Below are 49,094 nucleotides of genomic sequence, written 5' to 3'. Positions count from 1 at the left end.
CTTCGGAGCAAACTCCCCCGCGCAGTCCAAAACCATAACCCAACACTCTCCCTTTCCGCAAGCCTCCCTGAGAAATACGCATCTCCAGACTTGCTTCCACTGGCCAGAGGAAGGTCCATCACTAAGTTTTGAGCAATGGTCGCAACAGCACCATGGCCGAACGCTTCAGCCAACAGAACCAGCGGGTCCGTCCCAGCTCTAAGGAAGATCAGGTTGTTCAAAAGGCCAAAGAGCATTTCGAACGAACGCTGATTCCCATTGCGGGGAGCCTTGCGGGCAGTGTTGCTGCTCTCCAGCACCCTCGTGACGACGAGGCCCTCAACTACGGCGAGATCTTCCTGCGCGACAACGTGCCAGTGATGGTCTACCTGTTGACACAAAAAAGGTTCAAGGTCGTCAAGCAGTTCCTCCAGATCTGCCTCGATCTCCAGAGCACCACGTATCAGACCCGTGGGGTGTTCCCAACCAGCTTTGTGGAGGAGAGCGGCGAACTCATTGCTGATTACGGCCAACGTTCGATCGGAAGAATCACCTCCGTCGACGCCAGTCTCTGGTGGCCCGTCCTCTGCTGGATGTACGTCAAAGCCAGTGGGGACGAAGAATTTGGAGCAACGCCAGGGGTCCAACGGGGGGTCCAGCTGCTACTAGACCTCGTACTTCACCCCACGTTTGAGGGCACACCGGTGTTGTTCGTGCCGGATTGTGCCTTCATGATCGATCGTCCCATGGACGTATGGGGTGCCCCCCTAGAGGTGGAGGTGCTCCTGTATGCCTCCCTTCGTTGTTGCTCCAAGCTCATGGAGCTGGGGCGGCGAAATCAAAACAGCCGCCTGCTCGACCAACGTTTGGTGCTCACACGCCAGTGGATTCATGACCTGCGCAAGTTTTTGCTGAAGCACTACTGGGTGACCAGCAAGACGATGCAAGTTTTAAGGCGAAGGCCTACGGAGCAATACGGCGACAATCAACATCAAAACGAATTCAATGTGCAGCCCCAGGTGATCCCTGATTGGCTCCAGGACTGGCTCGAGAACCGCGGTGGCTATTTGATCGGCAACATCCGTACAGGTCGACCTGATTTTCGTTTTTACAGTCTTGGAAATTCCCTGGGCTGCCTCTTCGGACTTCTCACCGCACCGCAACAGCGCGCTCTATTTCGCCTCACGCTTCACAACCGCAATCATCTGATGGCTCAGATGCCGATGCGAATTTGTCATCCACCCATGGAAACGTTGGAGTGGCAAAACAAGACGGGATCCGACCCTAAGAACTGGCCATGGAGCTACCACAATGGCGGGCATTGGCCGAGCCTTCTTTGGTATTTCGGAGCGTCGATCCTCCTCCATGAGCGCCGTCACCCCGATGCGGACATCCTGCTGATGGGGCAGATGAAAGCGATGCTGGAAGACTGCTACTGGAGCCAGCTCAACCAACTGCCAAGACAACAGTGGGCTGAATATTTCGATGGCCCTACAGGCACTTGGATGGGCCAGCAGTCACGCACTTACCAGACCTGGACCATCGTTGGGTTTCTCCTCCTCCATCACTTCCTTCGGGTGAACCCAAACGATGTCGAGATGCTCGACCTGGACGACCCTCTACCAGGCTCATAAAACAACAGCTCCCAACCATTCCAGACAACAAAAAACCCCCCAGCTCATCGCTGGGGGGTTTCTCAAATCATTGGGTTTAGAACAAACCAAGGGTGAGGGACTTGTCGATGGGCATCGCAGCACCAATTCCCAAATAAATGGTGGTCGCTGTGCCGAACAAGAACACGGCCATCGCAATAGGACGGCGGAATGGATTCTGGAACTTGTTGAAGCTTTCAATGAAGGGAATCAACATCAGACCAAGGGGAACCAAGGTTTGAAGTGCAATGCCCAGAAGCTTGTTAGGAACAACCCTAAGGATCTGGAACACCGGATACAGATACCACTCAGGAAGGATCTCAAGCGGCGTTGCAAACGGATCGGCCTTATCACCCAACATGGCTGGATCTAAGACAGAAAGCCCAACGATGCAGGCAATGGTTCCAAGGATCACTACAGGGAAGATGTAGAGGAGATCATTGGGCCATGCAGGCTCACCGTAATAGTTGTGACCCATGCCTTTGGCGAGCTTGGCCCGCAGCTTGGGATCGGTGAGATCAGGCTTCTTGAGAATATGCATGGTGCGAAGCGGTAGTGAACGAACGGTAAGTGGAGAAGTTCGAAACTTGAATCAGTGCGTAAAGCAACTGAAATGGATTACAAAGGACCGGAAATGCCTTGCTTACGGATCATCAAGAAGTGCATGAGCATGAAGACAGCCAGCAGCCAGGGCATCACAAACGTGTGAAGGCTGTAGAAGCGAGTGAGTGTGGATTGACCAACGCTCTCGCCACCACGCAACAGCTCAACCATGAAGTCACCAACCACTGGAATGGCAGCGGGCACTCCAGAAACGATCTTGACGGCCCAATAACCGACTTGATCCCAAGGAAGTGAGTAACCGGTTACACCAAAAGAAACAGTGATCACGGCCATGGTCACGCCCGTTACCCAGGTGAGCTCACGGGGACGCTTAAAGCCACCTGTGAGGTACACCCGGAAGACGTGAAGAATGAGCATGAGCACCATCATTGAGGCGCTCCATCTGTGAACTGAGCGAATGAGCCACCCGAAGCTCACATCTGTCATCAGGTACTGAACTGAGCTGTAGGCCTCAGCAACAGTGGGCTTGTAATAGAAAGTCATCGCGAACCCGGTCGCGAACTGAATCAGGAAGCAAACAAGAGTGATGCCGCCCAGGCAATAGAAAATATTGACGTGGGGCGGAACGTACTTGGTGCTGAAATCATCAGCGATGTCCTGGATTTCAAGACGTTCCTGGAACCAGTCGTAGACAGGTGAGGAGTTCGCCATGCAAAGGTCGGTTTGGATTGCGAGAGTCTACCGATGACGCTCCAGCCGACGCGACAGAATGAAGCTGATGTTGCCGATTGTTAATTACATGAGAAAAGGCCTGCGGCAGCTGGCCTCCGGCTTTGCCTCCCTTTTGCTTTGCAGCCTCTTAATTCCAGCACCTGCTCTGGCGCTCAACGATGCCCAGCAGCTGGTGGTTGAAACCTGGCGCCTTGTGAATCAGAGCTATGTCGACCCCTCGAGTTTCGATCGAATTCATTGGAAGCGCTTACGCCAGAAAGCTCTTGAGCAGACGATCGAAACCAGCGAGCAGGCCTACAGCGCCATCGAAACGATGCTTGAACCCCTCGATGATCCCTACACAAGGCTGTTGAGACCTGACGATTACTCCGTCATGAAGTCCAGCAACTCCGGCAGCCTGAGTGGCGTAGGGCTTCAGCTGGGCCATCACAACGATGAAGATTCAGTGGTTGTGATCGCGGCACTCGAGGGATCACCCGCCGCTGATGCGGGCGTGGTCAGCGGCGCAGCACTTCTGGCTGTGAACGGAGAATCCACTGCTCTGCTGGGACTCGAAACCACAGCAGCACGCTTGCGAGGGGATGTGGGAACGCAGGTTTTGATCACCGTCCAACCCCCGAATGGAGAGGCTGAAGAGCTCACCTTGGAACGACGCAATGTCGATCTACGCCCCGTTCGCACGCGGCGTCTTCGAAGTGACACCCACACGCTGGGCCATCTCCGCATCACGCAGTTCAGCGAAGGTGTGCCGAAGCAAGTACAGGAAGCCCTGCAAGAACTCGCCGATAAGGGAGTGGAAGGGGTGGTGCTTGATCTTCGCAACAACTCTGGGGGTCTCGTCAGCGGAGGACTTGCCGTTGCTGACGCCTTCTTGGACCAAGAGCCGATCGTGGAAACACGCAATCGAGACGGGATTGCTGATCCCATCCAATCGAACCCAACCACGCTGTACGACGGTCCGATGGTGACCTTGGTCAACGCTGGCACCGCAAGTGCCAGCGAGATCCTCGCGGGGGCCCTGCAAGACAACGATCGTTCGCTGCTGCTGGGCAGTGAAACCTTCGGCAAAGGGCTCATCCAGACCCTCACCAACCTGAGTGATGGCAGCGGTTTGGCCGTCACTGTGGCCGGATATGTCACCCCCAGCGGACGGGACATACAGGGGCAAGGGATTACGCCCGATCGCTTGCTAGATCAGCCCGAACCCCTGAATCCCGGGGGCGAAGGAGACCGCTGGCTGACGGATGCAGCGCGGGTTCTGGAGGCCATCATTGATCGCCAAACCAGCGAATCACCCGCACCAGCCGATGCGCTCAATGCAGAGGAGATGGCAGAAAGTGCATGAGTAGCCGCACTTATCACGACCCTTTGCATGGGGGCATCGCACTCGATACAGACGACCAGGCTGAAGCGCTGGTGCTCGAGCTCGTTGATGCAGCCCCCTTTCAAAGGCTTCGGCGGATTCGCCAGCTCGGGCCAGCCTTTTTGACCTTCCACGGCGCCGAATCCAGCCGGTTTACCCACTCTCTTGGCGTTTTCCACATTGCGCGACAGGCCTTTCGGCGCCTGTTGGCAATGGATCCATCACTGGAACGTCATCGGGGGGTGCTCTACGCGGCAGCCCTGCTCCATGACTTGGGTCATGCGCCCCTGAGCCACACCGGCGAGGAAATGTTTGGCACCCACCATGAGCGGTGGTCCGCGCGCATCGTTCGAGAGCACTCCGCGATTTACGAGCCACTCGAACGATTCCAACCAGGAAGCGCAGAAGCCGTGGCCGCTCTGCTGGAGCACGGCACCACACAGCGGAGAGTGATTAAAGACCTCGTGAGCAGCCAACTCGACTGCGACAGGCTCGATTACTTGTTGCGAGATAGCTACAGCACAGGGACGAGCTACGGCCAGCTGGATTTAGAGAGAATCCTGGCCGCACTAACCCTGGCGCCCGATGGGGAACTCGCCATCCACCCCAAGGGCCTCATGGCCGTTGAGCATTACCTCGTGGTGCGAAACCTGATGTACCGGAGTGTCTATAACCACCGCCTCAATGTGGTCTGCAATTGGCTGCTGGAACAAATGATTCGCCTGGCCCGTGAGCTAGGCCCCGATCGTGTTTGGACAGATTCAACGATGCGCTGCTGGCTTTGGTCCTCCCATGAGCTCGATCTGACGTCCTATTTGGACAACGATGACCTACGAACTGGTTATCACTTGCTGCGCTGGCAAGAGGAAGCCCCTCGCCCACTGGCAGATCTCTGCGATCGGTTCCTCAACCGACGACTCCTCAAAGCACTGGATGTGGATAATCTCTCGAAGGAAACGCAACTCGAATGCTTGGCCCAAGCCAGGGGGTTGGCAGAAGCGAAGGGATTGGATCCGAGTTTGTGCTGCGGACTACGTCATCAACAACTGCATGGTTATCACCCCTATCGCGGGGGGCTGAGGCTCTGGAATGGTCAACAACTTCAAGCACTCGAGCAAAGCTCGGAACTGGTCAAAAGTCTGAGCAAACCGGCCAGCACCAGCTGGCTGATCTATCCAAAGCAAATCGGTCAGGAGCTGAAACGAATCGTGGGTCAATACGAGGCGGACATCTAACGTCGGCCTCCACTCTTTCTTGATCGCGACGGTGGCTTTGACCCAAGAGACCCTTCAAGCTGGATGCCATCGCCTGGTTTTGCCCAACAATCGGCACATCCCTTGGCAAGACACCCTCGCTGACCAACTCAGTGGCCTGGAGGGCAAGGATCTCGAATTGGATAGCGGGGAGTGGTTGTTGAATTGCCGGGTGCTCTCTGCCTTGCAAGCGCAACTTGAGGAGCGCAACTGCCGATTGCTGTCCATCAAAAGCTGCCATCCACTCACCGTGGTCAGCGCCAACGCCCTTGGCATTCCAGCTCAACTCACCACACCACAGCGTGTCGATCCGCTTCCTGAAGGTGCTGAGGACAAGCAGGCCCCAGCACTGCTGATCCATCGAGCCACCCTGCGATCGGGAGACCATCTCAAAGCACGCCACCACGTTTTGCTCATTGGCGATGTCAATCCAGGTGCGCAAATCAGTGCCGGGGGGAACGTCCTGATCTGGGGACGCCTCCGTGGTTCTGCTCATGCAGGGGTTCAAGGCGATCTGAATGCCCGGATCACGGCCTTACAGCTCCGTCCTCTTCAGCTACGAATCGCGGATCTTGTCGCCAGGGGACCAGAGGAGAAACCCCAACCTGGTCTTGCGGAGGAAGCCCGCATTGTGGATGGGGTGATTTCGATCGAGCCTGCTGATCCCCGCACTGACTTGTCAGTGCAAGAGCTTTCGGCCGATTTAAACAATTAAGAGCACTTGCCCCTAACCTGACCAAATCAACCGCGACAACGTGACGTCAAATTCGCGAACGATCTTGATCTGCTCCGGCAAGGGGGGCGTCGGTAAGACCACCCTTACGGCCAACTTGGGCATAGCCCTCGCCCAGCGTGGTTCCAGCACTGTTGTCCTGGATGCCGACTTCGGTTTGCGCAACCTGGATCTGTTGCTTGGACTCGAAAACCGAATTGTTTATACAGCTCAAGAGGTTTTGGCCGAGACCTGCCGCTTGGACCAGGCCTTGGTGAAGCACAAACAGGTCCCGAATCTGGCCTTGCTGCCTGCTGGCAATCCGCGGATGCTCGAGTGGCTCAAACCAGAAGACATGCAGGCCATTGTCTCCATGCTTGAGAAACGATTCGATTACGTGTTAATCGACTGCCCCGCAGGCATTGAAGACGGCTTTAAGAACGCCGTTGCCGCCGCACGTGAAGCCATTGTGATCACCACTCCTGAAGTTTCAGCTGTGCGAGATGCGGATCGAGTGATCGGATTGCTCAACACCCACGGGGTGACCCCAGTCCAACTCGTTCTCAATCGAGTTAGGCCCAAAATGATGGCCAATCAAGAAATGTTGGCGGTGGATGACGTCACCGACATCCTGGCTCTCCCCTTGCTGGGATTAGTACTGGAAGATGAGCAGGTGATCGTCAGCACCAATCGGGGCGAACCCCTCACCCTGAATGGGACCAAATCACCAGCAGCCAAGGCCTACGGCAATATTGCCGGCCGCCTTCAAGGCGAAGACATTTCATTGCTGGACCCCTCTAAGGAGCGTTCGGGCCTACGGGCCACCGTGCGCCGCTTGATGCAAACGAAGATCTTCTGAGCTGATGACTCTCCGTGACCTCGTCGACAAATTGCTTGGGCGTCAACCAGCAAGCGCCAGCACTGCCAGAGACAGGCTTCAGCTCGTTCTGGCGCATGACCGCAGTGACCTAAGCCCTGAACTTCTCGACCAAATGCGTCGTGAAATTTTTGAAGTGGTGGCCAAATACGTTGATATCGACCTAGAGGAAGGCGATGTGAGCTTGGAAACAGAGGATCGCGTCACGGCCCTGGTTGCCAACTTGCCGTTTCGGCGACCAATCGCATCAACGACTCCCAAATCGGACTAGCGGGGAATGGTTCTGGAAGCATCTCCAGACGTCATGGCTGAGCAAGGCTTCACCCCCGCAGAAACCACCGTGATCCAACTCCTTCTGGAAGGGCTTAGCAATCGGGCCATCGCGTCCCGACTTGTGGTGAGCATCCGCACTGTGGAAAGTCACATCAGCAACGCCCTCGATAAAAGTGGTTGCCGCTCGAGGCTTGAACTTTCGATGTGGTGGCTCAACACCCATTCAGAAGCGACGAGAACGTGCAGCGGTAAACTCCCATCAATGCCGGCTTAGCTCAGTGGTAGAGCAGCGCTTTTGTAAAGCGAAGGTCATCGGTTCAAATCCGTTAGCCGGCTTCAGACAAGATCCTTAAGACCACGGTCAGCGCTCCAGATCGATGCTGGGATTAGCGGGTCGAGCGACCTGTAAACAGCCAGATCCCAACGATGGCAAGAATCCATGGGAGCACATCCAATTCAAACCACGGCCTGAGCAGTTGGACCACCGGTGCAAACAGCCAATGAATGGCGGTTTGAAGCAAAAATAACGAAGCAATTAACCAGAGCATTCGGGAAGGCTCACCACACCTGCTGGCATCACAGCGCCTCTGCGCAGCCAATGCCAACGTTGCGATCCTCGCCAAGCAATCACCGAGCTCGCTTGACAGGACGGACTAGGCCAAGGGATCGGCGCAAGCAATGGCAAGTCTGGGAACGCAACCGCCGCCTCCCTCTCGGTTCGGCTGGCAGGTTCTCCAGACACATTGGCACTGGTCGTGGCAAGCGGACCGCTGCAACGCAGAAGATCCAACATCGGCTCGCAAGCTGGAATACGCAAACCCAGCGTTGCCACTCCAGGGTTGAGGGCTTCTGCGCAGGGCCCAAAGGCGGGCAACACCAGAGTGAGGGCCCCTGGCCAGTGCCGTTGCGCAAGGGCACTGGCATCGGCTCGAGCTTCGGGGCAGATATGGCATAACAGCGCATCAACGTCAGCACCCATCAGGATCAAGGGCTTGTCCTGTGGACGTTTTTTCAAGCGCCAAATTTGAGCCGCCTGCTCTGGCAGCGCAGCCAATGCCGGAAGGGTGTCTGTAGGGAGCAAAGCAGCACCCCCGGCACGCAAATGCGCGTCGAGGCCATCGCGATCCAACAACTTGAGGGGATTGATCGTCATCGTTGATCTATGAACTGGCCAGAGGCAATGGATGGCAGGGTCGCTGAGCAAGTGCAAAGCGGGGGATGCCCTGAAGATCAGAGCGGGCTTCTGGCCGCTCGAAACCTGCCTCACTGAGTAACTTCAGCACCATTGCACTCTGGTCATGGTGGTGCTCCAAGAGGATCCAGCCTCCTGGAGCTAAGGCTCTGCTGGCATCTCGAATGATCTGCCGGCAACAGTCGAGTCCATCCTCACCACCACAGAGCGCTAGATGAGGTTCATGGTCTTTAACGACGGGCGCCAGGTCATCGATAACAGCGGTGGGGATGTAAGGCGGATTACTCAACACAAGACCAAACTGCCCCCACCATGGTTTGAGCGGTTCCCACCAGTTGCCGAGATGGAGTTGCCAACGACTTTCGCCAGCGTGGGCCCTCAGGTTGCGTTCCGCCAGAGCAAGCGCCTGGCTGCTGGAGTCAACGCCATGCCCCTGCCAATGAGGGAGAGCACGGGCAAGCGCCACGGCCAAAGCTCCTGAGCCTGTTCCCAAGTCAGCCCAGATCCCTTCCTTATCCAGGGCATCTTCTGGAGAACACTGCAACGCCAAATCGATGAGCAGCTCGGTTTCTTGACGCGGAATCAAGGCATCGGGTGACACCTCCAGCTCAAAATCGCGCCATGGACAGAGGCCAACCAAGTGCTGAAGCGGAATGTGCTGATCGCGATGCTGGATCCAAAGATCTGTGAGCTGGGTCAACGAAGAACTCAGCTCGATCTCAACGTCTGGGCAAATGCGCAGTTTTTGCAGATCACCCCAGGAGCAATCTGCCGCCATCGAAAGCAGCCAATCCAAGTCCACAGCACGCCCACCCTGACGGATCAGCTCCCGCCTCCACACCAGTAGATCTGTTCCCTTGCAGCGAATCACGCCCATGGGCTCAGGTTAGACGGACCGCCAACGCAGACCAGGCTTGGGCTCGATGACACCCTCGAGCTCGAGTTGCAACAACTCATGCGCCAACTGATTTGGACTGCAGCTGAGTTCTGCAGATAACTGCTCAAGGGTGAAACCTTCATCCACCCATCGCAAAAGCGAGGGATGCCGCTCAGCGGAAGGCCGGGATCGATCCGATCGCTTCGACGCCGTGCTCGCTGGCGCAAGCGGTCCTGGTCCCAGGGCGGCAATCAACGATTCCGGAGATAGCAACGGTGTTGCCCCCTCCTGCAACAAACGATTGCTGCCTTGACAAGACCAGCGCAGCGCATCCCCCGGGACCACCCACACAGGACAATCCTGAGCGTGAGCAATCTGAGCTGACAACAGTGAGCCGCTTGTTTCAGGGCACTCAACCACCACCAGGGCACAAGACACACTCACCAGAAGGCGATTCCGCAACGCAAAGTTGGATCGCTGCACCCGCGCACCGCAGGGCCATTCGCTGAACAACAAGCCAGCAGACTCAACTTCGGCCTGCAGGGCCTCATGCTCAGACGGATACACACGATCCAAAGGCGTACCCAACACACCTATCGGACGTCCACCCGCTGCAAGACAACCATGGTGAGAGGCGGCATCAATGCCTTCCGCAAGACCACTCACCAAGGGCCAACCAGCACGGGCAAGGCCCTGACCAAGCGCATGAGCCATCCGCCGGCCATGATCCGAAGGCCTGCGCGTTCCGACGACCGCGACAGCCTTCTGAGCGGATAACAACGGCCAGCACGGCTTCCGCCCCGACCAGTGCACCGCGAGCGGAGGACGCTTCAACCCTTCAAATGCAATCGGCCAGTCTTGATCCAGGGGCAGCAGAGCATTATCCGGAACCCCAACGCTGGGGGACGTCCCTTTGCTCAGCCGATACGACTCGACGCGCTTCATCAAGGCGTCGGGCCACCTCAGCTCTCTTTGCAAACGCCAGAGAGGCCATGACCACAGATCAGCCAAGGAAAGCTGATGCGCTTGAGCAACAGCCCTAAGGGCCCGCATCCTGGCAACACCCAATCCGGGGCATGAGATCCACAGCCACCACCAGCCACGCTCACCCAATCATTCAGTGCAAGTACATCTGTACTAGCACGTTATTAGGTTGGGCCCTGGGTCAGCAGCTGAAGCGCTGATGACACGGACGGTGGTGGGCGACGCAAAACCTGGCGCCTGTCCCCGTCGAGACGGACCAACACCAACTCCACATGGGCCTCGAAGGCGCAATCACCATCTGGCCTTAACAATCGCGTCTGCCATCGCCAGCGGGGACCCTCAGGGGGAAGCGCATGGCTTAAAAGCACAACCTGGTCGCCATGCAAAAGGGCTCGCTTGTAGGACATGTCCAAGCGCACCACTGGCATTTCCAACCCTTCAAGCGCCATCAGCCGGTAGGGCAGCCCCACCGCAGCGAGGGCTTCCACGCGAGCCTCTTCCAACCACCCGACATAGGCGCCATGCCACATCACACCGCCGTGATCGGTGTGTTGTGGCAGCACACGCTTGTGCAATCGCCAAGGAGGTCTCGTAACGCTCTCAATCACCATCAGCACGGTCTGGTGAGTCAGCCATAGGCTGATGCAGACCTAACTCTTCATCGTGTTCAAGAATCTTCTGATTGCTGATTCCGGCAAAGGTCATGTCGAAGAAATGGTGCGGATGCTGCGGGACCTTCCAGCATTCAGGGCTGCACGCATCAACCTGCTTCATGTGGTGTCCGAGCAAGGCAAGGTCAACGCAGAAGACCATTGGACAAACGCAGGGAGCTTGCTCGCCAAGGCGGTAAGCCAATTGGGCCTTAACCCGAGTGACGTGAATTCGATCATCCGCCAAGGGGATGCCAAGCAGACCGTTCTGAAGGTGGCTGAAGAGATCAATGCCGACTTGATCGTGATGGGATCCAGAGGCCTGGGTCGCCTGCAATCGATCCTGTCCAACAGCACCAGCCAATACGTCTTTCAGCTATCCACACGTCCCATGCTGCTGGTGCGTGATGACCTTTATGTCCGCCATGTGAATCGCCTCATGGTGACTGTTGACGGAACAGGTGTTGGCGATGATGCGCTTCGAATTGCCTGCGAAATGGTTCGAGAGATCCCTGGCGGACAGCTGACTGGCGTCCACATTGCAAGGCAAGACCTCTCGGCCTCCCGCGGTGGCGACAGCAAAGCCGACGGCTTGCTGACGGCCGCAGTCCAACGGGCTCGCAGCATGGGCGTTGACCTCAAACCAATGCACGTGGCGAACCCGGACATCGGCCGAGGGGTTTGCCAAGCAGCCGAAGAAATCAATGCCGACCTTGTGGTGATCGCATCACAGGACAGGCGGCCTCTTGTCGCTAGGGGCCTGGTGGATTTGGACAAGCTCCTTGGCGGCTCGATCAGCGATTACATCCGAGTCCATGCGCCTGCGCCGGTTCTTCTGGTCCGCGAACCCGAGCAGAGCTGAAGCGGACCAGTCCTGAACCAACAGTCGATCAGGAGGAACCTTCTCGGCTGTTGGTCTGGATGAACAAGACGATCAGAAACACCGTCGGAACCAGGACGAACATGAGGCTGGCAACGAAGCCGAGATCGTTGGTTTCCATGGGCGATTATTGACGCAAGGCCGAACGTATCATCGTTCGGGAGCAACGATGAGCTTCAGCTCACCCCTCGTCACTGGGCGTAGCAGGAGCATCATCCGTAGTCTCCTGTTCCGATCCTTCTTCGGCCTCATCTTCGCTCTCGGTCACGGGCCATGCCGTAGGCCCGACTGGCAGGGTTGCCGTGCGCGCAGCAACCTTTTTCTTATCGAGGTCAGCCAAGCGAACTTGCGGGCGGGTCAGCACGATCACGGATTGCTCCACCAGCGCCTGACAAGCCAATCGCCATGACTCAGGACGACGCCTGAGCTTGCTGTCCTCAACAGCGGTTCGAGCCGTCAAAGGCGCGTCGGCATCGGATCCCACAACGTCAACAAAACAGGTGATGCACTGACCGCAGCCACCGCAATTCCCGAGTTGCCCCTTCAAGCCATAAAGCTCGATGTTTTCGCGCAGAGCAACATCGCGCAGATTTTCACCGGGATAGCACTCCACATCACGTCCCTCACGCAAAAAACGAATGACTGGCATGGAGTGCTCCAGCGATAAACGCCCACTTTGCGCCCAAAGGTTGCGTTTTGTAACCCCCTCGGCCAGGCCTGAATGCGGCAGCCAATGGACGGAAGCACTGACAGGACAGCGGGGAAAAGAAATCGAGGCGGCTCAACACAAGACATTGCAGCTCGCGACAACACACCCCACTCAATTGAGCGAACCCCCTACGATCGCTTGGTCTGTCTGCATCAGCAGCTCCGTTCCACCTGAACCTGACCCATGGGATTGCCCTGGTATCGGGTGCACACCGTCGTCATTAACGACCCCGGCCGACTCTTGGCCGTGCACCTCATGCACACTGCCCTCGTTGCCGGCTGGGCCGGCTCGATGGCCCTCTACGAACTCGCAATTTTTGATCCATCGGATCCAGTCCTGAACCCCATGTGGCGTCAGGGCATGTTCGTCATGCCCTTCATGTCTCGACTTGGCGTCACCGGAAGCTGGGGAGGCTGGAGTATTACCGGAGAAACGGGAGTCGATCCTGGCTTCTGGAGCTTCGAAGGCGTCGCAGCCGCTCATATCGTCTTCAGTGGCCTTTTGATGCTCGCTGCCATTTGGCACTGGACGTACTGGGATCTTGAAATTTGGCAAGACCCCCGTACGGGCGAACCAGCCCTTGACCTTCCGAAAATTTTCGGCATCCACCTTCTCCTTGCAGGATTGGGTTGTTTCGGTTTTGGTGCCTTTCACCTCACAGGTGTCTTTGGGCCTGGCATGTGGATCTCTGACCCCTATGCCCTTACAGGCCACTTAGAAGCGGTTCAACCCTCGTGGGGACCGGAAGGCTTCAACCCGTTCAATCCAGGAGGGATTGTTGCCCACCACATTGCCGCAGGCATCGTGGGCATCATTGCCGGCATCTTCCACATCACAACCCGACCGCCGGAGCGCCTTTACAAGGCTTTGCGGATGGGAAACATCGAAACTGTTTTGGCTAGTGCCATTGCAGCTGTGTTTTTCGCCGCCTTCATTGTGGCCGGAACCATGTGGTACGGCGCCGCAGCAACCCCTGTCGAGTTGTTTGGTCCCACTCGTTATCAGTGGGATCAGAGCTACTTCAAGACAGAAATCAATCGCCGCGTTCAGACGGCTCTTGATGAAGGTGCCACGATTGACGAGGCCTACGCTGCCATCCCTGAAAAACTCGCCTTCTACGACTACGTCGGTAATAGTCCTGCCAAAGGCGGCCTGTTCCGTGTAGGTCCGATGGTGAATGGTGATGGACTGGCCACTGGATGGATCGGCCATCCTGTCTTCACCGACAAGGAAGGACGTGAACTTCAAGTTCGTCGTCTCCCCAACTTCTTTGAGAACTTCCCTGTTGTTCTTGAAGACAATGACGGCATCGTTCGTGCCGACATTCCGTTCCGTCGTGCTGAAGCGAAGTACTCCTTTGAACAAAGGGGCGTTACAGCAACCGTTTATGGCGGTTCTCTCGACGGCAAGGTCTTCACTGATCCAGCAGACGTGAAGCGCTTAGCCCGTAAGGCTCAACTCGGAGAAGGTTTCGACTTCGATCGCGAAACCTATAACTCGGACGGAACATTCCGCAGTTCACCTCGTGGTTGGTTCACCTTCGGCCACGCAACCTTCGCCCTGCTCTTCTTCTTCGGCCACATTTGGCACGGTGCTCGCACCCTCTACCGGGACGTGTTCGCAGGAATCGACCCTGATCTTGGCGAACAGGTTGAGTTCGGTCTCTTCCAAAAACTCGGCGACAAATCCACCCGTCGCCTACCCGAGGGATATGTTCCTCCCACGGGTTCCACCCCCCTCAGTTGATCGCTCTCTAGGAGATTCTCGATGGAAAGCTTCGCTTACATCCTCATTCTCGGCCTGGCGATTGCCACCTTGTTCTTCGCAATCGCATTCCGCGATCCACCGAAGATCGGTAAGTAGTCCATCCAGCAGATCTAACCCCGCCAAAAGCGGGGTTTTTTTATTGCTCAAATCGGATTCTTAGGTCACAAACACTTTTCAAGGCTCCACATGTTCTATACAATAAAAAGTATTCAAATTGGATCGATTAGGGCGTGCAGTGCCCCTCCTGCCAAAACACGGATAGCCGGGTTCTCGAATCGAGAGCAGCCGAGGGAGGTAGGAGTGTGCGCCGGCGTCGTGAATGCCTGAATTGTGAATTTCGATTCACGACTTACGAGCGGGTTGAGATGGTTCCCATCACCGTGCTCAAACGCAATGGGCATCGTGAAATTTTTAATCGCAGCAAACTTCTGCACGGCCTGAGCCGAGCCTGCGAAAAAACTGAGCTCACTCCCAGCAAACTCGAAGCCATTGTTGACGAGTTGGAACTCAGCCTTCAGCAAAGCAATAGCCGTGAGATCGCCAGCTCAGAGATTGGTGAGCTGGTGCTGGGACATCTCAAAGGGCTCAGCGAAGTGGCTTATGTGCGTTTTGCCTCGGTGTATCGACACTTTCGAAGCGTCAGCGATTTCGTCTCAACCCTTGAAGGGATGAACGTAGACAAAGCTGAGCTCGCCGCCCTCGTCTAAAAAGCAAGGCTGTTCTGTAAAATTAAAAAATACTGATCCTTTGTCGGCGGGCACTGGATCAATTTTTATCGCACTGTCCTCGGGCAGACCGCCAACCATCCATGACTGTTACCCCAACCGATCCGGCTCAGGATCTTGCTGTGGACACCACCACTGCCATCGACGAAAGCACAGCCGTCGAAGCCACAGCGGACCAAGCCGATTTTGGAACGGACGAAGATCTCAGTATTCCGGAAGATATTCCGACCGCAGATGATCCAAGCAGTCGCGCCAACCCTAAGGATTTGGATGGGGCCGGCTTCACGATTGATGATTTCGCCTCACTCCTTAGCAAGTACGACTACAACTTCAAGCCAGGCGACATCGTCAACGGCACCGTGTTCGCGCTGGAAACGAAGGGGGCGATGATCGATATCGGCGCCAAGACCGCCGCATTTATGCCACTCCAAGAGGTCTCCATCAACAGGGTGGAAGGTCTCAGTGACGTGTTGCAACCCGGTGAAATTCGGGAATTCTTCATCATGAGTGAAGAGAACGAAGACGGACAACTGTCTCTCTCCGTTCGCCGTATTGAGTACCAGCGTGCCTGGGAGCGGGTGCGGCAGCTGCAAAAAGAAGACGCCACCATCTATTCAGAAGTCTTCGCCACGAACCGTGGTGGTGCTCTTGTTCGCGTGGAAGGTCTTCGCGGCTTCATCCCTGGATCCCACATCAGCACGCGCAAGCCGAAAGAAGAGCTGGTTGCAGACTTCTTGCCCCTGAAATTCCTTGAAGTCGACGAAGAGCGCAATCGTCTGGTTCTCAGTCATCGTCGCGCCCTCGTAGAGCGCAAGATGAATCGCCTCGAGGTCGGCGAAGTGGTGATCGGCACCGTTCGTGGCATCAAGCCCTACGGCGCCTTCATCGACATCGGCGGTGTCAGCGGTTTGCTCCACATTTCCGAAATCAGTCACGAGCACATCGAAACACCCCATTCCGTGCTGAATGTGAATGATCAAATGAAGGTGATGATCATCGACCTCGACGCCGAACGTGGTCGGATCTCACTGTCCACCAAGGCTCTTGAGCCAGAACCCGGTGACATGCTCACCGATCCTCAAAAGGTCTTTGACAAGGCTGAGGAAATGGCTGCTCGCTACAAGCAAATGCTTCTTGAGCAAGCAGAAGAGGGAGAAGAGCCCTTGAGCTCGATGATGGTCTGAGCTGCATGAGCCCATGGCTCATTTATCCCTCAGAGGCCATTCGCTTGGCTTGATCCACGGGGTGCTGTTCGACAAGGACGGCACCCTTTCCCATAGCGAACCCCATCTCATCGAATTGGCAGACGCCAGGATTGATGAAATCCTTCGTGTCTTTGCCTCCCGTGGCGCATCGTCAGAGACACAAGTTCAACTCCAGGGGTTGCTCAAGCGCGCGATGGGCCGATGCGACTCCGGCTTGATTCCTGATGGAACGTTGGCCGTCGCTTCGCGTCAACACAATCTGTTGAGCACCGCAACGATCTTCTGTCTCTTTGATCTCAGCTGGCCTCAAGCACTCGTGCTCGCTGAAGAGATCTTTGACAGCGTGGACCATCTCCACAAACAAAACGCAACGAAAGCACCCCTCAGCGCCAGAACCCCTCTGCCCCATTCAAAAGAGTTGCTCAACGAGCTGCACAACGCTGGTGTGATCTGTGCCGTGATCAGCAATGACACCCACCACGGCATCAAACAGTTTCTTCAAGACCATGGCTTAAGCGACTTCATCACAGGAATCTGGAGCGCTGATGACACCCCTTGCAAGCCAGATCCAGGCGCCGTGCATGGTCTGTGCAAAAAGCTGGATTTGGATCCATCCCAATGCGCACTGATCGGAGATGCCGACTCCGATCTACTGATGGCACGCCGCGCAGGCATTGCTTATGCGCTTGGGTACGTGGCGGGATGGAAGCGAACCCCCGACCTCACCTCCCATCAACATTTGATCCATCACTGGCAAGAGCTCAAGGTTGAACAAGCTCAGTAAGGGCAACCCGTAAAATCCCACCACGCCCGAAACCCTTATGAGTCGATACGTTTTCACTTCCGAATCCGTGACGGAAGGCCATCCCGACAAGATCTGCGATCAAGTCAGTGATGCCGTCCTAGATGCTCTCCTAGCCCAAGACAGCACGAGCCGGGTGGCCTGCGAAACGGTTGTGAATACCGGTCTTTGCATGATCACGGGCGAAGTCACCTCCAAAGCCCAGGTGGACTTCATCCATCTCGTACGCGATGTGATTCGGGATATCGGCTACAGCGGGGCGCGGGCCGGTGGCTTTGACGCCACGAGCTGTGCCGTCCTGGTCGCCCTTGATCAGCAATCCCCTGATATTGCCCAGGGCGTTGATGAAGCGGATGATCACGCAGGCGATCCCCTCGACAAGGTCGGCGCCGGCGATCAGGGAATCATGTTTGGCTACGCCTGCAATGAAACGCCAGAGCTGATGCCTTTGCCCATCAGCCTTGCCCACAGGCTTGCTAGGCGTCTGGCCGAAGTGCGCCACAACGGAACCCTCGATTACCTGCTGCCTGACGGCAAGACCCAGGTGAGCGTGGTCTACGAAAACGACAAACCTGTCGAGATCGACACCATCCTGATCTCAACCCAACACACCGCCGAGGTGACGGGCCTAACCGACGAGCAGGAGGTGCGCAATCGCATCAGCGAAGACCTCTGGACTCACGTAGTGCTGCCAGCGACAGCAGACCTCCCTCTGAAGCCCGATCGGGCCAATTGCCGCTATCTGGTCAACCCCACCGGCAAATTCGTGGTCGGCGGGCCTCAGGGTGATGCCGGTCTCACGGGACGGAAAATCATCGTCGACACCTACGGCGGCTACGCCCGTCACGGCGGTGGTGCCTTCTCCGGCAAAGATCCCACCAAGGTGGATCGCTCCGCTGCCTATGCCGCCCGCTATGTAGCCAAAGCACTGGTAGCCGCAGGTCTTGCGAATCGCGCAGAGGTTCAACTGAGCTACGCCATTGGCGTGGCCAAGCCGGTATCGATCCTTGTGGAATCTTTCGGCTCAGGCAAAGTGTCCAACGCGGAACTCACCGACCTCGTACAAGAGCACTTTGACCTGCGTCCTGGTGCCATCATCGAGCAGTTCAAGCTGCGGGAAATGCCTTCCCTCAACGGTGGTCGCTTTTACCGCGATACAGCTGCCTATGGACACTTTGGCCGCCCCGATCTGAACTTGCCCTGGGAAGACGTTGGTGCCAAGGCTTCAGCCCTAAAGCAAGCGGAAGCGAACCGCATCCAAGCCGGCAACAGTCTGTAGACGCAAGACCATGAGCCAAGATCCGCTGGTGCTCGGCATTGACCTAGGCACCAGCGGTGTCCGCATCGCTGTCATCGACAGCAGCTGTGCCCTGCTCCAGACCGAAAGTGCGCCATATCAAATCGGTCTGCATAACCCCTTTGATTGGCGAGACCGATGTGTTGCACTGATCGGGCGCCTTAAGCCCGACTACCGACATCGCCTCAAGGCCATCGCGGTGGACGGCACCTCAGGAACATTGCTGGCCTGTGATCAACAGGGCCTGCCCCTTGCTGAGGCCATGCCCTATTCGCTCGCATGCCCAAACGTCGTTGAGCAGCTCCGCGCCTTGATTCCACAGGGTGGACCAGCTTCAAGCGCCAGTGGAAGCCTCGCGCGAGCGCTGCACCTAGTCGAGCAACACCAAGCCCCTCTCCTGCTACGCCATCAAGCCGACTGGATCAGCGGATGGCTTCTTGACAATTGGAGCGATGGGGAGGAAGGCAACAACCTTCGACTGGGATGGGACCTCGGCCAAAATGCCTGGCCAGACACCTTCAGCAGCCAACCCTGGCGGGATGCACTTCCAAACATTCGAACCAGTGGCTCCGTGCTTGGGCCCCTGGCGCCCCAACGCGCGAAAGATCTAGACCTGCAAGAAGATCTGCTGATCGTTGCCGGAACAACCGATTCCAACGCGGCCGTTCTCACTGCTGATGCTGACGACGACGAAGGCATCACAGTGCTGGGAAGCACCTTGGTGCTCAAGCGGTTCACCAATCAGCCCATCGCTCCAGGTCCAGGAACCTCCACCCATCGCGTGGGGGGGCGTTGGTTATGCGGAGGAGCCTCCAATGCTGGTGCTGCCGTGCTGCAGCAACTCTTTCCCGACATCGACCTCGCGGAACTGAGCCGTCAGATCGATCCTGATCAGAACAGCGGCTTAAAGCTGCGCCCCCTTCCAAGATGCGGAGAGCGCTTCCCCGTTGATGACCCCCAGCTTGAACCCATCCTCACGCCCCGCCCAGTCAGCGATGCCCTCTATCTGCACGGCCTTTTAGAAGGTTTAACGCAAATCGAACAGGCGGGATGGCAACGCCTCACCAGCCTTGGAGCTGATCCTCCCAAGAAGATCGTGACCCTTGGCGGTGGAGCGCGCAATCCTCAATGGCGTCGCCTGCGCGAGCGCCAACTCGGTGTTCCGATCCGCAGTTGCAACACACCTCCAGCCGCCGGAGTTGCTCGTTTAGCTCTTCAGGCTGTACGAGCACCAGACAAGACGATCCTTCTAGGGGAGAATTAAGGCAGCATCCCCGAACCCTTGCCCAACCGACTTCGTGACGGCCTTGCCATTGGCCTGTTCATCGTGCTTGCCGGATATGTGGGATTCAGCGGGTTTCGGCTCGCCCTTCTGCTCTGGCAACGCTTTAGCTGAGTCAATCCACCGCCCTTAACCTTCTCTTCTTCAACCATGACCGCTGATCCGCTTACCCCCGCTGTTAGCGAACGCATCTGTCGTCACATGAACGATGACCATGGCGATGCAGTGCTTCAGTACGCCCTCCATTACGGAGGAGTGAGTGCTGCCAACATCGCCACCATGACGGCCGTTAGCGCTGATGCGATGAGCCTTGAAGTAGACGGAAAAGCCGTCCGGATCCCGTTTGATCACACCCTCACTGACAGTGAGGATGCCCACCGCACCATGGTGGCCATGCTGAGAGCCATGCCGTCTGACGAGAGCAAAGGGGAATCCTGAAGGCAGTCGTTCTGACGCTTTGCTAGTCGCACTTCACGATTGCCTGAAAGACCTGTTCGTTGTGCCTTCTTGTCCGATTTGCAAGAAGGCCATCCAACCCCATCCACAAGCGGATCATCCCTGTAGTGAGTGCTCTCAAAAGCTGGGCCTTGTGGGAAGAGGCCTGCGAGGCATCACTCCTGTTCGCTTCAACGCAGCCGGTTGGTATCGAGGAGAGCTTCGCCGACACATCCTGCGCCTGAGGCTCAATCAAGATTTATCAGTCCTGAAGGCCATCACCTTCGCTCTGCAGCCAACCCTTCCGGCCAAGGCTCTTTTGGTTCCGATCCCCAGTTGGAAAGCGGTAAAACGAGCCAATCCTCTACCGGCATTGATCTGCCAAAGCCTTGGACGCACCACCAAGACACTGCTGAAACGTTGTCGGCCCACCGTGGGGCAACACCACCTCAGTCGTCGTCAGCGGCTGGTGAACATGAAATCTGCCTTCGCCATCGATCCAGACCAACGATCCAGGTGCGTGGCGGCAAGGCCCACCTGGATTGTCGATGACATCCTCACCAGTGGAGCCACGGCCCAAGAAGCATTGAAGACGTTGAAAAATGCTGGGTTTGAGGTCAGGGGATTGATCTGTCTGGGGCGCACCCCGTGATTTAAGATTCCGTTGTCGTGAAAACGACGTGCCGGGATAGCTCAGTTGGTAGAGCAGGCGACTGAAAATCGCCGTGTCCCCAGTTCAAATCTGGGTCCTGGCATTGACTGAATCTTGATCGACGCGATGGAGTCACCGCTCCATGGGCATTGAAAGCTGTAGGCGTGCTGCCAATCGCCACCCAGCCACCTGATTCGGAGTCGCTTGTACAACGGCAGAGCCGTAACAGCTAGTCGATTTCTGGACGACGGCGCCCTGCATGGATGGTGGCCACCTCTGTGATCTCCTCAATCACCAAATGCTTTCTCCAATCCTGTGAGCCGTTCAGCAACTCATCAAGCTCCTCAGACGTCATTTTCCTGTCAAGACCGCCAAGGACGCCCTTGATGGCGCACTTAATGATGACCTCTTGCTCGTATGTCATAAAGCAAACGCTGTAGATCCCATCTTGCCGAAGCGGTCACACCAATGGATTCCGAAGTCGTCACGCCATGCCTTGCAGAAGGGAGCAATCCGAGAATTGACTCGCCGTCTTTCATGACCTCAGCAATAGAGCGATGAAACGCCTGAACCCTTGAATGAAGGGGCAGGAGCCAGACCACTCACCCATAAGAAAATGACAGAAGCAACTGCGCTAGAGATTGAGCGATTCCCACAAGCCGAATATCATCTTCAACCGCCAATTTTCCAAGCAATGACAGTCTCCACAGTTGAGCATGAAAACAGTTGCGCATGAAAAACGACGCTCCTGCGTTGGCTCATGCGCAATTGGACGAGAGCAGACTCAAGATCATCAGACACCCTCCCTTCGGCTCAGCCATGACCAATCAGCAGCAGAGGCACTTAGCCTCATGAGTGATGTCATCAACCATCGTGTTTGCTAGAGATCCATGAATAGCAAGCTAAATAAAGAACTTATTTCAAGGTCGCTCCAATTGGCAGCGCTCGCTGAGATGCAGCCAGACGACCGCATTGCGCGCATTACTTGGGACAGAATTCAAGATGATTTAGAACAAGCCGATAGCATGGTGTTTGGAATGCAATTTTGCATCGCCAACATCGCTGCATTTATCAAAACATATTTCAAAGAAACCGAGCACACCATTGCTGCTCTTAGCTCATGCCATCAACTCATTGCATTTCTTGGATGGAATCAAGAGCAAGTCTTAACAATGGAACAGTCAAGAAAGGTCTTTATTGATTACATCAAAGATGTTGTATCCATGTACAACGATACAAAACAGAATCACTGCGAGAATGCACAGTGCATCCTTGCCATGAACATGAATTCCATGCTCCTACAGGACCTTGACTATGTCATGAAGCAAAGCCCTCAACGAGAACGCAGCCTCTCTCCTGCGCTCGAAACAACAGCAAAACTGAGGGCACAAATGGTTCAGGTTTTTGGCTGGAACAGCTTAGAAACCTGAAGAGAACGAGGCGGCACCCCCTCTCCTGCCAAGCATTCAAACAATCGATCCCACCTGCAGTGTTCCTGTTTCATCTAGATCCTGTGGCCGATCAAAGCCTGGGGTGAAGCCCGTCGCTCGACGAAGGACGGGCGGAATAAGATGGGCGAAATAACATCAATGGATGAGATACCTAGAAGTCGTTAAAAACCAATAAAATCGAGCAGCCACAAGGTAAACTTGGAATATCAATTCAATCAGGGAAGCTTTAACCAAACCACATGGGTTTTCTTCTTTCGAGTCGATCTGGTCATCTTTGCATTGACGGGAAGAGGGTCTTAAAGCCCCATACAGATGGACTCTTTCCATCAGATCAATTTTGCAGCGGTGATCTCTCCATCCCTTCAACAGATCGAAACATCCTCACGATCTCTCAGTGCTTCCTCGACCTCTATATCAATCCAATGGGATTGCTTCAAGAAAAGAGAGCTAAAGGGAAAAAATGGTTGCACTCCACTCTTGAGATCGAAAGAGAGTTTGGCGAATCCTTCCAAACAGAAGAAGCTCAAAAGCAGTCCTCAAAAGGCTCTCTGCCTGCTTCGCCCAATCAAACGAGAGGGTGGCACTTGTTTGTCATGCATACGTTACATCGCTTTTTTTGGAAAGACTTTGACTGCATCAGAGGTTCGCGCAAGCTTGAAGAAACGGATGATTATCACTGGTGGCTTGAGAACAGCAGTGGAGACATGATCGATCTAGCGGAAGAGCAGTATCAAGCCAGCAAAATTCCTACATTGAGAGATCAAGGGAAAAAACTTAAACCATTAGGCAATCGATATTCAGCAACATCCAGGGCCATGGCCCATAGAATCACCGAAGTCTTGTCATCCCACCATTACGACCCAAGCGTTATTGATCAATACGCCAATGCTTATATGAAGCGCTAGAAACAAGCGCTAAAGCCAAGCTCAAAAACTCACTCCACCACGTCTAATCCAAGAGCATTTCATCATATTCGTACTAATAATAAAAATGATTTGGATGGATGAGCACCATTCTTGCCGCCTGAATCGATGCAAAGAAGCTCGAGGCCTGACATCGGCGCGTGAACCCTGCAGACTCGAGCGAGACATAGAGTTGTTCGGTCGATGCACCCCTCAGAAGTGCCATGGGCCTACCCGACACCATGCCTTTCGGCTGGGGAGAGGTGGATCAGCAGCAAGGGAAACGCCTCCTGGGCGCTTTTCGGCATGACTGCTCAACCAATTTGAATGCTTGAAGGGGCAAATTGTCGAAACGCCCCCAGTTCAAATCTGGGTTCTGGCATTTGCAAGCAACAGTCGATGATTCGCGTACCGATCGATGACGATCGCACTTTCAATAATCCCGACGGATTTGCGATGGTGTTCGACCGAACCTGGAAGCACTTAGCCAAAGCTGAGCAATTTGCTGATCTTTCCATTGATCAACGTATCGATGCAGTCATTGAAAAGATGGAGGACCATCCCTTCCTCCAGGCTGAGCCCGAGCAAGCTCGTCAGATCGCGATTTTTAGGGTTCGCTTGCTCAACCTGGATGGAGCAAGCCAGTCAAGCTGACAGCAGTTCGTCGCTCTGTTCGAGGTCTGGATCCGCGCTTTCTGAGGGCAGTTCCTGTGAATCGTTGACATACACAGTTGGTTCCAGATCAAAATCCTCCGGCTCCTCCATGTCGTTGTCTGAGTTGACATGAGAATCGATTACCACTTCGAGTCGAGGCGCCTCGCCATGCGACTCATCTTTTGCTTGCTCATTCAGCAAACCGCGGAGTTGCACGAGACGGTCACTGCTATCAGCGAGCAATAAAAAGCTATCGGAATCATCAGCTTGTTCCGGCTCAACAGAGTCCAACTTCTCTGAGAGTTCGTTAAATCGCTCTTCGAGTGCAAGCAATCTGAGCGTCAAAGATTCTGCGATCTCACTGACCAAGTGCAGTTGTCCGCTCAACTGCTGAACCATGTCTTGACTAGAAATGGTCATTGGCGTGAACTCCGAGCTCATCGAAAGCCGATGGTATCGATCACAAACAACTTGTCCACAGTGATCTCAAACCTCTTGAAGGAGACGCCTGCACCACCGGCTGGTTCCTTTCGCAAGGCAACGTGCTGCCATCCTCAACGCCTTTAAGGAGCAGAGATAAGATTCTTCGATCTGAGCTGTTGTGATGAACGGTGCAGCCGACTCCGCGATCAGAGCTCTGATCCAAAAGATTCAACCTGAAAATGAATGTCAACACTCCATTGGAGATGGGGTGTTGAGGATCAACCTCAAAGCTGACGACCTCAAGCTTTGGAGAGACACCCTGCTGGGCCTGAAAGAACCAGGCAACGTTCTTTTGGCCTGCGAGAGCAACCGGGATGCTCTCGATGCAACGCGCCTCACCTGGGTTGTTGGTGCTGCGATTCGGTCAACCAACATCGACTCGTCTCAAGGGATCGTCCCCTTATTGAGCGAACTGGGCGTTCCCGTTGACATTGCCAAAGCTCTACCAGGCCACTGCCCTGGCCTTGGGTCAGAGATCACATGGGCTTTTTATTTAGAGAGGCACGGCTGGCTCACCGCTTCGCCGATCATCGATGAGCAGCTTTTAAGTCCGGCCATCACGGCATGACCTCGCCCCTATCTTCCGAACAGATTCGGGCCTTAGCCCAACGAGCGCAGATTTTTGGCCTACTAGATCGCCAATCGCTCAACAGTGATCTCAGAGCCACCCTGGCTCAAGCAAACCATGAGACGAGGCTCCTAACAGCGGAAGAAATCACCTTTTCTTGCCAGCACTCTGGCGTGAAGCCAGCGCCGCTGATCCAGCTGCAAAGCCAAGTTCCTGGTTTGGTTGACAGCGCTCGGGAAGCACTCCTCGCGCAACAACCAGACCTCGTTCGCCCAGGAGGCGCTCTTTTCCCTCAGGAGCGTGCTGATGCTTGCTGGCGTGATTGCTTTCACTTCTTAAGGATCAGCCTCTATGCCGTTGCCGCAGGCGAGACAAGGTTCACCGATCCTGCTGGGCTGGACGCCATGCAAGAGCTCTACACCGTTCTAAAGGTCCCTGTCCCTGCCTTACTGGTCGCCCTCACCCAGCTTCGCGATTTGGCATGCAAGGCCTATTCCAAGGACGGACCGCACCAGGATGTGAGCTTGCTGGAGCGTGCTCTAGACCACCTCATCAAGAAGATGAGCGGATTTCAACCCGACCATTAACTAATTATCCAAATCTTATCGTAAAGAGAGACGAAGGAATCAACATCCTTTTTGACGGCTCGGGGGAGACTATCTGCCTTGTAAATGCGCAAATACACCTAATGCCTCTCCCACGGCTTGACTATCCCCTCACCAGCCAAAATCAACGTGTTGGAGATCTTGGAGGCCTGGAGGCACCGATCGATCAAACAGTGATCGCAGCAGCAGCGAACGGAGAAAACTGGACGTCGCTCACCAGTCAGATAGAGAGCGCTTACAAACAGGTTTTCTTTCATGCCATGACGGCAGACAGGGAGCCTTTTCTGGAGTCGCAACTGCGCAACGGAAGCATCACGATGCGTGACTTCATTCGCGGCCTGTTGCTATCCCGTCGCTTCACCGAGGGATACGTGTCCTGCAACAGCAACTACCGCTTAGTTGACCAGGTTGTTGGCCGGATCCTTGGACGCCCTGTTCATGGAGAAGGAGAACGCCTGAGCTGGTCGATTGTGATTGGCAATCGCGGGTTTGCTGGCTTTGTCGATGCTCTGCTCGACAGCAGCGAATACATGGATTCCTTTGGCTACGACCAGGTTCCAAACCAACGCTCCAGGGTCCTACCTGGCGCTGCAACCGGTGAAATGCCGATCTACCAGCGCTTCCCGCGTTATGGGAGCGACTGGCGTGACATGCAATGGGAACAAAAGCTACAAACCCGCGACATGGCTGGCGGCAGTGTCACTCCCGCTTGGATCAAAGAGCCACCAGCCTGGGTTAAGAAGTTCTGGCTGGGTCTGGCCGTGGTTGGCAGTGTCGAAGTCCTACGCGTGCTGATCATCGTGGCAGGCTCAATGCTCAGCACCCGTTAATCGCCGTGACCGCTGAGCTTGAGCTCTCTTCTTGGCTACCCCCAGAACAAATGCTCCCTGAGGCGTTTTCCTCAGGGACGACCGATGCCAGAGGAGCGAACTGGCGAGGGCAATCGTTGGGAACCACTGATTTCAGCGGAGCTGCTCTCTGCCGCGTTGATTTGCGCGGTTGCGACCTATCTGGCTGCAACCTCGAAGGCACTGATTTGCGTTTAGCCCGCTACGACAGAGCCACGATCTGGCCTGAAGGGTTTGAAGTGCGCAGCTCAGGAGCGGTTGGACCTGGAGCCAAGCTCAATGGAGCGTTCCTGAACGGAACAGATTTACGGGGCATGGATTTACGCGGCGCCTCTTTGATGGGCACCTACCTGAGTGGTGCCGATCTCAGCGGAACCCTGCTTGATGATGTTCGCCTCGTAGGAGCCGACCTTCGTCATGCCGTGCTGCGGGGAGCCCGCTGCCGAGGGGCACGTTTCGGTGGCTGTCAACTCGACTACGCAGACTTTCGAGGAGCGGACCTGACGGATGCCGGACTTGAGGGCGTGGAGTCGATCAAAGGCGCCGACTTTTCTTTGTGCATTGGCTTAGCAGAGCAATTGGGAGCCTTGCGGGCTCGTCCTTATCTCGAGCTGGACTGCTGGAACCCAATGACGCGTAAAAACACGCGTGAAGCGCTTGAATTACTGTCCTGAACTAGCTTTCGCGACAGTTTCGGCGGCTACCACTTATCAGGCCAGCCGCCGAAGCAAAGCCAAAATGGTCATGTCACGCAACACTCCAACACAATTGATTGAGCTTTATAAAGAATCGCCCTGCTGACAAAAGGGTTGCCAGAACATATAGAGCGAACACCCAGAGAGCTCTATGCCTTTCGGTCCCGCTTCGTTACTCGGCGTTGAGCGCTTCTCCGCAGAGAGCGAAGCTCCCCTTGAACTGATTCCAGGCGATGAAGATGCCAAGAAGGAGCAAATCATCACAGCCGTGTACAAGCAGGTACTCGGCAATGCCTACGTGATGGACAGCGAGCGTCAGCTCGTAGCCGAATCCCAGTTCAAACTTGGCGAAATCAGTGTTCGCGAGTTTGTTCGCGTCGTTGCCAAGAGCGAGCTTTACAGCTCTCGCTTTTTTGATGCCTGTCCTCGTTATCGCTATATCGAACTGGCCTTTCGCCATCTTCTTGGTCGTGCTCCTGTGGATTTCCAGGAGATGCGCACTCACGCCGAACGCCTGGATAGCAAGGGTTTTAGCGCCGATATCGACAGCTTCCTCGACTCAGACGATTACCAAAACACCTTTGGTGAATGGACTGTTCCCTATCAGCGGGGATGGAAGACCGAAAGCTGCGCCACCATGCAGGAGTTCACATGGAGCTTCCAGCTTCTGCGTGGCAACAGCAGCAGCAGCTTGAAAGGCGACCTCTCAGGAATCACCAGCAAGTTGGGTGGTGCTGCTTATCAGAACCGTCCTCTCGCGGTGGTACCGCCGTCCTCCATCGAGACCCAGGGCTGGAGTTTCCGACCTTCCAAGAATCTCCAAGATGCGCCAACACGTCTCGGCGTTGGTGCTGGCGACGAAGGCAAGACCTATCGGGTCGAAGTCACTGGCTACAGCGCCAACAACGTGCGCCGCATCTCTCGATACACCCGCTCAAATCGCGTGTATTACGTGCCCTTTGACAAGCTCTCTGAGCAGTTCAAACGCATTCATGCCGAAGGCGGAAAGATCGCCAGCATCACCCCCTCGAACTAACCCGAATCCTGGATTGGCGTTTGCATGCAACGCCAATCTGCCCTTCCCAGTCGCCCTGAGCGACCACCTCTCCCTTCCCTCTCCCTCAACCCCCCATGAGTGCCTCTCAAGGTTTCGGAGCCAGCTCCCTCAATTCGAACCCTGTCTCATTCAGCAGGAATCGCAATGCAGCAAACAAGCCAGCCCTGAGCAACGCTGAGTTTCTGCGCCAATCCTGCGCCTCAATGAAAATTGCGATTGGCCCTCGCAATCACGAAGATTGTCCCCATGGCGGAACGATGCAGCGTTATGCCGTCGATGACGCAGCTGGGCTCGAAGCTGCGATCAATGCCGCCTACCGCCAGGTTTATGGCAATGCCCATGTGATGGAACATGAGCGCTCGAGAGAATTGGAGTCTCAGTTCTGCAATGGCGAACGGAATGTTCGCGAATTCGTGCGGGCACTCGCAAAAACTGAGTTTTATCGCGCGCGTTTCTTCCAAGGCGTTGCACCCATGCGCGGAGTTGAGCTGAACATCAAGCATTTGCTTGGTCGTCCTCCTCTTTCTCAAGGAGAGATGTCAGCGCACATCACCTTGCTAGCAAGCGCTGGTCACGATGCGGTGATTGATTTCATCGTTGATTCAGCTGAATACGCTGAAGTGTTCGGCAACGACGTTGTTCCCTACACCCGTTCATTCACGTCTGCGGCGGGTATCCCCACAAGCAGCTTTGTCAATATCGCTGCTCTTGAGCGCGGCTTTGCCATCAGCGACAGTGCCGTTGGCGCCCGCAGTCAGCTGAGCAACACACTCGCACGTGGTGCCGTTCCATACATTCAGCTTCCCAGCTCCGTCTCCTCTTCCCGTGGAGGCAAGAGCAGCGGCTCTGGAACCAATGTCAAATTCACCTCCAAGGTGCGCAAGTCCAGCGATGGCGGCGACTCGATGCCAGCCCGTGGCGATGCATACGTGGGCTTCGGTCTTGGTCAGCGGGAACAGGAAGTGTTCCAACGCTGCCCTGGTGACACTGCGGACCAAATCAACGCATTGATCCGTTCTGCCTACCGCCAGGTCATGGGCAATCCCCATTTGATGGAGTCAGAGAGGGCCTTGGCTGCTGAAAGCAAGTTCACCGAGGGCTACTACAGCACCCGTGAGTTGGTTCGTGGGATCTGTTTGTCTTCCGAATATGTTCGTCGTTTCTTTGAAACGAATGCTCCCTACCGCTTCGTTGAACTGAACTTCAAGCACATTTTGGGACGTGCGCCCATCTCACAAGCAGAGGTGAGCGAGCACATCCAAATCCTTGCAAACGAAGGATACGAAGCAGAAATCAATAGCTACATCGACAGCGCCGAATACCAGAGCACGTTTGGGGAGGACACCGTTCCTTACATGCGCATCCTCTCTGAGCAAGGACGCTCCCAGCTGGCCTTCAACCGCCATCTGTCTCTCTCTGAAGGCTATGCAGCAAGCGACTCCGTAGCGAACAGCTCGTCCCTTGTCACCTCAGTCGCCACCAAGACGGTGCCCAGTGGATGGCGCACAACAACCGTCCGCAGCAACCGCAATAGCGCGATTGCTGGCTCCCCTGATCCCACCAAGAGACGGTTCCGCATCGTTGTGCAAGCACAACCCGCAGGTGGGCGCCAAAGGACTCCCAATGCCAGCTACTTGGTGTCTGGCAAGGACATGACCAGCCAGATGAAGTACATCCACCGCCGCGGAGGTCGGATCGTCTCCATCACCGAGGTGATGTGACCTAAGGAGGGATTCACCCATCCCTTCCAACTTCTTCGACGCACATGGCTTCATCCGACCCCCGTCTGTGATGAAGCCTTCTTTTTTCCCTCCCCCCAACAATGACTGCCCCTCTGACCCTCACCTGCGCCGCAAACCAAGACACCGAACAAGCCTCCGTTGTTCTCAAAGCCGCTTATCGCCAGGTGTTCGGCAACCGTTATCTGATGGAGCTGGATGTTTGTCCTTCCATCGATTCGCTGTTCATGAACGGTGATCTCACCGTTCAGGGGCTGATCACTTCCTTGGCTCAATCCGAGACCTATCGGCGTTACACGCTCGAGCCCAACAATCCTTATCGCTTTGTCGAACTGAACTTCAAGCACCTGATGGGACGTCCTCCGCGCAATCAGGCTGAGATCAGCGAGCACGTCAACAGACTTGCCACAGAGGGATTTGAAGCTGAGATCGCTAGCTACACCTACAGCGACGAGTATCTCAAGAATTTTGGGATCGACACGGTTCCCTATGCCAGAACAGCCAAATCAGTGGTTGGCGAAACCACCGTTGCTTACCTACGCAACATCGCCATTGACCCTGGCTATGCAGGCTTTGATGGAAGCAAAACATCAATTTTGCTGAGCAGCATTGCTTCGAACACCAATCCAACAGCCGCTGGTGCTCGGAAGGCCGTTGGCGGTGGTGGTCGCTACACGATCATTTGGACGTCACGTGTGCAGCTCGGAACGGCGCGTCGTTCAGCCCAAAGATCAGTTGTCAGCTACAACTCCCTGTCCACAACGATCAGAAGCATCCAAGCCCAGCGCGGTCGCATCATCTCTATTGCGAATGCTTAACCCTTAGAGAGATTTGCTCATTGAGCAGATCGAATCGGTCATGATTGGACCCTGGTCGTTCACAGGGCCCAATCTGGCGTTTTCCCAGCCAAAGCCGTTAGCACCTTCAATCACTCCAAACGACATGCCAATCTTTAGAAACACTTCCAACAGGAAAACATCAGGGCAAAACGAGAGTTTTCATGATTCTGTTTCTGGCGTTCCTATGGCCATGTCAATGATGATTGACTCCATGGTGAATATGGTGCATATCAATCAACCTCATCCGTCTGCCACCTCGGCAACGATTGATGCACACCTGAATGAATATTGAGACTTTCGTCCATCAAAGCGAAGGCAAATGGCGCTCGATGCGCTCTGGGCACTCTCTAGCCTTCCAACAATTTGAAGACGTGCTAAGTGAAGTAGAGATCAAAAGTGTTGATCCCTCTTCTAGCAGTATTCAAGAACTAATCGAATCATCAAACTTAGATTCCAAGGCAACCGCAACCTGCCCATTTCAAATGGAATGGAAAGCAGAAAGTGATTGGGAACCTGACGATCCAAGCGATGTCACATCTGGGTCTTGCCTCCTCGTTCCCCTCGCCATCAACGAGACCGAAGGGAAAATCATCAGAAGCGTAGGCTACGCAGAATCTGAATTCGCAGTTTCCGATTATAAATTCCTCGAAGATGGCACCTTTCTGCTCAAGACTCAATATGAGCAATCCATTGCAGAAGAAAGGATTTGGTTTGTATCAGAAAACGTACGCTGTCGGTCCTCCGTCCTTCGCACATCCGCAGGCTCGGGAATCCTACAAACTTCATTTGCATCAGAAGTAAGACGCTTAAACATTCAGTAACTACATCAATAATCGATGAGCTCTAAAGAAGCATTATTGAGATTTGCCAAAACATTGGCTGGACATTACAGCAATTTTGAGCAATCTCAGGACAACCCAAAAGACTTCGCTCACATTAATATCTATTTCAGGCCCCTACCATGGGAAACCTTAAAAGGACCTGGCTTCTACTCGGAACAAAGCTACGATCATGATCCCTGGAGTCCCTATCGACAGGGGATTCATCGACTCCAGCAAATTCAAGACATCTTTGTTGTTGAAAATTTTGGATTTGCTGATGCACTAAGGCTTGCCGGCTCAGGACAGCGTCCAGAGTTACTCCGAAGCCTCAAAGTGGAGTCCCTCACACCACGTTGTGGATGCGATATGCATTTTCATGAAGTCGAAACTGGATGCTATCGGGGAGAAGTAGAGCCAGGCCACAAGTGTTTGGTCCCGCGCGATGGGCAATGGACCTATCTGATCAGCGAGGTTGATGTAGACAGCACAACTTGGGTTAGCCGTGATCGCGGTTTTGATCCAGAAACCCATGCGCAAAAATGGGGCTCCGAACACGGACCCTTAAAATTCAAACGAGTGACATCCCTTGGCGACTCTCTAAACCTCGACTGGCTTCGATAAGATGGTTGATCAAGCAAGCATGTGGTTTGAATGTCCGCGCTAGATGCGGAAAAACAATTAAAAGCTTGGATCCGGTCGCAACACTTGATTTGTGTTGGAACAGATTTTATTTTCGAGACTGTTGATCAAAGTCAACTCGAAAAGTTTGAGCGTTGTATTGAATTACTTGGTGGCAGAATTCGTTCTGTTTCAGCTGCAGGCAATTGGCCAATGGGACCAAACCGAACATTCAAAATCCTTCGAGCCAATGCTCCAGTCCCCCGCCCAGGGGGAGAAGCCATTGTGACCTATTGGGCAAAGCGCGGAACATCGCAAACTCGTTATGCAGAAATCAGCTAAATAAATTACTCGTCAAACCAACCAAACCAAGTCGGCTTGGAGAAGTCAGATACCTTGTTCCAACGACGTAATAATGTCAACGAATCCACCGGAAAGCCTTGTGCGTTCGCAAGTTCAATCACTGCATCCTGATCCCGTGCAAACTTCACTTGATCTTTTAAATCAGGCCTACCTTTAAGCATTTCAATAAAAGATTCCAGGGCCGCATCTCGCTCAGCATCCGTGAGGGGCTTCTCTTGCTGAGCAACAGCATCCGTTCCCTTAAGCCCATTTTGATCATCGGATTCAGAGATGGAGGCAAAATTGGCCGTTCCCAACAACCCCTCAGAAAGGGTGCCTTCCATTAACAAAGGACGCCAACTTGACAGTTGCCTAAAAGCCCAACTCCAATGGGCAGGGTCGGCAAGCTGAAGCAATTCCAATTCTGCATCGGCAGATTTAAGCCAATCCATCGCAAGATGCCTTCCCCATTCAACCAATGTGATTGAGAAGCCCCTGATGTTTGCATAAGCGACGAGATCATAATGGGTAGCAAGAGGCTTAATTCCAGTCGCAATGCCGTGATCATCAACGACAGCTTGGACAAACCGATCAAGTTCAGACGATGACATACTCAGCACTCCTCAATCCAAAGGGCAAAATTAGCTTTTTCGCAAATCATTTGTAGAACAATAGGGCCACCAGGACACTGAAGCGTTCTCCATGGGATTCCCAGCTGAGTTGTACCAGAGTCAACAAGAATCTTTGGAGTCCGCGTTGCCTGCTCAAGGGGGATTAACGATCCGGAAAGCGGGCTATCAAAATCCACGAGAAGTTTTTTGAGATCCTCGATACTGGAAATAGTATTCAGAGCATCATCCAAATCAAATGCTTTGACAAAGCGGTTGATCTCGCTCAATGCAGAAGATGCGGACGTCACATTCATTCACCAATGAGGCAGACCACTACTATAGAGAAAAGGATCAACCCGAGCCAAAGGCTCTGGCCTCGTCGGGCATTAAGACAAGTGCCGGCATCAAAATCCCATTCTTCCCTGTAGGCAATGAGTGAGCGCTTTGACACATTATTTTCGGGAATGAGTGAGGAGAATGCTCTCAATCTCATTATTACTGATCCAAGCCAACTCGATAATCCCGGTGTTAAGTACTTAGCTGCCTCACGCCTAGGAGCCTGCACATCGCAACAGTCTCTTGACCGATTGATTGAGGTTGCATCAAAGGAAAGCGATGACCTCTATGAACGAATCACCCGACGAAAAGCTCTTGAAGCTCTGGGCAGACGAAAACAAAAGACGGCTCTCCCTGTCTTGATTGAGGCTCTGACTGATCAAGATGAACCAACGGTCGTTAACGCTGTTGATTCCATTGCACGCATTGGCGCATCACTCACCGAAACCCAGCAGCAGCAATTACTGACTGCACTGAACGGTCCTGACAACCAAAAGCGGGCCGTTATTCAGGCCTTTACGCGTCTGAACCTTCCAGATAGCAACGATGTGATTGCGGAACTGCGCGGAGATTTAAATCCATTAGTCGCAGGAGCGGCCCATGCCCATGCCCTACGGCTAACCAATCGAGACGAAAGCTTGGGGCCATTGCTGAGTCAATTGCAAGACACCAATCCAGGACGACGCAGAGCGGCAGTCATTGATTTAGGCGATGCTCAACACTTGGCGGCCCTAGAAGCGCTCACCCGCTGTCCTGTTTCGATGCCGCTACGGGCCAAAAGCGCCTTCCTCATTACCAAGGCCCAAAGCGAAGGCAACAGAGAAGACATCAACAAAACCCATGCAGACGCCTTGCTTGAAACGCTCCTGAGGGATGATCCGCGCACGCTTGCTCTCGCCAACCCCTCTCCGATCCCCTCAGAAGCAGAAGCGATACGGGCTGGACTTCAACACCGCGACGAGGCGCGTCAGTACGAAGCCGCCAAAGCCTTGTGCGAGATGCCAGCGACGGAACGCCTGGCTCTCATCGACGACCTTGAGGAGAACCAGGGAAGCGACTATGGAGTGCACTATCTCCTGGCCAGCTGCGTTGGCCTACTCGAGCTGCAGGAACGCAGCAACCTGGTGAGACGAGCCCTGCAAGAAACCGGTCCTCAGTACTCAAAATCAAGAATTGCGGCCGCATGGAGTTGCCTTCGTCTTCAACTCGATGACCAAAAACCTCTTCTCAAAGAGATTGCAGAGACCCATCCCTGGGAGCCCTTGAGATGGTCGTGTACTCAGGTCTTGGAGAAAATGGGCTGAGGCTTCATAGTTTCTTTATATTTAAAGTGCAAACTTGTATTGAGAAGCCAGAGAGGAATGATTTCTAGCTGGCAGATGAAGTTACGGTTCCGGGGTGATGCATCGCATCTAAGTCCCCCTCTTGTAAGCATTTTATTATGCTCGACGCATTCTCCAGGCAAGCTGTTTCCGCCGATTCCAGCGGCAGCTTCATTGGTGGCGATCAGCTCTCCGCGCTTCGCTCATTCATCTCTGAAGGCAACAAGCGTCTCGACGCTGTGAACGCCATTACTAGTAACGCTTCCTGCGTTGTGTCCGACTCCGTCGCAGGCATCTGCTGCGAAAACACAGGTCTGACAGCTCCTAACGGTGGTGTGTACACCAACCGCAAAATGGCTGCATGCCTGCGTGATGCTGAAATCATCATGCGCTACGTCTCCTATGCACTGCTGGCCGGCGATGCCTCCGTGCTTCAGGACCGTTGCCTGAATGGTCTGCGCGAGACCTATGCCGCATTGGGCGTTCCTTCAGGATCCGCTTCACGTGCTGTGGCCATCATGAAGGCTTCTGCCTGTGCCCACATCACCAACACCAACAACAGCACTGGCGAAAAGCGCAAGATGCCTGTGGCTCAGGGTGATTGCAACGCTCTGTCTGCTGAAGCTGGCTCCTACTTCGACATGGTGATCAGCGCCATCAGCTGAAGCTCATCTGAGATTTTCAACCAAACACATCTCTAAAATCAATGAAGTCTGTCCTGACCACCGCCATCGGATCCGCTGACAGCGGATCTCGCTTCCCTACCAGCTCTGACCTGGAAGCTGTACAGGGTTCCCTGCAACGCGCTGCTGCCCGTCTCGAGGCTGCTGAAAAAATCGCTCAGAACTACGATGCGATTGCTCAGCGTGCTGTTGACGCTGTGTACACCCAGTACCCCAACGGCGCCACCGGCCGCCAGCCTCGCCAGTGCGCGACTGAAGGCAAAGAGAAGTGCAAGCGCGATTTCGTGCACTACCTCCGTCTCATCAACTACTCCTTGGTTGTCGGCGGCACAGGCCCTCTCGACGAACTGGCTATCAATGGTCAGCGCGAGGTTTACAAGGCCCTCAGCATCGACCCCGGCACCTACGTTGCTGGTTTCACCCACATGCGTAACGACGGTTGTGCCCCTCGTGACCTGAGCCCCCAGGCTCTCACCGAGTACAACGGTGCACTTGACTATGTGATCAATTCACTCGCCTGATTCTCAGCCGAGTTTTTCATCCATAACGATTTGGGGCGAATCATTTCGCCCCTTTTTTATGTTTAAAAGGGAAGCAATCACCACTGCTAAATAGAATCACTCGTCATCGCCTTAGCTCGAGCAGCAACAAAAGGATGGGGATCAACGGCTGAGCATTCAAGGCAACGGTCCCGGTCCAAATCGAATTTCGAATCAGACAAAAGCATCAAAACAGCATATCTCACCTCCCAAAAAGGCATCGAATCAGAAGACAAGAGTTGAATGAGCCTTTCTTGTTCAAAACCAATTCCCAATCGATACATTGACAAGACTGCAGCAGCCTTTGATTTCATGAATTGCGGACGTTGAGATAAGATTGCTTCTTTTAAGATCTGTTCAATAATTGGCAACGCCTCCTTAGGCCAGTCACAACGACTTCCAAACAGCTTTATAAAAAAATAGTGTGCACCATAATCATTATGAGCTTCCTCAGTCCAACGCTGATGAAGCAGCGGCCATATTTCAACAGCTGATCGATCACAGAGAGTTTGGAGGGCCAAATAACAACGACTAAAATCCGTTCCAAAAAATTCTTGAATCAGAAATTCATTTGCAGGAGCTTGATCATATTCATGGACCAATTCCAAATCACTAGGATGATCATTAAGCAGAGCATCCACAACTGAAACCAGCGATAATTCACCAAAGATCAAATCCCCTTCTGGCCAAAGCGCACGAAGCGCCCGCATTCTGAACACGGGAGATACTGGGGCCTGCAAAATAGCAGGGAGTAAATCTCTAGCACCACAATCAATCGCATCCTGAATTCCAGACTGCCGATCCATCTGATTTGGCAGCAAAAAATGCTGTTGGAGCACATCGAGACGATCACAGGAGGCGCCCAACTTGATGCAAGCACTGATGGCGGCACCACGAACTCCGGGAGTTTCACTGTCCTGCAATGGCTCGATCACCCCAGCAGCAGAGGCCACTTGAAGACTCGCCAAACTCTGGATTAGGACACGTTGATTTTGATCAGAACGGGACACCAACGAAATCATGGTTTCGTGTAATGCATCAACTTGGCAATCAAGTTGAGCGAGAGCCCATGCTGAATTCTCAACAAGATAGGGATCATCACTATTCAAACAACGACCGATTGCAGGGATGGCGTCCTGACATTTCAAGCGGCCTAAAACTTCCACAGCCTTACGACGCGCCAGACGCCTCGGCTGAGACTGGTCCTGATCGTCAACAAGAGCCAACAATGCCTGCTCCGTGGATTGACCAGGAAAATTGAGCAGATGCGCAGCCGCCATGTAAGGGTCGCTCTGCGACTCCAACTGATCGATTGGCGTCAACAGCATTCGGATTGCGTCAGGCTGCGTCAGTCCAGGATGGATATTGTCGAAAGCACCACTCATCGCTGTCGCCACCTTTGGGTCTTAATCCACTAAGTCTGAAGGATGCTGAGACATGCGAGGGCCAAAATGAATCTCTAACGAAAATTAAGCAACTCTCGCAAAAGGAAAAACCTGCGAGAGGCTAGTGAAAGTTTCAATTCGCACACATGGGCCCTACACAGTCTTCTTCCGTCTTAGTGAAAACCACGATTGAGCAGGGCTCTCGTCTTTCCTCTCAACAGGTGATCAGAGTTCCGCTCCAGCATCTTGCAAGGACAATCCAGGCAATGCATAGCAAAGGCCTGTTAATCGAATCAATCGACATGGGCTTCGGCGCATCCGCAGGATCAGGCCTCGGAGGAGAGACGTCCCAAAAGAAGGCAGCTTCTACAAAAGCGGACAAGGCTGAGACTTCCAGCAATAACTCGTCCAAGCGATCTGGTCGTAAGCGCCGAAACTAAAGAACAAGCGACTGATCAACCCTGCTGATCAATCACCTGAATCACCCCATCCGCAGGGCGCCCCGAGATCAACCCACTCCAATTGATTGCGATTAAAAACGCATCAGAGTCGTTGGTCTCAACAACATCAACCCCCCAGCCTCCTTCCTGAAGGGGGGCACCGGGATTGCCGGGGCTGTCTTTGCGGCCGCCCAAAGCCATCACAGCATGGTTCGTACCATGACCCATGCTTTTTCGAACAGCACGCCAAGACGAGCTGAGACGTTTTCCAAACGTCTCAGGATCGAGAGAAGATTCGATTTTTAACTTCCAATGAGGATGTGTCAGCGCCTCTACCGAGGTGAAGGAGGCGTCTTCATTCTTTAAAGCAATCGCAAGCTCCTCGAAGCCAAGGGCAGGAACAGAAGAATCTTGGACTTGAAGATTATGAGAGAGAACGTAGCTAGTCACACAAATCTCGTTGCTTTCATGACCATAGCGATCGAACGAGGTCGATAATGAACTATCGCGTTCAGCCTCCAGTGTCACACCCTTCAGCTCAGCCCAATAGCTCTGATCAAATCCAACTGAGTGGAGAAGAAGCAGCGCAGCTTGCCGAAGGACTTAAGCAACAGTTGCGCCAAGGAGAAATACCTGCAGGCGACAGTGATGCCATTGAAAAAATGGTGGCTGGATTAGGTGATAAACGTGGCTTATTACGACTTACTTTTGCGGAAAGTTTGGGTGCGGTCGGCAGCGCTGCCGTGCCCTCACTTTGCATTGCGATGCGCCGGCACGAGAACGTCACCGTTCGTCGAGCTGCTGCCAAAACGCTAACGTTAATTAATGACGTGAAAGCACTGCCCGATCTCCTTGAAGCTCTCTTGGAGGATCCAGATCCTGTCGTCCAAGGGTCTGCAGTTGGTGCCATGGCATGCATTGGTGCAGCGTCCGTTGATGGCCTTCTTGATGTGCTCATCAACCCTAAAAGCAGTCAAATGCAAATTGGACTAGCGAGTTGGGGGTTGTCTTTTGTGGGAGCAAAAGCACCAGAAGCCCTGCGCAAAGCAGCCTGTTCAGAACATGCACAAGTCAGAACAGCCGCCATTGCAGCACTGGGGGATCAGATCCAACAGCTTGACGATCTTGACGCCCGCGAACTTCTCCAAAATGCACTGAATGATCCAGAAGAAGAGGTTCGAGCCGAAGCGACCACATTGCTAGGGAAACTTCATGACACCAACTGGGGAGCCCCACTCCTACTACCAATGTTGCGCGATCAAGATGCTCAAGTACGAAAGAATGCAGCACTTTCACTCATGAAACTTAGGGATCCGCAGGTGATCTCTAGACTTCGCACAGAACTTGAGCATGAACAAGACAGCAGCGTGATTACCATTTTCAACCTTGCAATCAATCAACTATCTCGCGAAGAAAATGATTAATCAATTTCAAAACCTCAGCGATCATCTTCCCCTGGCATTACCTTTGGCCAATCATCCGACTTAAAGAAGCATCTACTGTCTCACGCGAAAGTGGGTCTGTTTCAGGATCAGCCAAGATATCTCTTAAGCACTGCTCCGCCGTAGGGTCTGGAATTTCTGCGAGAGCCATTGCTGCAGACTGAATATGAGCAATATTGCCACCCTTACAAATGCGAATCAAAAGAGGCAATGCTTGCTTGCCAACTTGTCCCAATGCCATCACGGCAGACTGAGAGACAACGGGCGACGCATCATCGAGGGCAACTTCTAAAAGCGACATCGCCTGTAGGCTGAAATCTTGCTCTGGATAGTTCGAAGCAATCTGCGCATAGGCTTTCACACAACTGGCACGCACGGTTGAATCGGCGCTCTGAGCAAACAAGTCAGCTAATGGCTGAAGAGTGCTCACACCAAAAGCACCTAAGCCCCGAACAGCAGCACGACGCAACGAAACATCTGGTTGATCGAGCAAAGACAACAAGCGCGGAACAGATTCTTCCGGCCAATCATCAACCATTGCTGTATAAGCCTCTTGCTGAATCCTCGGATTGGGATGGGCTAGATCAGCGAAGAGATCATCCAATTCACGACGCTGGTCATTCGAAGAAGCCATGAAATCAAAGCAATGAAGGACGATTGAAACCCATCAAATCGTCCCTATAAATCTACTAGAAAACCAATCCACTTCATCGCTAACTTGGGAAGTGGCATAAAAAAAGGGAGGCCAATTGGCCTCCTTTCGTTCCGTTTAAGGACCTAAATCAACGTCTTCAGGAAAGAGCATTGATGGTGTAATCAAGGTAGGACTTGAACTCGTTCAGAGCTTGGGGGCTCATGTCACGAGGTGCACAAGCGCGGTCACGGGTGTAGGTGAGAGCTTCCACGTAAGCAGAAGTTGGCAGGCCTAAGCCGCGATAAACCTCGCGAGCACCAGCGATGCCCCACTCATCGAGAGGGCCTGTACCACCAACAATCAGGCAGTAGTTGATCAGGCGCATGTAATGGCCCAGATCGCGGTAGCACTTGTCCACCTTGGTCTGGTTCTCACCAGCCTCACCGGGCTGCTTGAGGTAGGGATACTTGTTGAAGCAAGCGTCACCAGCTTCTTTGGTGACTGCATCGAGACCAGAAGCAAGCTTTTCAGCAGCTTCAAGACGGGCAGCAGCACGTTGGATGTTGCCTTGAACGGCTTCGAGGTCGTTTTGTGAAGGGAAGCGACCTGCTGCATCAGCAGCAGTCACAACGGTCGTGACGACGGATTTCATCGTTGAGATCCTTTAGAGGAGAGGTTTACGTGAAAATAAAAGAGCCTTATGACTTCAGCTGATGGCGCTGATCACGCGATCGAAGTAAGAGGCAGCCTCAGCAACCAAAGCAGAGCAGTCACCCTGAATGGTTTCCATCTTGCGGAACTTGGTTCCACCCAGTGCTGGGGTATTTGTCTCGCCGATGTGCGCAGTCGCTGAAGCCTTCATGATGGCAACAGCGCGGCCTGCTGACTGTGCAGGCACACCAAGAGCGATGTAGGTCTCTTTCAGACCATTCAGGCAACGATCGTCAAGAACAGATGCGTCACCTGCGAGCAATGCGTAGGAGATATAACGGAGAACAATCTCACCATCACGCAGGCAAGCAGCCATGCGACGGGTGGGATAGCAGTTACCACCGGCCTGGATCAGACCTGTGTTCTCACAAATCATGCCTGTCACTGCATCGGAAACGATGCAGGAAGCGTTAGAAGTAATTGCGTTCACAGCGTCCAGTCGCTTGTTGCCTGCGGCAACGTACGAGCGGAGAGCAGCGATGTCGCCAGAACCAACAGGAGCGGTTTTGGCGTCAGCGCTCAAAACTGAGCGGGAGAATGCGTCGAGCATAGGGAGCCGGACTAAGGGAGCTTTGGCCTAAGACTTGATAAGGGGTCAAGAAAGTCCTGACGTATCCGTTTCGTGATCGAAAGCTCAATAAACTTAAGGGTCTCAAGTGGAGGGCTTTGTATTTTGTGCAGATCACGCAAAGGTTCGTCATCGTTACAGGCATATCGGCTGAGAGTCCCGGCCCTGGAAAGGGTTAAATCACCGAGACGAGCCTGAAATACGGCCCAACCATCGAAACCAAGACCCGTATTTAATATTTGCTTCAGATTTGAGCCCCGACTGGCTGGCGTATTCCGTAGCAAACCCCTCTATTAGTCTCTTTAAAACCCTTGAAAGACGATGGCTGAATCATCTTTGAGTGAACTTCAGGAGTCGATAGAAGAGCTAACGGCCTACATGGAACGGCTGCGCAAAGACGTCATTGGCATGGGGCAAAAGCTCAAATTGCCGCAAAAACGCATCGACGCCTCCGTTGCCGAGCATCCAGAGCTTCAACGTCTCACCCTGATCCTCCATCAGCTCGAAGAGCAAGTTCGATCCGTGAACGCCTCCAATTAATGGGTACATCCCTACCTTCCACTCGAATGCCCCTATGACAGTGAGCGACTCATCATTAGAGGTCATGGGTTCTGCAGGAGTATCTCTTCAAACTCCAGGGTTCGAATCACCCATGACGATGACGGCGTTCCTTGAGGCCAGCGCCGGTATCTGGATGATCCGTCGCGTGGTCCATCACCAAGACCATCAAGATGATGAAGATGGAGATTCCAACCTGATCGTTGAGCCCTTCGGCCCTAATGACAACAGTGTGGCCGCCATTTGCGCAGCTCTGGGTGTGGACCCCTCCCGAGGCTGCGGAGGTGCGCGTTTCTGGTGGGAAAGCAATCTCAAACTGAGCGATCGGAGTGAGGATCGTGCAGCGGCTCTTGTGAATGTCGTGAACCCTGAAGATTCAGCAAAAGGGTTCCTCGTTCGAGACAAGGGATACGTCGAAAAACAAGCTGTTCTGAGCTCTTACTGCTTTGCTGAAGATGGAGTGCTAACGATCACCACCCGGTACGACACCAGCGTTGGCATTGAACGTTGCTGGTTTGTGACCGACCAGCTGCGCATGCGCGTGAGTTCCGTACAAAACCTCGACGGCGTCACCATGACGACTTACTGCACAGAGCGTCGTTGCCCTAGCGACGCTGACATTCTGGCCCTTGCCAGGCACACCGCAGAACGAGAGATCTGAAATGTTCGACCCCTTTCTCGAAACTCTGCATCAAGACATCAAAGCGAGGGGAGGCCAGACCCAAACCATCTCTCCTGAATTCGAATTACAGCGATCTGAGCGCAACGCCAGCACGATTCGCAGCTGGTTATGGGACGTTCCGGGCTTCCGGCGTTGGCGTGTCACCCGTCTCGATGCCGGAGAGAGTCTGCAGGTCCTCAACTCCGTGGCTTATCCATCCCATGACCTCGATCATCCAATTCTGGGAATCGATCTGCTTTGGTTTGGCGCGCGTCAAAAGTTGGTAGCGGTTCTTGATTTCCAACCCTTGATTCAGGACGAGGGGTACCTGAAACGCCACTTCTCAGGCCTGAAAGCGCTCCATGAACGCTTCCCTGAACTGAATGGGGAAGAAACGATGCGTTCCTTTGACCCCCATCAATATTTCTCTCCGTGGCTGTTGTTTTGCAGAGGGGGAGCTGAGCAAGCCCACGAATCACTCCCACAGGCCTTTGATGAGTTCATGAAATGTTTCTGGGAGCTGCATGACACGGCCAAATCCGTTCCCTCGCAGCTACCGCCAGACGAAGTCGACAGACTTCAAATTGCCTATGACGTTTACAGCGCCGAACGGGATCCTGCTCACGGTTTGTTTACCAGTCATTTCGGGAAAGCCTGGTCTGACAAATTCCTGCACACCTTTCTCTTCCCTGCTGCGTTATGAGCGACTCACGCCAATCCAGCCTCGACCCCATTCAATTAGAAGGATGGCGCTGGGCACCGTTTCTCGATCAGGCCATCGCTCAATTGCTGCCAATGCAGCCGACGGCATACCCGATTGAGCAGACCTACCTGCATAAGCACAACACCGGTGGCTCCAAGACAAGGCCGTTCAGTGCCACCACCGAAACCTGGGGATGCAGCACAGAAAAGCTTCGACAGGTCAGAGCCGCATGCGTGGAAGCCGGTTCAGCCGCTTCCGTTCTCAACCTGGTGATGAATCCCAGAACCAGCTATGACCTGCCTTTTTTCGGCGCCGATCTCGTCACGCTGCCAAACGGACACCTCATCGCTCTTGATCTTCAACCAGCCCTTAAATCGGACGCGACCCATACCGAGCACGTCTGGTCAAGGCTGACGCCGCTTTTTGAGCGCTGGAGACGAGAGCTTCCCGATGGAGGCCCCATCCCTGAAGAAGCTCAGCCCTTTTTCTCGCCCTGCTTCCTTTGGACGCGGTTACCGCTTGGAGATGAAGGGGATGCGCTGATTGAAAAGGCTGTGATGCCGGCCTATCTCGACTATCTCCATCTCTATTTGGATCTGGTCAAAGAAGCGACATCCGTGAGCTCAGACCGAGAACAAAATCTCTTAAGCGGACAGCGGAAGTACACCGCCTACAGGTCCGAGAAAGATCCCGCCCGCGGAATGCTTGGACGCTTCCACGGGCCCGAGTGGACCGAAAACTTCATTCATGGCGTTCTATTCGACCTGGAGTAGGGGGAGAAAACGCCCTGGTCAGATGGCCTCTGCCACCTGGGGAGTTAAACATTATGAACAGCTGTCGGGGGCGACAAGCCTCTTTAGTCAGAATCGGTTCCGACGGGATGGGCACAGCTTCCGTGCCGTCCTCATCCAGGTCTGAAGACTTTTTCCCCTCCAGACAGTTCCAAGGAGTTCTCCCATGTTCGACGCCTTCACTAAGGTTGTCGCCCAGGCCGATGCCCGGGGCCAGTTCATCAGTTCCAGCGAAATCGATGCCCTGTCGGCAATGGTTTCCGACAGCGACAAGCGACTCGACTCTGTGAGTCGTCTCTCCAGCAACGCTTCCACAATCGTTGCCAACGCTGCTCGCCAGCTGTTTGCTCAGCAGCCTGCATTGATCGCTCCTGGTGGCAATGCTTACACCAGTCGTCGCATGGCTGCTTGCCTTCGCGACATGGAGATCATCCTGCGCTACGTCACCTACTCAGCATTCACAGGTGACGCTTCTGTCCTTGATGATCGTTGCCTGAACGGTCTGCGCGAGACCTACTTGGCTTTGGGCACACCAGGCGCCTCCGTTGCAGCTGGCGTCAACTTGATGAAAGAAGCTGCCCTGGCAATCGTCAACGACAAAGCCGGCATCTCCTCAGGTGATTGCTCTTCCCTCTCCAGCGAAATCGGCACCTATTTCGACCGCGCTGCTGCTGCAGTGGCCTGATCAGGCATAGCCGACTCGACGATTCAATCCCTTTTCAACAATGAAAACTCCCCTCACCGAAGCTGTAGCAGCAGCCGATTCACAAGGCCGCTTCCTCAGCAACACTGAAGTTCAGGCTGCTTCTGGTCGTTTCAATCGCGCCAAAGCCAGCCTCGAGGCTGCCAAAGGTCTCACCGCCAAGGCTGACTCCTTGGTGAACGGTGCCGCTCAAGCCGTTTACACCAAGTTCCCCTACACCACTCAGATGCAGGGTTCGAACTACTCCACCACCAGTGAAGGCAAAGCCAAGTGTGCCCGTGATATCGGTTACTACTTGCGCATGATCACCTACTGCCTGGTGGCTGGTGGCACAGGCCCCATGGACGATTACCTGATCGCTGGTCTCGATGAGATCAACCGCACCTTTGAGCTTTCTCCATCCTGGTATGTGGAAGCCCTTAAGTACATCAAGGCCAACCACGGTCTGTCTGGCAATGCCGGCACTGAAGCCAACAGCTACATCGACTACGCCATTAACGCTCTGATCTGATCTAGATCAATCCAAGAGTTTTTGGTCAAAAGGGGCCCCCATCCAGGGGCTCTTTTTTATTGTCAAGCAACTCCTACAAGCGGAACATGACGCCATCCGTACGCCGTTTTGTTCAGCAGATTTGTGGTGAATACAGCAACCAAGAGCAGGCATTCGAAAATCCGCCTTTTTTTGCTCACATCTTTCTGCGCTACACACCTCTCCTCCACTTACAACCTGGATCGATTTTGCTGGAGCAGACCTATGCCGTTGATCCCAGCCATCCCTACCGCTTAAGGGTCATCAGAGCAGAAGAACGATCCCCAGGAGTGATCAAGCTCTGGAACCACACCTTCCTGGACCCGGATCGCTTTGCAGAAGCGACGTTTGATCCAGATTGTCGAGGACAAATTCAAGACAAGGATCTGATCTCCATGGATCAATGCCATTACCAAGTCACAGAGGTTGATGGCGGCTACCGCGGTGAAATGGAACCGGGATGCCAATGCATCGTGCGACGAGATGGGAAAGACACGGTTTTAGTCAGCACCTTTCATCTCAAAGGTGATGCTTTAGAAACACTCGACCGAGGGCATGACCCGGTCACCCATGAACGCTGCTGGGGATCCATCGCGGGCGAGTTTCGGTTTTTACGCACCAAAACATGGGGCGAGGAAATCCCTGCGCAATGGACATAATCAACACTCCAGCTGCAGACGCTGCCGACCACCCTCCCCTCAGTGAAGAACAAGTCATCAGCAATTTGCAGCAAGAATCAGATCTGTCCGACCAGTACTACGCCGCATGGTGGCTCGGAAGGATGCGCAGTCGACATCCCCAGACGGTGCCCCTGCTCCTGAAAACCCTGCAAACGTTTCAGGAGCATCCAGACGATCAAGATCGTCGCGGAGTTGCACTCAATGCCATTCGCTCTCTTGGTTGGCTCCAAGAGACCTCGACGTCCGACATCCTTTCAGGCCTCCTTCAATCCAATGACTACGGCATCCGAGAAGCAGCCGCACGCAGCTTGGGTTCGATGAAAGCCCCCAACGCCGTAGAAGCGCTTTGCTCCCTTCTCGCCAGCGGGCCAACCATCGCTGGCCAAGAACGTCCGAACTCAGCTCTGTTGCAAGAGCCCTGTGAAGCCATTCTTGAAGCGCTTGGATCGATTGGCAGCAACGGAGCCGACGTGCTGAATGTGATTCGTCCCTTTTGCAACCACGCTCGAGCTTTGATTCGTAGTGCAGCGTGTCGAGCGATGCTGCAGCTCACCCAAGACGGGCAATGGGCCCAACAGTTGGAACAACTGCTCAACGATCCAACACCGCTCGTTCGCCGTGGAGCGCTGCTCGATCTCGGGGCCACAGGATGGCTCCCCTCCCTTCCAGCCATTCAAGCCACCGCCGCTGAGAACAGCCTCAAATTGGTTGCCTTACGTGGATTGGCGGAACAATCTGGCGATTCCAAGGTTTTGGACGCCATGGATTCACTGTTGTGACGCACTCCGACCTTCTAAGCAGCGCGATTCGAGAGCTCGATCGTGCCCGCACAACTCCAGATCTGATCCAAGCCACCCGATCGCTATCGACCCTGAAGGATCTCAAGGCAGCGCCAAAACTGATCGAAGTGCTCAGCTTCAACAACCCAGCGGTGGGAGCGGTGGCGATGGGAGGACTGATTGCCCTTGGCCCTGATGTGGTGCCGATCCTGCTTCGCAATCTCAATGCCCATGATTACGGCGCTAGGGCATGGGCGATTCGCGCCTTGGCCGAACTGAAGGATCCTCGCGGCACCGATGTGCTGATTCAGGCGCTCCAACAGGACATCGCCCCGAGCGTGCGTCGCGCCGCGGCCAAAGGTTTGGCCGCCATCAGTGGAGCTTCGATCCATTCGCCAGACAGAACAGAGCGTTGTCTTCAGGCCCTGATTGACGCAGGGGAGGATGGAGAGTGGGTCGTGCGCTACGCCGTGGCCTACGGGTTGGAGTTTTGCCTCCTCCATTGCAGGCTTCTTGGGAGCATTCGTGATCAAGCCAGGAGCACGCTGAACACCCTTTCGGGGGAGTCTGAAGAGGTGGGCGTGGTGCGTCTCAGGGCAAAGTTGGCACTGCAACGCCTGAAGGCCTCATGACAACAAAGTTGCTATTTGTCTGTCTCGGCAATATCTGCCGTTCACCCGCCGCTGAAGGTGTGTTTCTTCACCTCATCGAGCAGAGAGAGCTCACGGACCAGTTTCTTGTTGATTCCGCTGGCACCGGTGGGTGGCATGTAGGCAATCCAGCCGATCAGCGCATGCAAGCAGCCGCCATGCGGCGAGGGATTCATCTGCCTAGTCGTGCCCGCCAACTCGAACGCGGCGACTTAGAGAGTTTTGATCACGTTCTCACCATGGATCGGGACAACCTGCGCAATGTGACCAGCATGGCCAAAGAATTCGGCCCCAGAAGTACAGCCCAGATTCGCCTCATGCTCAGCCATGCGCGTCGGGCAGACACGCTCGAGGTTCCAGATCCCTATTACGGAGGTGAGCAGGGCTTCGAACATGTGCTCGATCTACTCGAAGATGCCTGCGAAGGCCTTCTAGACGACCTCTTGGCTCCAACCACTCAGCGCTAACCGTTAGGCGGGGGTTGGCCAAACCTCTTCCGCCACCCGACGACGGAACAGATCTTCCAAGGCATCAATCACCTGGTCGATGCTCATGCCATCGCTGATCAACTCGATGGCATCGTCGGCCTGAAGCAGGGGCGCCACCTCACGGGTGCTGTCAAGGCGATCGCGTTCAACAATCTGTGCTTCTAGGTCGGGCAGAGCTGGCACCTCATGTCCTCTCGCCTCCAAATCGAGGGCACGGCGTCGAGCGCGCTCTTTCGGTGTTGCAGTGAGAAACACCTTGAGCTCTGCATCCGGAAACACTGCAGTGCCAATGTCACGACCTTCAGCGACCAGGCCGCCCGCTGCGCCCATGCGCTTCTGCTGAGCAGTCAGCGCAGCACGGACACAAGCGTGGGCCGCGACCGCTGATACCGACGCCGTCACCCGCGGATCGCGAATGGCATCGGTGACCTCGTGGCCATTGACACGCACCGCCTGCACACCATGCTGCAAGGGCGCAAGTTCGACCTCGAGATCCCGCAACACAAGATCCACAGCCGCAGAATCCGCAGGATCAATTCCCTGCTCGAGCACCAACCACGTCACGGCGCGATACATCGCTCCCGTATCGAGGTAGACCAGTCCGAGGCGCTCAGCAAAGGCCCTGGTCACCGTGCTTTTACCAGCACCAGCAGGACCATCAATGGCAACGAGGGGAGAACGCGTCATTAAAAAGACATTATCAATCAGGCGAGTGCTGCCACATCGAACAGCAGCTGCAAGCAAATTAATGGATGCCGCATGGGGCTGGGAAGGCTGTAAAAGCCAGGGATCAACAACGTCGACGTACTCCACCCCGAGTCCTCCCTCCTCAAGATGACGGCGAACTTGACCAGTGTCCTGCGACATGCCGCCACTCAAGAACGCAGATTTCGCATCGCGTAGAACCTGGGCAAACAACACCCCTTGCTGGCGCTCTTGAGCGTTGAGGTAGCGGTTGCGCGAACTGCTAGCCAGACCATCACCATCTCTCACGGTGGGCACACTGCGCACCCGGACGTCCAAGCCCAAGTCCACCACCATGCGGCGAAGAATGGTGAGTTGCTGCCAATCCTTTTCCCCCAAAAACAACTGATGCGGCCTGGCCAATGCCAACAGACGGCACACCACTGTGACGACACCATCGAAGTGACCAGGCCTTGTTGATCCGCACAATCGTGACTGCAACGATTTCGGCGCCTGAACCCTCCAGGATTCAGCCATCCCACCGGGGTAAATCTGCTGCTCGTCTGGACACCAGATTGCAGAAGCACCAGACAGCTCCGCCAGTTCGCAGTCCGCTTCAAAGGTTCGTGGGTAGCGAGCGAAATCCTCATTCGCACCAAACTGCAAAGGATTGACGAACACGCTCACCAAGGTCTCTGCCACACCTGCCTTTG

Annotated in this window: 64 protein-coding genes and 2 tRNA genes (1 of these 66 only partly in view); 47 read left to right on the top strand and 19 right to left on the bottom strand. The window is 54.4% G+C overall.

Features of this window, described 5'->3' with window-relative positions; translation table 11 throughout:
• Window positions 1-152: 152 nt before the first annotated feature.
• On the top strand, window positions 153-1,613 hold the full coding sequence (locus DXY38_RS05525) for a glycoside hydrolase 100 family protein (RefSeq protein WP_115070792.1): 1,461 nt from the start codon (window positions 153-155) through the stop codon (window positions 1,611-1,613).
• Between the two features lie 76 nt (window positions 1,614-1,689).
• Here the strand turns inward: DXY38_RS05525 and petD are convergent, their stop codons facing one another.
• Both petD and petB read right to left on the bottom strand, forming a co-directional pair.
• Window positions 1,690-2,172, bottom strand: coding sequence for a cytochrome b6-f complex subunit IV (petD, locus tag DXY38_RS05520; protein WP_006854933.1), 483 nt, complete (start codon window positions 2,170-2,172; stop codon window positions 1,690-1,692).
• 77 nt (window positions 2,173-2,249) lie between these two features.
• A complete protein-coding gene (gene petB / locus DXY38_RS05515) occupies window positions 2,250-2,906 on the bottom strand; it encodes a cytochrome b6 (RefSeq protein ID WP_006854932.1) in 657 nt (218 codons plus the stop codon).
• A 67-nt stretch (window positions 2,907-2,973) separates the two neighbouring features.
• Here petB and ctpZ point away from each other — a divergent pair, with 67 nt between their 5' ends.
• The 7 genes from ctpZ to DXY38_RS05480 all read left to right on the top strand — a co-directional run bounded on the left by ctpZ (window position 2,974) and on the right by DXY38_RS05480 (window position 7,741).
• Complete coding sequence (gene ctpZ / locus DXY38_RS05510) at window positions 2,974-4,272, top strand: carboxyl-terminal processing protease CtpZ (protein ID WP_371410993.1); 1,299 nt, start codon at window positions 2,974-2,976, stop codon at window positions 4,270-4,272.
• Window positions 4,269-5,525 (top strand): HD domain-containing protein, encoded by a 1,257-nt coding sequence (locus DXY38_RS05505; RefSeq protein ID WP_115070772.1) that lies wholly within the window; start codon window positions 4,269-4,271, stop codon window positions 5,523-5,525. The genes ctpZ and DXY38_RS05505 overlap by 4 nt, the downstream gene beginning before the upstream one ends.
• A gap of 31 nt (window positions 5,526-5,556) precedes the next feature.
• Window positions 5,557-6,258, top strand: coding sequence for a septum site-determining protein MinC (gene minC, locus DXY38_RS05500; RefSeq protein ID WP_115070771.1), 702 nt, complete (start codon window positions 5,557-5,559; stop codon window positions 6,256-6,258).
• Window positions 6,259-6,298: 40 nt separating this feature from the next.
• Window positions 6,299-7,114 (top strand): septum site-determining protein MinD, encoded by an 816-nt coding sequence (gene minD, locus DXY38_RS05495; protein ID WP_006854928.1) that lies wholly within the window; start codon window positions 6,299-6,301, stop codon window positions 7,112-7,114.
• Window positions 7,115-7,118: 4 nt separating this feature from the next.
• The gene (gene minE / locus DXY38_RS05490; RefSeq protein WP_006854927.1) at window positions 7,119-7,403 is read left to right on the top strand and encodes a cell division topological specificity factor MinE; all 285 of its coding nucleotides are present in this window, start codon (window positions 7,119-7,121) and stop codon (window positions 7,401-7,403) included.
• A 6-nt stretch (window positions 7,404-7,409) separates the two neighbouring features.
• Window positions 7,410-7,679 (top strand): response regulator transcription factor, encoded by a 270-nt coding sequence (locus DXY38_RS05485; protein WP_115070770.1) that lies wholly within the window; start codon window positions 7,410-7,412, stop codon window positions 7,677-7,679.
• A tRNA-Thr gene (locus DXY38_RS05480) sits at window positions 7,670-7,741 on the top strand. The genes DXY38_RS05485 and DXY38_RS05480 overlap by 10 nt, the downstream gene beginning before the upstream one ends.
• Before the next feature lie 50 nt (window positions 7,742-7,791).
• On the opposite strand, the gene DXY38_RS13660 is transcribed toward DXY38_RS05480, so the two are convergent.
• The 5 genes from DXY38_RS13660 to DXY38_RS05460 form a co-directional block, all read right to left on the bottom strand.
• A complete protein-coding gene (locus DXY38_RS13660) occupies window positions 7,792-7,953 on the bottom strand; it encodes a hypothetical protein (protein ID WP_170952863.1) in 162 nt (53 codons plus the stop codon).
• Entirely contained in the window at window positions 7,941-8,558 is a 618-nt protein-coding gene (locus tag DXY38_RS05475; protein ID WP_115070769.1) for a Sua5/YciO/YrdC/YwlC family protein, read from the bottom strand. The genes DXY38_RS13660 and DXY38_RS05475 overlap by 13 nt, the downstream gene beginning before the upstream one ends.
• A 7-nt stretch (window positions 8,559-8,565) precedes the next feature.
• Window positions 8,566-9,474, bottom strand: a complete 909-nt coding sequence (gene prmC / locus DXY38_RS05470) for a peptide chain release factor N(5)-glutamine methyltransferase (protein ID WP_115070768.1) — start codon at window positions 9,472-9,474, stop codon at window positions 8,566-8,568.
• A 9-nt stretch (window positions 9,475-9,483) separates the two neighbouring features.
• Window positions 9,484-10,527 (bottom strand): DNA-processing protein DprA, encoded by a 1,044-nt coding sequence (locus DXY38_RS05465; protein ID WP_115070791.1) that lies wholly within the window; start codon window positions 10,525-10,527, stop codon window positions 9,484-9,486.
• A gap of 95 nt (window positions 10,528-10,622) precedes the next feature.
• Complete coding sequence (locus DXY38_RS05460; protein ID WP_115070790.1) at window positions 10,623-11,069, bottom strand: acyl-CoA thioesterase; 447 nt, start codon at window positions 11,067-11,069, stop codon at window positions 10,623-10,625.
• Window positions 11,070-11,121: 52 nt separating this feature from the next.
• Here DXY38_RS05460 and DXY38_RS05455 point away from each other — a divergent pair, with 52 nt between their 5' ends.
• Entirely contained in the window at window positions 11,122-11,970 is an 849-nt protein-coding gene (locus DXY38_RS05455) for a universal stress protein (protein ID WP_115070767.1), read from the top strand.
• Window positions 11,971-11,998: 28 nt separating this feature from the next.
• Here the strand turns inward: DXY38_RS05455 and psbM are convergent, their stop codons facing one another.
• Together psbM and DXY38_RS05445 are read right to left on the bottom strand one after the other, a co-directional pair.
• Window positions 11,999-12,109: a photosystem II reaction center protein PsbM gene (gene psbM, locus DXY38_RS05450; protein WP_006854919.1), complete on the bottom strand. Its 111-nt coding sequence runs from the start codon at window positions 12,107-12,109 to the stop codon at window positions 11,999-12,001.
• Window positions 12,110-12,169: 60 nt separating this feature from the next.
• On the bottom strand, window positions 12,170-12,637 hold the full coding sequence (locus tag DXY38_RS05445; protein WP_115070766.1) for a 2Fe-2S iron-sulfur cluster-binding protein: 468 nt from the start codon (window positions 12,635-12,637) through the stop codon (window positions 12,170-12,172).
• Between the two features lie 243 nt (window positions 12,638-12,880).
• Here DXY38_RS05445 and psbB point away from each other — a divergent pair, with 243 nt between their 5' ends.
• The 10 genes from psbB to DXY38_RS05395 all read left to right on the top strand — a co-directional run bounded on the left by psbB (window position 12,881) and on the right by DXY38_RS05395 (window position 20,965).
• The gene (gene psbB / locus DXY38_RS05440) at window positions 12,881-14,443 is read left to right on the top strand and encodes a photosystem II chlorophyll-binding protein CP47 (RefSeq protein ID WP_006854917.1); all 1,563 of its coding nucleotides are present in this window, start codon (window positions 12,881-12,883) and stop codon (window positions 14,441-14,443) included.
• A gap of 21 nt (window positions 14,444-14,464) precedes the next feature.
• The gene (locus tag DXY38_RS05435) at window positions 14,465-14,560 is read left to right on the top strand and encodes a photosystem II reaction center protein T (protein ID WP_006854916.1); all 96 of its coding nucleotides are present in this window, start codon (window positions 14,465-14,467) and stop codon (window positions 14,558-14,560) included.
• Window positions 14,561-14,694: 134 nt separating this feature from the next.
• Window positions 14,695-15,171 (top strand): transcriptional regulator NrdR, encoded by a 477-nt coding sequence (gene nrdR, locus DXY38_RS05430; RefSeq protein ID WP_115070765.1) that lies wholly within the window; start codon window positions 14,695-14,697, stop codon window positions 15,169-15,171.
• A gap of 101 nt (window positions 15,172-15,272) precedes the next feature.
• Complete coding sequence (locus DXY38_RS05425) at window positions 15,273-16,373, top strand: 30S ribosomal protein S1 (protein WP_115070764.1); 1,101 nt, start codon at window positions 15,273-15,275, stop codon at window positions 16,371-16,373.
• Window positions 16,374-16,386: 13 nt separating this feature from the next.
• Window positions 16,387-17,178 (top strand): HAD family hydrolase, encoded by a 792-nt coding sequence (locus DXY38_RS05420; protein ID WP_115070763.1) that lies wholly within the window; start codon window positions 16,387-16,389, stop codon window positions 17,176-17,178.
• 37 nt (window positions 17,179-17,215) lie between these two features.
• The gene (gene metK, locus DXY38_RS05415; RefSeq protein WP_115070762.1) at window positions 17,216-18,475 is read left to right on the top strand and encodes a methionine adenosyltransferase; all 1,260 of its coding nucleotides are present in this window, start codon (window positions 17,216-17,218) and stop codon (window positions 18,473-18,475) included.
• Between the two features lie 10 nt (window positions 18,476-18,485).
• Entirely contained in the window at window positions 18,486-19,757 is a 1,272-nt protein-coding gene (locus DXY38_RS05410) for an FGGY-family carbohydrate kinase (protein WP_115070761.1), read from the top strand.
• A 168-nt stretch (window positions 19,758-19,925) separates the two neighbouring features.
• Complete coding sequence (locus DXY38_RS05405; RefSeq protein WP_115070760.1) at window positions 19,926-20,213, top strand: DUF2470 domain-containing protein; 288 nt, start codon at window positions 19,926-19,928, stop codon at window positions 20,211-20,213.
• Window positions 20,214-20,232: 19 nt separating this feature from the next.
• Window positions 20,233-20,862 (top strand): ComF family protein, encoded by a 630-nt coding sequence (locus DXY38_RS05400; protein ID WP_170952862.1) that lies wholly within the window; start codon window positions 20,233-20,235, stop codon window positions 20,860-20,862.
• Window positions 20,863-20,892: 30 nt separating this feature from the next.
• Window positions 20,893-20,965: transfer RNA gene (locus tag DXY38_RS05395), tRNA-Phe, on the top strand.
• 126 nt (window positions 20,966-21,091) lie between these two features.
• On the opposite strand, the gene DXY38_RS05390 is transcribed toward DXY38_RS05395, so the two are convergent.
• Window positions 21,092-21,286, bottom strand: coding sequence for a hypothetical protein (locus DXY38_RS05390; protein WP_006854908.1), 195 nt, complete (start codon window positions 21,284-21,286; stop codon window positions 21,092-21,094).
• 466 nt (window positions 21,287-21,752) lie between these two features.
• Here DXY38_RS05390 and DXY38_RS05385 point away from each other — a divergent pair, with 466 nt between their 5' ends.
• From DXY38_RS05385 to DXY38_RS05375, 3 genes are all read left to right on the top strand, one after another.
• Entirely contained in the window at window positions 21,753-22,292 is a 540-nt protein-coding gene (locus tag DXY38_RS05385) for a hypothetical protein (protein WP_115070759.1), read from the top strand.
• A 260-nt stretch (window positions 22,293-22,552) separates the two neighbouring features.
• Window positions 22,553-23,218: a hypothetical protein gene (locus tag DXY38_RS05380; protein WP_115070758.1), complete on the top strand. Its 666-nt coding sequence runs from the start codon at window positions 22,553-22,555 to the stop codon at window positions 23,216-23,218.
• A 396-nt stretch (window positions 23,219-23,614) separates the two neighbouring features.
• Window positions 23,615-23,869: a hypothetical protein gene (locus DXY38_RS05375; protein ID WP_115070788.1), complete on the top strand. Its 255-nt coding sequence runs from the start codon at window positions 23,615-23,617 to the stop codon at window positions 23,867-23,869.
• Here the strand turns inward: DXY38_RS05375 and DXY38_RS05370 are convergent.
• The gene (locus DXY38_RS05370) at window positions 23,861-24,289 is read right to left on the bottom strand and encodes a hypothetical protein (protein ID WP_244279018.1); all 429 of its coding nucleotides are present in this window, start codon (window positions 24,287-24,289) and stop codon (window positions 23,861-23,863) included. The two genes, DXY38_RS05375 and DXY38_RS05370, sit on opposite strands and share 9 nt — an antisense overlap.
• 184 nt (window positions 24,290-24,473) lie before the next feature.
• Here DXY38_RS05370 and DXY38_RS05365 point away from each other — a divergent pair, with 184 nt between their 5' ends.
• From DXY38_RS05365 to DXY38_RS05320, 11 genes are all read left to right on the top strand, one after another.
• Window positions 24,474-24,920: a hypothetical protein gene (locus tag DXY38_RS05365; RefSeq protein WP_115070756.1), complete on the top strand. Its 447-nt coding sequence runs from the start codon at window positions 24,474-24,476 to the stop codon at window positions 24,918-24,920.
• On the top strand, window positions 24,917-25,507 hold the full coding sequence (locus tag DXY38_RS05360; RefSeq protein ID WP_115070755.1) for a phycobilisome polypeptide: 591 nt from the start codon (window positions 24,917-24,919) through the stop codon (window positions 25,505-25,507). The genes DXY38_RS05365 and DXY38_RS05360 overlap by 4 nt, the downstream gene beginning before the upstream one ends.
• Before the next feature lie 101 nt (window positions 25,508-25,608).
• A complete protein-coding gene (locus DXY38_RS05355; RefSeq protein ID WP_115070754.1) occupies window positions 25,609-26,355 on the top strand; it encodes a phycobilisome rod-core linker polypeptide in 747 nt (248 codons plus the stop codon).
• A gap of 5 nt (window positions 26,356-26,360) precedes the next feature.
• Window positions 26,361-27,047: a pentapeptide repeat-containing protein gene (locus tag DXY38_RS05350; RefSeq protein WP_115070753.1), complete on the top strand. Its 687-nt coding sequence runs from the start codon at window positions 26,361-26,363 to the stop codon at window positions 27,045-27,047.
• 172 nt (window positions 27,048-27,219) lie between these two features.
• Entirely contained in the window at window positions 27,220-28,104 is an 885-nt protein-coding gene (locus DXY38_RS05345) for a phycobilisome linker polypeptide (protein ID WP_006854897.1), read from the top strand.
• Window positions 28,105-28,199: 95 nt separating this feature from the next.
• Window positions 28,200-29,846, top strand: coding sequence for a phycobilisome rod-core linker polypeptide (locus tag DXY38_RS05340; RefSeq protein ID WP_115070752.1), 1,647 nt, complete (start codon window positions 28,200-28,202; stop codon window positions 29,844-29,846).
• Between the two features lie 101 nt (window positions 29,847-29,947).
• Window positions 29,948-30,682 (top strand): phycobilisome rod-core linker polypeptide, encoded by a 735-nt coding sequence (locus DXY38_RS05335; RefSeq protein ID WP_115070751.1) that lies wholly within the window; start codon window positions 29,948-29,950, stop codon window positions 30,680-30,682.
• A gap of 40 nt (window positions 30,683-30,722) precedes the next feature.
• Window positions 30,723-30,995, top strand: coding sequence for a hypothetical protein (locus DXY38_RS13460; RefSeq protein WP_136988032.1), 273 nt, complete (start codon window positions 30,723-30,725; stop codon window positions 30,993-30,995).
• On the top strand, window positions 30,985-31,524 hold the full coding sequence (locus tag DXY38_RS05330) for a phycobiliprotein lyase (protein ID WP_115070750.1): 540 nt from the start codon (window positions 30,985-30,987) through the stop codon (window positions 31,522-31,524). Before DXY38_RS13460 ends, DXY38_RS05330 begins: the two co-directional genes overlap by 11 nt.
• 15 nt (window positions 31,525-31,539) lie before the next feature.
• Entirely contained in the window at window positions 31,540-32,145 is a 606-nt protein-coding gene (locus DXY38_RS05325) for a chromophore lyase CpcT/CpeT (RefSeq protein ID WP_115070749.1), read from the top strand.
• 30 nt (window positions 32,146-32,175) lie between these two features.
• Window positions 32,176-32,484: a hypothetical protein gene (locus DXY38_RS05320; protein ID WP_006854892.1), complete on the top strand. Its 309-nt coding sequence runs from the start codon at window positions 32,176-32,178 to the stop codon at window positions 32,482-32,484.
• 5 nt (window positions 32,485-32,489) lie between these two features.
• On the opposite strand, the gene DXY38_RS05315 is transcribed toward DXY38_RS05320, so the two are convergent.
• Together DXY38_RS05315 and DXY38_RS05310 are read right to left on the bottom strand one after the other, a co-directional pair.
• The gene (locus tag DXY38_RS05315; RefSeq protein WP_115070748.1) at window positions 32,490-33,095 is read right to left on the bottom strand and encodes a Nif11-like leader peptide family natural product precursor; all 606 of its coding nucleotides are present in this window, start codon (window positions 33,093-33,095) and stop codon (window positions 32,490-32,492) included.
• Window positions 33,096-33,097: 2 nt separating this feature from the next.
• A complete protein-coding gene (locus DXY38_RS05310) occupies window positions 33,098-33,409 on the bottom strand; it encodes a hypothetical protein (protein ID WP_115070747.1) in 312 nt (103 codons plus the stop codon).
• A gap of 150 nt (window positions 33,410-33,559) precedes the next feature.
• On the opposite strand from DXY38_RS05310, the gene DXY38_RS05305 reads away from it, so the two are divergent.
• The 3 genes from DXY38_RS05305 (at window position 33,560) to mpeA (ending at window position 35,957) form a co-directional block, all read left to right on the top strand.
• Window positions 33,560-34,735: a HEAT repeat domain-containing protein gene (locus tag DXY38_RS05305; RefSeq protein WP_371410990.1), complete on the top strand. Its 1,176-nt coding sequence runs from the start codon at window positions 33,560-33,562 to the stop codon at window positions 34,733-34,735.
• A gap of 137 nt (window positions 34,736-34,872) precedes the next feature.
• Window positions 34,873-35,418 carry a bleomycin hydrolase gene (locus DXY38_RS05300; RefSeq protein ID WP_115070745.1) on the top strand — a complete coding sequence of 182 codons (546 nt, stop codon included), beginning with the start codon at window positions 34,873-34,875 and terminating at the stop codon, window positions 35,416-35,418.
• A gap of 41 nt (window positions 35,419-35,459) precedes the next feature.
• Window positions 35,460-35,957, top strand: coding sequence for a class 2 C-phycoerythrin subunit alpha (gene mpeA, locus DXY38_RS05295; protein ID WP_006854887.1), 498 nt, complete (start codon window positions 35,460-35,462; stop codon window positions 35,955-35,957).
• Window positions 35,958-36,043: 86 nt separating this feature from the next.
• On the opposite strand, the gene DXY38_RS05290 is transcribed toward mpeA, so the two are convergent.
• Both DXY38_RS05290 and DXY38_RS05280 read right to left on the bottom strand, forming a co-directional pair.
• A complete protein-coding gene (locus DXY38_RS05290) occupies window positions 36,044-37,360 on the bottom strand; it encodes a HEAT repeat domain-containing protein (RefSeq protein WP_115070787.1) in 1,317 nt (438 codons plus the stop codon).
• Window positions 37,361-37,815: 455 nt separating this feature from the next.
• Window positions 37,816-38,250, bottom strand: coding sequence for a DUF2656 family protein (locus DXY38_RS05280; protein WP_006854885.1), 435 nt, complete (start codon window positions 38,248-38,250; stop codon window positions 37,816-37,818).
• Window positions 38,251-38,297: 47 nt separating this feature from the next.
• Between DXY38_RS05280 and DXY38_RS05275 the strand changes: the two genes are divergently transcribed.
• Entirely contained in the window at window positions 38,298-39,224 is a 927-nt protein-coding gene (locus DXY38_RS05275) for a HEAT repeat domain-containing protein (RefSeq protein ID WP_115070743.1), read from the top strand.
• 37 nt (window positions 39,225-39,261) lie between these two features.
• Here the strand turns inward: DXY38_RS05275 and DXY38_RS05270 are convergent, their stop codons facing one another.
• The 3 genes from DXY38_RS05270 to cpeB all read right to left on the bottom strand — a co-directional run bounded on the left by DXY38_RS05270 (window position 39,262) and on the right by cpeB (window position 41,137).
• On the bottom strand, window positions 39,262-39,876 hold the full coding sequence (locus tag DXY38_RS05270) for a HEAT repeat domain-containing protein (protein WP_115070742.1): 615 nt from the start codon (window positions 39,874-39,876) through the stop codon (window positions 39,262-39,264).
• Window positions 39,877-40,033: 157 nt separating this feature from the next.
• Window positions 40,034-40,528, bottom strand: coding sequence for a class 1 C-phycoerythrin subunit alpha (gene cpeA / locus DXY38_RS05265; RefSeq protein ID WP_006854882.1), 495 nt, complete (start codon window positions 40,526-40,528; stop codon window positions 40,034-40,036).
• 54 nt (window positions 40,529-40,582) lie between these two features.
• Entirely contained in the window at window positions 40,583-41,137 is a 555-nt protein-coding gene (gene cpeB, locus DXY38_RS05260; protein ID WP_115070741.1) for a class 1 C-phycoerythrin subunit beta, read from the bottom strand.
• 339 nt (window positions 41,138-41,476) lie between these two features.
• Between cpeB and DXY38_RS05255 the strand changes: the two genes are divergently transcribed.
• The 10 genes from DXY38_RS05255 (at window position 41,477) to DXY38_RS05210 (ending at window position 47,676) form a co-directional block, all read left to right on the top strand.
• Window positions 41,477-41,695 (top strand): hypothetical protein, encoded by a 219-nt coding sequence (locus DXY38_RS05255; RefSeq protein ID WP_115070740.1) that lies wholly within the window; start codon window positions 41,477-41,479, stop codon window positions 41,693-41,695.
• A 64-nt stretch (window positions 41,696-41,759) separates the two neighbouring features.
• Entirely contained in the window at window positions 41,760-42,374 is a 615-nt protein-coding gene (locus DXY38_RS05250; RefSeq protein ID WP_115070739.1) for a phycobiliprotein lyase, read from the top strand.
• A gap of 1 nt (window position 42,375) precedes the next feature.
• Window positions 42,376-43,077 (top strand): 15,16-dihydrobiliverdin:ferredoxin oxidoreductase, encoded by a 702-nt coding sequence (locus DXY38_RS05245; protein ID WP_115070738.1) that lies wholly within the window; start codon window positions 42,376-42,378, stop codon window positions 43,075-43,077.
• Window positions 43,074-43,850, top strand: coding sequence for a phycoerythrobilin:ferredoxin oxidoreductase (locus DXY38_RS05240; protein WP_115070737.1), 777 nt, complete (start codon window positions 43,074-43,076; stop codon window positions 43,848-43,850). Before DXY38_RS05245 ends, DXY38_RS05240 begins: the two co-directional genes overlap by 4 nt.
• A 184-nt stretch (window positions 43,851-44,034) precedes the next feature.
• Window positions 44,035-44,553 (top strand): phycocyanin subunit beta, encoded by a 519-nt coding sequence (locus DXY38_RS05235; RefSeq protein WP_006854876.1) that lies wholly within the window; start codon window positions 44,035-44,037, stop codon window positions 44,551-44,553.
• Between the two features lie 40 nt (window positions 44,554-44,593).
• Window positions 44,594-45,082, top strand: coding sequence for a phycocyanin subunit alpha (cpcA, locus tag DXY38_RS05230; protein ID WP_115070736.1), 489 nt, complete (start codon window positions 44,594-44,596; stop codon window positions 45,080-45,082).
• Between the two features lie 86 nt (window positions 45,083-45,168).
• Window positions 45,169-45,759, top strand: coding sequence for a chromophore lyase CpcT/CpeT (locus DXY38_RS05225; protein WP_006854874.1), 591 nt, complete (start codon window positions 45,169-45,171; stop codon window positions 45,757-45,759).
• Window positions 45,750-46,559, top strand: a complete 810-nt coding sequence (locus tag DXY38_RS05220; RefSeq protein WP_115070735.1) for a HEAT repeat domain-containing protein — start codon at window positions 45,750-45,752, stop codon at window positions 46,557-46,559. The genes DXY38_RS05225 and DXY38_RS05220 overlap by 10 nt, the downstream gene beginning before the upstream one ends.
• A complete protein-coding gene (locus DXY38_RS05215) occupies window positions 46,556-47,191 on the top strand; it encodes a HEAT repeat domain-containing protein (protein WP_115070734.1) in 636 nt (211 codons plus the stop codon). Before DXY38_RS05220 ends, DXY38_RS05215 begins: the two co-directional genes overlap by 4 nt.
• Window positions 47,188-47,676 carry a low molecular weight protein-tyrosine-phosphatase gene (locus DXY38_RS05210; RefSeq protein ID WP_115070733.1) on the top strand — a complete coding sequence of 163 codons (489 nt, stop codon included), beginning with the start codon at window positions 47,188-47,190 and terminating at the stop codon, window positions 47,674-47,676. Before DXY38_RS05215 ends, DXY38_RS05210 begins: the two co-directional genes overlap by 4 nt.
• 3 nt (window positions 47,677-47,679) lie before the next feature.
• Here the strand turns inward: DXY38_RS05210 and DXY38_RS05205 are convergent, their stop codons facing one another.
• A protein-coding gene (locus DXY38_RS05205; RefSeq protein WP_244279017.1) for a bifunctional pantoate--beta-alanine ligase/(d)CMP kinase crosses the window boundary here: on the bottom strand, window positions 47,680-49,094 show its 3' portion. It continues 70 nt past the right edge of the window; the window shows 1,415 of its 1,485 coding nt (coding positions 71-1,485); its start codon lies beyond the right edge, outside the window; the stop codon is at window positions 47,680-47,682.

Origin of the sequence: Synechococcus sp. UW179B (assembly GCF_900474245.1) — a bacterium.
Classification (GTDB): Bacteria; Cyanobacteriota; Cyanobacteriia; order PCC-6307; family Cyanobiaceae; genus Synechococcus_C.
This window is presented reverse-complemented; position numbering and strand designations above follow the sequence as displayed.

Bases quoted from the DNA above. Each gene is read 5' to 3' on its own strand.
- DXY38_RS05525 (WP_115070792.1), top strand. From the start codon at position 153: ATGGCCGAACGCTTCAGCCAACAGAACCAGCGGGTCCGTCCCAGCTCT.
- petD (WP_006854933.1), bottom strand. From the start codon at position 2,172: ATGCATATTCTCAAGAAGCCTGATCTCACCGATCCCAAGCTGCGGGCC.
- petB (WP_006854932.1), bottom strand. From the start codon at position 2,906: ATGGCGAACTCCTCACCTGTCTACGACTGGTTCCAGGAACGTCTTGAA.
- ctpZ (WP_371410993.1), top strand. From the start codon at position 2,974: ATGTTGCCGATTGTTAATTACATGAGAAAAGGCCTGCGGCAGCTGGCC.
- DXY38_RS05505 (WP_115070772.1), top strand. From the start codon at position 4,269: ATGAGTAGCCGCACTTATCACGACCCTTTGCATGGGGGCATCGCACTC.
- minE (WP_006854927.1), top strand. From the start codon at position 7,119: ATGACTCTCCGTGACCTCGTCGACAAATTGCTTGGGCGTCAACCAGCA.
- DXY38_RS05485 (WP_115070770.1), top strand. From the start codon at position 7,410: ATGGTTCTGGAAGCATCTCCAGACGTCATGGCTGAGCAAGGCTTCACC.
- DXY38_RS13660 (WP_170952863.1), bottom strand. From the start codon at position 7,953: ATGCTCTGGTTAATTGCTTCGTTATTTTTGCTTCAAACCGCCATTCAT.
- DXY38_RS05475 (WP_115070769.1), bottom strand. From the start codon at position 8,558: ATGACGATCAATCCCCTCAAGTTGTTGGATCGCGATGGCCTCGACGCG.
- prmC (WP_115070768.1), bottom strand. From the start codon at position 9,474: ATGGGCGTGATTCGCTGCAAGGGAACAGATCTACTGGTGTGGAGGCGG.
- DXY38_RS05465 (WP_115070791.1), bottom strand. From the start codon at position 10,527: ATGCGGGCCCTTAGGGCTGTTGCTCAAGCGCATCAGCTTTCCTTGGCT.
- DXY38_RS05460 (WP_115070790.1), bottom strand. From the start codon at position 11,069: ATGGTGATTGAGAGCGTTACGAGACCTCCTTGGCGATTGCACAAGCGT.
- psbM (WP_006854919.1), bottom strand. From the start codon at position 12,109: ATGGAAACCAACGATCTCGGCTTCGTTGCCAGCCTCATGTTCGTCCTG.
- DXY38_RS05445 (WP_115070766.1), bottom strand. From the start codon at position 12,637: ATGCCAGTCATTCGTTTTTTGCGTGAGGGACGTGATGTGGAGTGCTAT.
- psbB (WP_006854917.1), top strand. From the start codon at position 12,881: ATGGGATTGCCCTGGTATCGGGTGCACACCGTCGTCATTAACGACCCC.
- DXY38_RS05435 (WP_006854916.1), top strand. From the start codon at position 14,465: ATGGAAAGCTTCGCTTACATCCTCATTCTCGGCCTGGCGATTGCCACC.
- DXY38_RS05425 (WP_115070764.1), top strand. From the start codon at position 15,273: ATGACTGTTACCCCAACCGATCCGGCTCAGGATCTTGCTGTGGACACC.
- DXY38_RS05420 (WP_115070763.1), top strand. From the start codon at position 16,387: ATGGCTCATTTATCCCTCAGAGGCCATTCGCTTGGCTTGATCCACGGG.
- metK (WP_115070762.1), top strand. From the start codon at position 17,216: ATGAGTCGATACGTTTTCACTTCCGAATCCGTGACGGAAGGCCATCCC.
- DXY38_RS05410 (WP_115070761.1), top strand. From the start codon at position 18,486: ATGAGCCAAGATCCGCTGGTGCTCGGCATTGACCTAGGCACCAGCGGT.
- DXY38_RS05405 (WP_115070760.1), top strand. From the start codon at position 19,926: ATGACCGCTGATCCGCTTACCCCCGCTGTTAGCGAACGCATCTGTCGT.
- DXY38_RS05390 (WP_006854908.1), bottom strand. From the start codon at position 21,286: ATGACATACGAGCAAGAGGTCATCATTAAGTGCGCCATCAAGGGCGTC.
- DXY38_RS05385 (WP_115070759.1), top strand. From the start codon at position 21,753: ATGAATAGCAAGCTAAATAAAGAACTTATTTCAAGGTCGCTCCAATTG.
- DXY38_RS05380 (WP_115070758.1), top strand. From the start codon at position 22,553: ATGGGTTTTCTTCTTTCGAGTCGATCTGGTCATCTTTGCATTGACGGG.
- DXY38_RS05375 (WP_115070788.1), top strand. From the start codon at position 23,615: ATGATTCGCGTACCGATCGATGACGATCGCACTTTCAATAATCCCGAC.
- DXY38_RS05370 (WP_244279018.1), bottom strand. From the start codon at position 24,289: ATGACCATTTCTAGTCAAGACATGGTTCAGCAGTTGAGCGGACAACTG.
- DXY38_RS05365 (WP_115070756.1), top strand. From the start codon at position 24,474: ATGAACGGTGCAGCCGACTCCGCGATCAGAGCTCTGATCCAAAAGATT.
- DXY38_RS05360 (WP_115070755.1), top strand. From the start codon at position 24,917: ATGACCTCGCCCCTATCTTCCGAACAGATTCGGGCCTTAGCCCAACGA.
- DXY38_RS05355 (WP_115070754.1), top strand. From the start codon at position 25,609: ATGCCTCTCCCACGGCTTGACTATCCCCTCACCAGCCAAAATCAACGT.
- DXY38_RS05345 (WP_006854897.1), top strand. From the start codon at position 27,220: ATGCCTTTCGGTCCCGCTTCGTTACTCGGCGTTGAGCGCTTCTCCGCA.
- DXY38_RS05340 (WP_115070752.1), top strand. From the start codon at position 28,200: ATGAGTGCCTCTCAAGGTTTCGGAGCCAGCTCCCTCAATTCGAACCCT.
- DXY38_RS05335 (WP_115070751.1), top strand. From the start codon at position 29,948: ATGACTGCCCCTCTGACCCTCACCTGCGCCGCAAACCAAGACACCGAA.
- DXY38_RS13460 (WP_136988032.1), top strand. From the start codon at position 30,723: ATGATTGGACCCTGGTCGTTCACAGGGCCCAATCTGGCGTTTTCCCAG.
- DXY38_RS05330 (WP_115070750.1), top strand. From the start codon at position 30,985: ATGAATATTGAGACTTTCGTCCATCAAAGCGAAGGCAAATGGCGCTCG.
- DXY38_RS05325 (WP_115070749.1), top strand. From the start codon at position 31,540: ATGAGCTCTAAAGAAGCATTATTGAGATTTGCCAAAACATTGGCTGGA.
- DXY38_RS05320 (WP_006854892.1), top strand. From the start codon at position 32,176: ATGTCCGCGCTAGATGCGGAAAAACAATTAAAAGCTTGGATCCGGTCG.
- DXY38_RS05315 (WP_115070748.1), bottom strand. From the start codon at position 33,095: ATGTCATCGTCTGAACTTGATCGGTTTGTCCAAGCTGTCGTTGATGAT.
- DXY38_RS05310 (WP_115070747.1), bottom strand. From the start codon at position 33,409: ATGAATGTGACGTCCGCATCTTCTGCATTGAGCGAGATCAACCGCTTT.
- DXY38_RS05305 (WP_371410990.1), top strand. From the start codon at position 33,560: ATGAGTGAGGAGAATGCTCTCAATCTCATTATTACTGATCCAAGCCAA.
- DXY38_RS05300 (WP_115070745.1), top strand. From the start codon at position 34,873: ATGCTCGACGCATTCTCCAGGCAAGCTGTTTCCGCCGATTCCAGCGGC.
- mpeA (WP_006854887.1), top strand. From the start codon at position 35,460: ATGAAGTCTGTCCTGACCACCGCCATCGGATCCGCTGACAGCGGATCT.
- DXY38_RS05290 (WP_115070787.1), bottom strand. From the start codon at position 37,360: ATGAGTGGTGCTTTCGACAATATCCATCCTGGACTGACGCAGCCTGAC.
- DXY38_RS05275 (WP_115070743.1), top strand. From the start codon at position 38,298: ATGAACTATCGCGTTCAGCCTCCAGTGTCACACCCTTCAGCTCAGCCC.
- DXY38_RS05270 (WP_115070742.1), bottom strand. From the start codon at position 39,876: ATGGCTTCTTCGAATGACCAGCGTCGTGAATTGGATGATCTCTTCGCT.
- cpeA (WP_006854882.1), bottom strand. From the start codon at position 40,528: ATGAAATCCGTCGTCACGACCGTTGTGACTGCTGCTGATGCAGCAGGT.
- cpeB (WP_115070741.1), bottom strand. From the start codon at position 41,137: ATGCTCGACGCATTCTCCCGCTCAGTTTTGAGCGCTGACGCCAAAACC.
- DXY38_RS05255 (WP_115070740.1), top strand. From the start codon at position 41,477: ATGGCTGAATCATCTTTGAGTGAACTTCAGGAGTCGATAGAAGAGCTA.
- DXY38_RS05250 (WP_115070739.1), top strand. From the start codon at position 41,760: ATGGGTTCTGCAGGAGTATCTCTTCAAACTCCAGGGTTCGAATCACCC.
- DXY38_RS05245 (WP_115070738.1), top strand. From the start codon at position 42,376: ATGTTCGACCCCTTTCTCGAAACTCTGCATCAAGACATCAAAGCGAGG.
- DXY38_RS05240 (WP_115070737.1), top strand. From the start codon at position 43,074: ATGAGCGACTCACGCCAATCCAGCCTCGACCCCATTCAATTAGAAGGA.
- DXY38_RS05235 (WP_006854876.1), top strand. From the start codon at position 44,035: ATGTTCGACGCCTTCACTAAGGTTGTCGCCCAGGCCGATGCCCGGGGC.
- cpcA (WP_115070736.1), top strand. From the start codon at position 44,594: ATGAAAACTCCCCTCACCGAAGCTGTAGCAGCAGCCGATTCACAAGGC.
- DXY38_RS05225 (WP_006854874.1), top strand. From the start codon at position 45,169: ATGACGCCATCCGTACGCCGTTTTGTTCAGCAGATTTGTGGTGAATAC.
- DXY38_RS05220 (WP_115070735.1), top strand. From the start codon at position 45,750: ATGGACATAATCAACACTCCAGCTGCAGACGCTGCCGACCACCCTCCC.
- DXY38_RS05210 (WP_115070733.1), top strand. From the start codon at position 47,188: ATGACAACAAAGTTGCTATTTGTCTGTCTCGGCAATATCTGCCGTTCA.